Origin of the sequence: Streptomyces sp. NPDC059989, from assembly GCF_042736975.1 — a bacterium.
In the GTDB taxonomy this organism is placed as follows: Bacteria; Actinomycetota; Actinomycetes; order Streptomycetales; family Streptomycetaceae; genus Streptomyces.
Genome location: NZ_JBHWUO010000047.1, coordinates 1 through 55663 on the forward strand (window position 1 = coordinate 1; position 55663 = coordinate 55663).

57 protein-coding genes (1 of these 57 cut by a window edge) are annotated in these 55663 nt (G+C 72.4%); 21 read left to right on the plus strand and 36 right to left on the minus strand.

The genetic code is table 11. The features are described from left to right. The 5 genes from ACFWBN_RS30970 to ACFWBN_RS30990 all read right to left on the minus strand — a co-directional run. Positions 1-2192 (minus strand): homocysteine S-methyltransferase family protein (locus ACFWBN_RS30970; RefSeq protein WP_385182107.1); only part of this gene is annotated, 2192 nt, incomplete at its 3' end. Next, positions 2189-3169: a carbohydrate kinase family protein gene (locus ACFWBN_RS30975; RefSeq protein WP_385182110.1), complete on the minus strand. Its 981-nt coding sequence runs from the start codon at positions 3167-3169 to the stop codon at positions 2189-2191. The genes ACFWBN_RS30970 and ACFWBN_RS30975, both read right to left, overlap by 4 nt. A gap of 420 nt (positions 3170-3589) precedes the next feature. Next, positions 3590-4813: a methionine adenosyltransferase gene (gene metK, locus ACFWBN_RS30980; protein ID WP_385182113.1), complete on the minus strand. Its 1224-nt coding sequence runs from the start codon at positions 4811-4813 to the stop codon at positions 3590-3592. A gap of 53 nt (positions 4814-4866) precedes the next feature. Continuing rightward, positions 4867-7176 (minus strand): condensation domain-containing protein, encoded by a 2310-nt coding sequence (locus ACFWBN_RS30985; protein ID WP_385182115.1) that lies wholly within the window; start codon positions 7174-7176, stop codon positions 4867-4869. 195 nt (positions 7177-7371) lie between these two features. Further along, a complete protein-coding gene (locus tag ACFWBN_RS30990; protein WP_385182118.1) occupies positions 7372-8841 on the minus strand; it encodes a multicopper oxidase family protein in 1470 nt (489 codons plus the stop codon). 268 nt (positions 8842-9109) lie between these two features. Between ACFWBN_RS30990 and ACFWBN_RS30995 the strand changes: the two genes are divergently transcribed. The 8 genes from ACFWBN_RS30995 (at position 9110) to ACFWBN_RS31030 (ending at position 16130) form a co-directional block, all read left to right on the plus strand. After that, entirely contained in the window at positions 9110-10504 is a 1395-nt protein-coding gene (locus ACFWBN_RS30995; protein WP_385182121.1) for a pyridoxal phosphate-dependent decarboxylase family protein, read from the plus strand. 70 nt (positions 10505-10574) lie between these two features. Next, positions 10575-11165 carry a hypothetical protein gene (locus ACFWBN_RS31000; protein WP_385182124.1) on the plus strand — a complete coding sequence of 197 codons (591 nt, stop codon included), beginning with the start codon at positions 10575-10577 and terminating at the stop codon, positions 11163-11165. Continuing rightward, a complete protein-coding gene (locus ACFWBN_RS31005) occupies positions 11162-11797 on the plus strand; it encodes a DUF6875 domain-containing protein (protein WP_385182127.1) in 636 nt (211 codons plus the stop codon). The genes ACFWBN_RS31000 and ACFWBN_RS31005 overlap by 4 nt, the downstream gene beginning before the upstream one ends. A 458-nt stretch (positions 11798-12255) precedes the next feature. After that, on the plus strand, positions 12256-12432 hold the full coding sequence (locus ACFWBN_RS31010) for a hypothetical protein (RefSeq protein WP_385182130.1): 177 nt from the start codon (positions 12256-12258) through the stop codon (positions 12430-12432). A 13-nt stretch (positions 12433-12445) separates the two neighbouring features. Next, the gene (locus tag ACFWBN_RS31015) at positions 12446-13528 is read left to right on the plus strand and encodes a helix-turn-helix domain-containing protein (RefSeq protein ID WP_385182133.1); all 1083 of its coding nucleotides are present in this window, start codon (positions 12446-12448) and stop codon (positions 13526-13528) included. A 93-nt stretch (positions 13529-13621) separates the two neighbouring features. Beyond that, a complete protein-coding gene (locus tag ACFWBN_RS31020) occupies positions 13622-14200 on the plus strand; it encodes a Uma2 family endonuclease (protein ID WP_385182136.1) in 579 nt (192 codons plus the stop codon). A 158-nt stretch (positions 14201-14358) separates the two neighbouring features. Then, the gene (locus ACFWBN_RS31025; RefSeq protein ID WP_385182139.1) at positions 14359-15501 is read left to right on the plus strand and encodes a polyprenyl synthetase family protein; all 1143 of its coding nucleotides are present in this window, start codon (positions 14359-14361) and stop codon (positions 15499-15501) included. Continuing rightward, positions 15498-16130, plus strand: coding sequence for a biliverdin-producing heme oxygenase (locus tag ACFWBN_RS31030; protein ID WP_385182142.1), 633 nt, complete (start codon positions 15498-15500; stop codon positions 16128-16130). The genes ACFWBN_RS31025 and ACFWBN_RS31030 overlap by 4 nt, the downstream gene beginning before the upstream one ends. A 25-nt stretch (positions 16131-16155) precedes the next feature. Here the strand turns inward: ACFWBN_RS31030 and ACFWBN_RS31035 are convergent, their stop codons facing one another. From ACFWBN_RS31035 to ACFWBN_RS31090, 12 genes are all read right to left on the minus strand, one after another. Continuing rightward, complete coding sequence (locus tag ACFWBN_RS31035; protein ID WP_385182145.1) at positions 16156-17001, minus strand: alpha/beta hydrolase; 846 nt, start codon at positions 16999-17001, stop codon at positions 16156-16158. Continuing rightward, positions 16998-17720 carry an indole-3-glycerol-phosphate synthase gene (locus ACFWBN_RS31040; RefSeq protein WP_385182148.1) on the minus strand — a complete coding sequence of 241 codons (723 nt, stop codon included), beginning with the start codon at positions 17718-17720 and terminating at the stop codon, positions 16998-17000. Before ACFWBN_RS31040 ends, ACFWBN_RS31035 begins: the two co-directional genes overlap by 4 nt. After that, the gene (locus ACFWBN_RS31045) at positions 17717-18463 is read right to left on the minus strand and encodes an N-(5'-phosphoribosyl)anthranilate isomerase (protein WP_385182152.1); all 747 of its coding nucleotides are present in this window, start codon (positions 18461-18463) and stop codon (positions 17717-17719) included. The genes ACFWBN_RS31040 and ACFWBN_RS31045 overlap by 4 nt, the downstream gene beginning before the upstream one ends. Then, entirely contained in the window at positions 18460-19605 is a 1146-nt protein-coding gene (locus ACFWBN_RS31050) for an acyl-CoA dehydrogenase family protein (RefSeq protein ID WP_385182155.1), read from the minus strand. Before ACFWBN_RS31050 ends, ACFWBN_RS31045 begins: the two co-directional genes overlap by 4 nt. Before the next feature lie 72 nt (positions 19606-19677). Then, a complete protein-coding gene (locus ACFWBN_RS31055) occupies positions 19678-20052 on the minus strand; it encodes an ectoine synthase (protein WP_030390275.1) in 375 nt (124 codons plus the stop codon). Between the two features lie 69 nt (positions 20053-20121). Continuing rightward, a complete protein-coding gene (trpA, locus tag ACFWBN_RS31060) occupies positions 20122-20952 on the minus strand; it encodes a tryptophan synthase subunit alpha (protein WP_385182262.1) in 831 nt (276 codons plus the stop codon). A gap of 46 nt (positions 20953-20998) precedes the next feature. Next, positions 20999-22051 (minus strand): hypothetical protein, encoded by a 1053-nt coding sequence (locus ACFWBN_RS31065; protein WP_385182160.1) that lies wholly within the window; start codon positions 22049-22051, stop codon positions 20999-21001. A gap of 41 nt (positions 22052-22092) precedes the next feature. Next, the gene (locus tag ACFWBN_RS31070; RefSeq protein WP_382643707.1) at positions 22093-22350 is read right to left on the minus strand and encodes a phosphopantetheine-binding protein; all 258 of its coding nucleotides are present in this window, start codon (positions 22348-22350) and stop codon (positions 22093-22095) included. Further along, positions 22347-23939, minus strand: a complete 1593-nt coding sequence (locus ACFWBN_RS31075; protein ID WP_385182163.1) for an AMP-binding protein — start codon at positions 23937-23939, stop codon at positions 22347-22349. The genes ACFWBN_RS31070 and ACFWBN_RS31075 overlap by 4 nt, the downstream gene beginning before the upstream one ends. Further along, on the minus strand, positions 23936-24784 hold the full coding sequence (locus ACFWBN_RS31080; protein ID WP_385182166.1) for a MaoC/PaaZ C-terminal domain-containing protein: 849 nt from the start codon (positions 24782-24784) through the stop codon (positions 23936-23938). Before ACFWBN_RS31080 ends, ACFWBN_RS31075 begins: the two co-directional genes overlap by 4 nt. Then, positions 24781-26034 (minus strand): beta-ketoacyl-[acyl-carrier-protein] synthase family protein, encoded by a 1254-nt coding sequence (locus tag ACFWBN_RS31085; RefSeq protein ID WP_385182169.1) that lies wholly within the window; start codon positions 26032-26034, stop codon positions 24781-24783. Before ACFWBN_RS31085 ends, ACFWBN_RS31080 begins: the two co-directional genes overlap by 4 nt. 40 nt (positions 26035-26074) lie before the next feature. Next, positions 26075-27286, minus strand: a complete 1212-nt coding sequence (locus ACFWBN_RS31090; protein ID WP_385182172.1) for an aminotransferase class I/II-fold pyridoxal phosphate-dependent enzyme — start codon at positions 27284-27286, stop codon at positions 26075-26077. A gap of 315 nt (positions 27287-27601) precedes the next feature. Here ACFWBN_RS31090 and ACFWBN_RS31095 point away from each other — a divergent pair, with 315 nt between their 5' ends. After that, positions 27602-28504 (plus strand): BTAD domain-containing putative transcriptional regulator, encoded by a 903-nt coding sequence (locus ACFWBN_RS31095; RefSeq protein WP_385182174.1) that lies wholly within the window; start codon positions 27602-27604, stop codon positions 28502-28504. A 141-nt stretch (positions 28505-28645) separates the two neighbouring features. Here ACFWBN_RS31095 and ACFWBN_RS31100 read toward each other — a convergent pair whose 3' ends face one another. From ACFWBN_RS31100 to ACFWBN_RS31110, 3 genes are read right to left on the minus strand one after another with little or no spacing between them, the layout of a single operon-like run. Beyond that, a complete protein-coding gene (locus tag ACFWBN_RS31100) occupies positions 28646-29398 on the minus strand; it encodes an SDR family NAD(P)-dependent oxidoreductase (RefSeq protein WP_385182177.1) in 753 nt (250 codons plus the stop codon). Next, positions 29395-30381: a 3-oxoacyl-ACP synthase III family protein gene (locus ACFWBN_RS31105; protein ID WP_385182180.1), complete on the minus strand. Its 987-nt coding sequence runs from the start codon at positions 30379-30381 to the stop codon at positions 29395-29397. Before ACFWBN_RS31105 ends, ACFWBN_RS31100 begins: the two co-directional genes overlap by 4 nt. An 11-nt stretch (positions 30382-30392) precedes the next feature. Then, a complete protein-coding gene (locus tag ACFWBN_RS31110) occupies positions 30393-30647 on the minus strand; it encodes a hypothetical protein (protein WP_030390264.1) in 255 nt (84 codons plus the stop codon). A 205-nt stretch (positions 30648-30852) separates the two neighbouring features. Here ACFWBN_RS31110 and ACFWBN_RS31115 point away from each other — a divergent pair, with 205 nt between their 5' ends. The 7 genes from ACFWBN_RS31115 to ACFWBN_RS31145 all read left to right on the plus strand — a co-directional run bounded on the left by ACFWBN_RS31115 (position 30853) and on the right by ACFWBN_RS31145 (position 37472). Beyond that, on the plus strand, positions 30853-31749 hold the full coding sequence (locus tag ACFWBN_RS31115; RefSeq protein ID WP_385182183.1) for a class I SAM-dependent methyltransferase: 897 nt from the start codon (positions 30853-30855) through the stop codon (positions 31747-31749). Positions 31750-31759: 10 nt separating this feature from the next. Further along, on the plus strand, positions 31760-33322 hold the full coding sequence (locus ACFWBN_RS31120; RefSeq protein ID WP_385182186.1) for a flavin-containing monooxygenase: 1563 nt from the start codon (positions 31760-31762) through the stop codon (positions 33320-33322). Positions 33323-33361: 39 nt separating this feature from the next. Continuing rightward, entirely contained in the window at positions 33362-34894 is a 1533-nt protein-coding gene (locus ACFWBN_RS31125) for an FAD-binding protein (RefSeq protein WP_385182189.1), read from the plus strand. Positions 34895-34990: 96 nt separating this feature from the next. Further along, positions 34991-35464: an SRPBCC family protein gene (locus ACFWBN_RS31130; RefSeq protein WP_385182192.1), complete on the plus strand. Its 474-nt coding sequence runs from the start codon at positions 34991-34993 to the stop codon at positions 35462-35464. Beyond that, complete coding sequence (locus tag ACFWBN_RS31135) at positions 35461-36306, plus strand: alpha/beta fold hydrolase (RefSeq protein WP_385182195.1); 846 nt, start codon at positions 35461-35463, stop codon at positions 36304-36306. Before ACFWBN_RS31130 ends, ACFWBN_RS31135 begins: the two co-directional genes overlap by 4 nt. Further along, entirely contained in the window at positions 36303-36989 is a 687-nt protein-coding gene (locus tag ACFWBN_RS31140; RefSeq protein WP_385182198.1) for a 4'-phosphopantetheinyl transferase, read from the plus strand. The genes ACFWBN_RS31135 and ACFWBN_RS31140 overlap by 4 nt, the downstream gene beginning before the upstream one ends. A gap of 9 nt (positions 36990-36998) precedes the next feature. Then, the gene (locus ACFWBN_RS31145; protein ID WP_385182202.1) at positions 36999-37472 is read left to right on the plus strand and encodes a GNAT family N-acetyltransferase; all 474 of its coding nucleotides are present in this window, start codon (positions 36999-37001) and stop codon (positions 37470-37472) included. A gap of 42 nt (positions 37473-37514) precedes the next feature. Here ACFWBN_RS31145 and ACFWBN_RS31150 read toward each other — a convergent pair whose 3' ends face one another. From ACFWBN_RS31150 to ACFWBN_RS31175, 6 genes are all read right to left on the minus strand, one after another. Then, positions 37515-38708: an enoyl-[acyl-carrier-protein] reductase FabV gene (locus ACFWBN_RS31150; RefSeq protein ID WP_385182205.1), complete on the minus strand. Its 1194-nt coding sequence runs from the start codon at positions 38706-38708 to the stop codon at positions 37515-37517. A 263-nt stretch (positions 38709-38971) separates the two neighbouring features. Then, entirely contained in the window at positions 38972-39352 is a 381-nt protein-coding gene (locus ACFWBN_RS31155) for a hypothetical protein (RefSeq protein ID WP_385182208.1), read from the minus strand. A gap of 177 nt (positions 39353-39529) precedes the next feature. Beyond that, positions 39530-40528, minus strand: a complete 999-nt coding sequence (locus tag ACFWBN_RS31160; protein ID WP_385182211.1) for an AraC family transcriptional regulator — start codon at positions 40526-40528, stop codon at positions 39530-39532. 99 nt (positions 40529-40627) lie between these two features. Continuing rightward, positions 40628-41122, minus strand: coding sequence for a DUF1772 domain-containing protein (locus ACFWBN_RS31165; RefSeq protein ID WP_385182213.1), 495 nt, complete (start codon positions 41120-41122; stop codon positions 40628-40630). Continuing rightward, the gene (locus ACFWBN_RS31170; protein ID WP_385182216.1) at positions 41119-41754 is read right to left on the minus strand and encodes a hemerythrin domain-containing protein; all 636 of its coding nucleotides are present in this window, start codon (positions 41752-41754) and stop codon (positions 41119-41121) included. The genes ACFWBN_RS31165 and ACFWBN_RS31170 overlap by 4 nt, the downstream gene beginning before the upstream one ends. Before the next feature lie 102 nt (positions 41755-41856). Next, a complete protein-coding gene (locus ACFWBN_RS31175) occupies positions 41857-42684 on the minus strand; it encodes an NAD(P)H-binding protein (protein ID WP_385182219.1) in 828 nt (275 codons plus the stop codon). 331 nt (positions 42685-43015) lie between these two features. On the opposite strand from ACFWBN_RS31175, the gene ACFWBN_RS31180 reads away from it, so the two are divergent. Continuing rightward, on the plus strand, positions 43016-44008 hold the full coding sequence (locus ACFWBN_RS31180) for an AMP-binding protein (RefSeq protein WP_385182221.1): 993 nt from the start codon (positions 43016-43018) through the stop codon (positions 44006-44008). A gap of 94 nt (positions 44009-44102) precedes the next feature. Here ACFWBN_RS31180 and ACFWBN_RS31185 read toward each other — a convergent pair whose 3' ends face one another. From ACFWBN_RS31185 to ACFWBN_RS31200, 4 genes are all read right to left on the minus strand, one after another. Further along, positions 44103-44915 (minus strand): SDR family NAD(P)-dependent oxidoreductase, encoded by an 813-nt coding sequence (locus ACFWBN_RS31185; RefSeq protein WP_385182223.1) that lies wholly within the window; start codon positions 44913-44915, stop codon positions 44103-44105. A gap of 305 nt (positions 44916-45220) precedes the next feature. Continuing rightward, entirely contained in the window at positions 45221-45442 is a 222-nt protein-coding gene (locus ACFWBN_RS31190) for an acyl-CoA carboxylase epsilon subunit (protein ID WP_385182226.1), read from the minus strand. Next, positions 45439-47013 (minus strand): acyl-CoA carboxylase subunit beta, encoded by a 1575-nt coding sequence (locus tag ACFWBN_RS31195; RefSeq protein WP_385182228.1) that lies wholly within the window; start codon positions 47011-47013, stop codon positions 45439-45441. The genes ACFWBN_RS31190 and ACFWBN_RS31195 overlap by 4 nt, the downstream gene beginning before the upstream one ends. A gap of 31 nt (positions 47014-47044) precedes the next feature. Beyond that, the gene (locus ACFWBN_RS31200; protein WP_385182231.1) at positions 47045-48262 is read right to left on the minus strand and encodes an aminotransferase class V-fold PLP-dependent enzyme; all 1218 of its coding nucleotides are present in this window, start codon (positions 48260-48262) and stop codon (positions 47045-47047) included. 342 nt (positions 48263-48604) lie between these two features. Here ACFWBN_RS31200 and ACFWBN_RS31205 point away from each other — a divergent pair, with 342 nt between their 5' ends. After that, positions 48605-48778: a hypothetical protein gene (locus ACFWBN_RS31205; RefSeq protein WP_385182234.1), complete on the plus strand. Its 174-nt coding sequence runs from the start codon at positions 48605-48607 to the stop codon at positions 48776-48778. 136 nt (positions 48779-48914) lie between these two features. Continuing rightward, complete coding sequence (locus ACFWBN_RS31210) at positions 48915-49736, plus strand: BTAD domain-containing putative transcriptional regulator (protein WP_385182236.1); 822 nt, start codon at positions 48915-48917, stop codon at positions 49734-49736. A 34-nt stretch (positions 49737-49770) separates the two neighbouring features. On the opposite strand, the gene ACFWBN_RS31215 is transcribed toward ACFWBN_RS31210, so the two are convergent. The 3 genes from ACFWBN_RS31215 to ACFWBN_RS31225 all read right to left on the minus strand — a co-directional run bounded on the left by ACFWBN_RS31215 (position 49771) and on the right by ACFWBN_RS31225 (position 52860). Continuing rightward, the gene (locus ACFWBN_RS31215) at positions 49771-50541 is read right to left on the minus strand and encodes a 4'-phosphopantetheinyl transferase family protein (protein WP_385182239.1); all 771 of its coding nucleotides are present in this window, start codon (positions 50539-50541) and stop codon (positions 49771-49773) included. 20 nt (positions 50542-50561) lie between these two features. After that, complete coding sequence (locus ACFWBN_RS31220; RefSeq protein WP_385182241.1) at positions 50562-51530, minus strand: SRPBCC family protein; 969 nt, start codon at positions 51528-51530, stop codon at positions 50562-50564. Between the two features lie 67 nt (positions 51531-51597). Next, entirely contained in the window at positions 51598-52860 is a 1263-nt protein-coding gene (locus ACFWBN_RS31225; RefSeq protein WP_385182244.1) for a helix-turn-helix domain-containing protein, read from the minus strand. A gap of 240 nt (positions 52861-53100) precedes the next feature. Between ACFWBN_RS31225 and ACFWBN_RS31230 the strand changes: the two genes are divergently transcribed. Next, complete coding sequence (locus tag ACFWBN_RS31230) at positions 53101-53238, plus strand: hypothetical protein (protein WP_385182247.1); 138 nt, start codon at positions 53101-53103, stop codon at positions 53236-53238. Between the two features lie 30 nt (positions 53239-53268). Here the strand turns inward: ACFWBN_RS31230 and ACFWBN_RS31235 are convergent, their stop codons facing one another. After that, positions 53269-53694: an SgcJ/EcaC family oxidoreductase gene (locus ACFWBN_RS31235; protein ID WP_385182250.1), complete on the minus strand. Its 426-nt coding sequence runs from the start codon at positions 53692-53694 to the stop codon at positions 53269-53271. 59 nt (positions 53695-53753) lie between these two features. Between ACFWBN_RS31235 and ACFWBN_RS31240 the strand changes: the two genes are divergently transcribed. Then, entirely contained in the window at positions 53754-54302 is a 549-nt protein-coding gene (locus ACFWBN_RS31240) for a flavoprotein (RefSeq protein ID WP_385182253.1), read from the plus strand. Between the two features lie 19 nt (positions 54303-54321). Here ACFWBN_RS31240 and ACFWBN_RS31245 read toward each other — a convergent pair whose 3' ends face one another. Beyond that, positions 54322-55497 carry an epoxide hydrolase family protein gene (locus tag ACFWBN_RS31245; RefSeq protein WP_385182256.1) on the minus strand — a complete coding sequence of 392 codons (1176 nt, stop codon included), beginning with the start codon at positions 55495-55497 and terminating at the stop codon, positions 54322-54324. Between the two features lie 29 nt (positions 55498-55526). Then, a protein-coding gene (locus ACFWBN_RS31250) for a BTAD domain-containing putative transcriptional regulator (protein WP_385182259.1) crosses the window boundary here: on the minus strand, positions 55527-55663 show its final stretch. Its footprint extends 685 nt past the window's final position; 137 of the gene's 822 nt are visible here — the last part of the coding sequence; the start codon falls outside the window, past its right edge; the stop codon is at positions 55527-55529.

The following is a 55663-nucleotide window of genomic DNA, read 5'->3' on the forward strand; positions in this document are numbered from 1 at the left end:
TCGTCGGTCTTCTCCATGTGCGGCTCCAGGAACGCCACCGCGGTCTTCATGACCTCGGCGGACTGGAGCACGAACGGCAGCTGCATCTGACCGGACCCGAACAGCTCGCCGACGACCTTCATGCCCTCCAGCAGGGTGTCGTTGACGATGTCCAGTGCCGGACGGGTCTGCAGGGCCTCGTCGAGATCGGCCTCCAGACCATTCTTCTCCCCGTCGATGATCCGCCGCTGCAACCGCTCGTCCAGCGGCAGGGCGAGGAGCTCCTCCGCCCTCCCGTCCTTCATCGACTTCATGTTGACGCCCTCGAAGAGGGCCATCAGCTTCTGCAGCGGGTCGTAGCCCTCCGCACGCCGGTCGTAGATCAGGTCCAGTGCGACGGTGACCTGCTCCTCGTCGAAGCGGGCGATCGGCAGGATCTTCGAGGCATGCACGATCGCCGAGTCGAGGCCGGCCTTGACGCACTCGTCGAGGAAGACCGAGTTCAGCAGGACCCGGGCGGCCGGGTTCAGGCCGAAGGAGATGTTGGAGAGGCCGAGGGTGGTCTGGACGTCCGGGTGGCGGCGCTTGAGCTCGCGGATCGCCTCGATCGTCGCGATCCCGTCCTTGCGGGACTCCTCCTGACCCGTGCAGATCGTGAACGTCAGGGTGTCGATGAGGATGTCCGACTCACGGATCCCCCAGTTCCCCGTCAGATCGTCGATCAGCCGCTCCGCGATGGCGACCTTGTGCTCGACGGTACGGGCCTGGCCCTCCTCGTCGATCGTCAGCGCGATCAGCGCGGCGCCGTGCTCCTGGGCGAGGCGGGTGACCTTGGCGAAACGGGACTCCGGGCCGTCGCCGTCCTCATAGTTCACCGAGTTGATGACCGCACGCCCACCGAGCTTCTCCAGACCCGCCTGGATCACGGGAACCTCGGTCGAGTCCAGTACGACGGGAAGGGTGGAGGCGGTCGCGAAGCGCCCCGCCAGCTCCTTCATGTCCGCGACGCCGTCACGGCCGACGTAGTCCACGCACAGGTCGAGCATGTGCGCGCCCTCGCGGATCTGGTCGCGCGCCATCTCCACACAGTCGTCCCAGCGGGCCTCCAGCATGGCCTCGCGGAACTTCTTCGACCCGTTCGCGTTCGTCCGCTCACCGATCGCCATGTACGAGGTGTCCTGCCGGAACGGCACCGTCTGGTACAGCGACGCGGCACCGGGCTCGGGCTGGGGGGTGCGCTGGGTGATCTCGGTGCCACGGACCCGCTCCACGACCTGGCGCAGGTGCTCGGGGGTGGTGCCGCAGCAGCCGCCCACCAGCGAGAGCCCGTACTCGCGTACGAACCCCTCCTGCGCGTCCGCCATCTCGGCGGCCGAGAGGGGGTAGTGGGCACCGTCCTTGGTCAGGACGGGCAGGCCGGCGTTGGGCATGCAGGACAGCGGGATGCGCGAGTTGCGCGCCAGGTAGCGCAGGTGCTCGCTCATCTCCGCCGGACCTGTCGCGCAGTTCAGCCCGATCATGTCGATGCCCAGCGGCTCCAGCGCGGTCAGTGCCGCGCCGATCTCCGAGCCCAGCAGCATCGTGCCGGTGGTCTCCACCGTCACCGAGCAGATCAGCGGGACGGTGACGCCCAGCGCCTCCATGGCCCGCCGTGCGCCGATGATGGAGGACTTCGTCTGCAGCAGGTCCTGGGTGGTCTCCACCAGCAGCGCGTCGGCGCCGCCCGCCAGCAGGCCCTCGGCGTTGATCTGGTAGGCGTCGCGGATCGTCGCGTACGTGATGTGGCCCAGCGTCGGCAGCTTCGTACCCGGCCCCATGGAGCCCAGGACCCACCGCTGCTGACCGGTCGAGGCCGTGAACTCGTCCGCGACCTCACGCGCTATCCGCGCACCCGACTCCGACAGCTCGAAGTTCCGCTCCGCGATGTCGTACTCCGCCAGCGCCGCGAAGTTCGCACCGAAGGTGTTCGTCTCCACACAGTCAACGCCCACCGAGAAGTACGCCTCGTGGACCGAGCGCACGATGTCGGGACGCGTGACGTTCAGGACCTCGTTGCAGCCCTCCAGCTGCTGGAAGTCCTCCATCGTCGGATCCTGCGCCTGCAGCATCGTTCCCATGGCCCCGTCGGCCACCACCACACGCGTGGCCAGGGCCTCCCTCAGGCCGTTCGCCCGTTCCTGCGCGCTCGGCGCGTTCGTCGCCTGCGTCGTCATGTCAGCTGCCCCAGCTTCGGCTCCAGCAGCCCGGCCGCCTGCTCCCCGTAGACCGTGCGCACGGTGGCGAGGAGCCGCTCGGGCTGGATCTCGTACGACTGCGAGCCCACGGCCGCCAGGACCAGCGCGGACATCGCGCAGCCGAGCTGGGCGGCGTTCTCCAGCGGCAGTCCCCAGCCGACGGCGGCCAGGAAGCCGGAGCGGAAGGCGTCGCCAACGCCGGTCGGGTCCTCGGCGTGGACGTCGGGGACGGCGGGGACGGTGAGGGTCGGGGCGCCCTTGGCGTCGATCCGGACGCCCTGCGCGCCCAGTGTGGTGACCCAGGTGCCGACGCGGTCGAGGACGTCCCCGTGGCTCCACTCGGCGCGTTCGCGCAGCAGCGCGGACTCGTACTCGTTGGTGAAGAGCCAGCGCGCTCCGGTGACGAGGCTGCGCACCTCGGCGCCGGTGAGGCGGGCGAGCTGCTGCGAGGGATCGGCGGCGAAGGGGATGCCCAGCTCGCGGGCCTGCTCGGTATGGCGGACCATCGCGCCGGGGTCGTTGGGCGAGACGAGGATCAGGTCGAGGGGGGTGCGGGCGTGCAGGTCGCGCAGGTCGATGCGGGCGGATTCGGCCATGGCGCCCGCGTAGAAGGAGGCGATCTGGTTGGAGTCCTGGTCGGTCATGCACATGAAGCGGGCGGTCTGGTGCTCGGCGGAGACGTACACCGAGCCGGTGTCGACTCCGTGTTCCTTGAGCCAGACCTCGTACTCGGCGAAGTCCGGGCCCACGGCGCCCGCGAGGAGGGGGGCGAGGCGCAGGCCGCCGAGACCGTAGGCGATGTTGGCGGCCACTCCGCCCCGCCGCACTTCGAGGGTGTCGACGAGGAAGGACAGCGAGATGTGTTGCAGCTGGTCGGGGAGCAGCTGGTCGACGAACCGGCCCGGGAAGGCCATGAGGTGATCTGTGGCGATGGATCCGGTCACCGCGATACGCACGTGGACTCCTGTGAGCTGGTCTGTTGTCGGCGGGCGGAGTGGAGGGCGGAGTGGGGGGCGGGCAGCGGGTCGGGCGTGGTGCCCGGTGCTGTGGCGGGGAAGGGCTGCCGGGGCGGCGGGACGTGCGTCCGGACGCCCCGGCCAACCCTTCCGGGCGCAGCACTAAATCGTCTCTTTCGGATCTTGCCGGGCGGCGCGGGTGCGGCGGGATCCGGAAGGGACGGCGGCGGGCTAGTGCTGTGGCCGGGAAGGTTTGCCGGGTCGCGGTGTCCGGTGCGGTGCATCGCAAGGCGGAGGACCGCGGCTCGTACTGGACGTACTTGCGTGGTCCGACAACGCGGCGAGGTGCCGTGCCTGGGGGTACCTCCCAGCGGTAGCTGGGGGAGCGCCGCAACCCGGTGAACCTTCCCGGTCACAGCGCTAGGCGCCGGCGGCCGCGCGCAGCGCGTCCACGCGGTCGGTGCGCTCCCAGGTGAAGTCCGGGAGCTCGCGGCCGAAGTGGCCGTAGGCGGCGGTCTGGGCGTAGATGGGCCGCAGCAGGTCGAGGTCGCGGATGATGGCGGCCGGGCGGAGGTCGAAGACCTCGGCGATGGCGTCCTCGATCTTCGCGATGTCGGTCTTCTCGGTGCCGAAGGTCTCGACGAACAGACCGACGGGCTCGGCCTTGCCGATGGCGTACGCGACCTGGACCTCGCAGCGCGAGGCGAGGCCGGCGGCGACGACGTTCTTCGCGACCCAGCGCATGGCGTAGGCGGCGGAGCGGTCGACCTTCGACGGGTCCTTGCCGGAGAAGGCGCCGCCGCCGTGGCGGGCCATGCCGCCGTACGTGTCGATGATGATCTTGCGGCCGGTCAGACCGGCGTCGCCCATCGGGCCGCCGATCTCGAAGCGGCCGGTCGGGTTGACCAGCAGCCGGTAGCCCTCGGTCTCCAGCTTGATGCCGTCGTCAGACAGCCGGGCGAGCACGTACTCGACCACGTGCTCCTTGATGTCGGGGGCCAGCAGGGCCTCCAGGTCGATGTCGGAGGCGTGCTGCGAGGAGACGACGACGGTGTCGAGGCGGACGGCCTTGTCGCCGTCGTACTCGATGGTGACCTGGGTCTTGCCGTCCGGACGCAGGTACGGGAGCGTGCCGTTCTTGCGGACCTCGGACAGCCGGCGCGAGAGCCGGTGCGCCAGGTGGATCGGGAGGGGCATCAGCTCGGGGGTCTCGTCGGTCGCGTAGCCGAACATCAGGCCCTGGTCCCCGGCGCCCTGCTTGTCGAGCTCGTCACCTTCCTCACCCGTGGCGGCACCCTCGACCCGGTTCTCGTAGGCGGTGTCGACGCCCTGCGCGATGTCCGGGGACTGCGCGCCGATCGAGACGGACACGCCGCAGGAGGCGCCGTCGAAGCCCTTGACGGACGAGTCGTAGCCGATCTCCAGGATCTTCTCGCGCACGAGCTGCGCTATCGGCGCGTACGCCTGCGTCGTCACCTCGCCCGCGATGTGCACGAGACCGGTCGTGATCAGCGTCTCGACCGCGACGCGCGAGGCGGGGTCCTGGGCGAGCAGCGCGTCGAGGATCGTGTCGCTGATCTGGTCGGCGATCTTGTCGGGGTGTCCCTCGGTCACGGACTCCGAGGTGAACAGACGACGGGACATGTCACTCCTGGTGGTGTGGGACGGGGCGTCAGGTCGGGCAGGGCAGGGGCAGGTCAGGGCCGGGAGGTGGCGGTGGCCGCGGCCGTCTCCAGGGTCCGGGCGAGGGCCCGGACCGGGTCGGGGCAGCCTTCGGCGGTGAGGGCGCCGCCGATCGCGACGAGGGGCGGGTGCCAGCCGTACGAGGCGATGCGTTCGGCGACCTCGGAGGCGAGGGAGCCCGCGCCGGAGAACCCGCCGAGCAGCAGCGGCTCGCCGCGGGCGAGGGCGGGCCGGAGCGCGGCCAGTACGGTCCGTGCGTCGGCGGGCGGCCGTACGGTGGTCAGCGCCTGCGGGCCGGGGTAGGCCTCGGCGAGCTCGTCGTAGCAGCCGGGCGGTGCGTCGGGCGGCGGGACCAGGCAGATCGTGCCGGCACCCGTACGGGCCGCCGCGCGCAGGATGCGCAGCGCGCGGGCAGCGGCCGCCGGCCGGGTCACGCGGGGCACCGGGCTGCCGTCGAGCAGCGCCAGGGCCTCGGCGACGGTGGTGGTCTCGCCGGTGGCGTCGGGCAGTTCGCGCAGCAGCAGGGTGGTCTGGGCGAGCGTCTCGGCGGCTTCGGAATCGGCGACGCGCGTCCGGTCGTACACGGAGGTGAGGACGAGCCCGCCCTCGGCGTCGTGGTGCGCCGTGACGGCGAACGGCAGCGCGGTGTGCGCGCCGATGGCCTCGGCGGCGCCGACCCGTACTCCCTCGGCGGCGAGTTCGGCGTGGACGGGATCGTCGGCGGGCCCGGCGGGCCCAGCTGGCGCCGTCGCCTCGAAGGCGATGAGGGTGTCGGGGATCCGGCGCTCGCCGGCGCAGCCCGGGCCCGGGCCCGGGCCCGGGCCGGAACCGCAGGCAGGGGGCCGCGGGGACCACTGGGCCGCCTGCCCCGGGGAGACCCATTCGTAGGAGGCGGTGTCCAGGGCCTGGCCCGCCAGCGCGGTCAGCAGGCCGGTCAGCGGGGCGGCCGGGTCGATGCGGACGTGCAGCGGGAGGGCGCTGCGCAGGGGGCCCGGGAGGCGGTCGGCGCCGGGGAGGGGGATGCCGCGGCCCGAGACCGCCGCCGCGAAGGCGACCGCGGCCGCGCCCGGGGCGGCGCGGTGGAGCTGGAGGGCCCAGACCGCGTGCAGGGCGGTGCTCTCCGTCGCGCCCCGGCCCGCCGCCCAGTTCCGCAGGCGCAGCGCCTCGTCCGGGGTGAGCCGCTGCCGGGTCCGCCCGTGGCCGCGCGGCCGCGGACCGCTGCTGTCGCTGACGCTGGGGCTGCCCGGGGCATGCCCGTCACATCCGTGGTGCTGGTGCGGCCCGTCCGGCCTGCCCGCCCCGGAAGCCTCCGAAGCCCCCGAAGGGCCCTCCGCTCCCGCGGGCTCCGCCCGCCCCGGCAGCCCCGCCGCGTCCGCCGGGGCGCCGGCGCGGGCCCAGAACGCCCGGGCCGGTGCCGGATCCTGGCGGGCCAGCCAGCGCATGTGGTCGCGGATGTCGGGCCGCCGCTCGCTGCCGACCGGCCGCCCGTCGGCGAGGTACGCCCGGTACAGCGTGCGCCGCAGCACCCGTGCGCTCCACCCGTCGAGCAGCGCCCGGTGGTAGGTCAGCAGCACCCGGAACACCTGGCCCGGCTCCTCCAGCAGCGCGATCCGCATCGCCGTGCCCGGCCGGTACAGGTCGAACTCCCGCATCCGCTCGCTCAGCAGCAGCGCGTGCCAGTCGGCGCTGCCCCGCGCGTGCCGTTCCAGTTGCGGCGCGGCGTGCGGATGTACGGCGACCAGCGGCCCGGCGCCGGGCGCGGCGGGCCTGGCCAGCGCGGTGCGCAGCACCGCCTCGCTGTCGTACAGCGTCTGCCACGCGGCCGTGAACCGCCGGGCGTCCAGCGGTCCGTACCAGCGCCAGTGCAGCTGTTCCACGTGCAGTCCGGCGCCCGGGTGGGTCATCGCGTCCAGCAGTACGTCGCGTTGCAGGGGCGTGATGGGGAGCGGGCCCTCCGCTTCCGGATCGGCCCGCTCGGCGTATCCGGAGCGTCCGGCACGCGCGGAGCGCCCGGAGCGCCCGTGGCGTCCGGCGCGCCCCGAGTGTTCGGCGTGTTCGGCACCGTCCGGTTCCCGGGCGGCGCACGGCTCCTCCCCCGCCGCCGCGACCCCGGTCAGCAGGTCGGACAACCGGCCGGCAGGGAACGGCGGCGGGGGCAGGGTGAGCGTGTGGTGGTGGGCGGTGTGCCGGTGCAGCGTCGGCGTGCACGGCGGCAGCAGCGCGAGGGCGGCGGTGAGCGCGGCGGGCGTGAGCCTGCCGTGGAGGTCGAGGGAGGTCGGAGGGCCGGGTGTGAGGACCACGGTCATGGCCACGGTGGCGGCCATCGGCTTCCCTCCTCTTCCCTTTCGGCTTCGGACACATGTGGGGACTCGTGGGGGACACGGCCGGACATGGTCTGTTGTCGAGGATTCTTCCGCCCGCTCCTCGGCCCGTCCTTGAGCGCGCGTCGAGCGGAGAACACCCCTGTCGGGACCCCTGTCGGCCCCTAGTCGGACCCTTGTCGACCCCCTGTCTAACCCCTATCGGATGCGGAAGTTGGCCATCATCCCCATCGCCGAGTGGTCCAGGAGGTGGCAGTGGTAGACGTACGTCCCCTTGTACGTGTCGAAGGTGGCGTGCAGCTTCACCGTCTCGCCGGGGAAGAGGCGGACCGTGTCCTTCAGCCCGGCCTCGGCCGGCCCCACCGGGGCGCCGTTGCGCTCCAGCACCCGGAACTGGACCAGGTGCATGTGGAAGTTGTGCGGCACGATCTTGTTCGCGTTGGTGACGGTCCAGATCTCCGAGGTGCCGTGCGCGATGGTCTGGTCGATGCGCTGGTGGTCCCACACCTGGCCGTCCATGAGCCCCCGCGGCTCCTGCCGGCCGTCCTCGTCCATGCTGAGGACGATGTTGCGCTGCACCGTCGCCGTCGCCATGGCCGGCAGCGTGCGCAGCGCGTCCGGCACCCGGCTCGGGTCGGAGGCGGTCCGTACGACGTCGAAGCGCAGTACCTTGCCCACCTGGTCGGGCGTCCCCGGGCCCAGGGTGTTCTCCAGGACGATCTTCGTGCCGACGGGGTAGCGGGAGAAGTCGATGACCACGTCCGCCCGCTCCGCCGGGGACAGCCCCACGGTGTCCGTCGTGAACGGGCGCTCCAGCAGCCCGCCGTCCGTGCCGATCTGGACCATCTGGCCGCCGTCGGAGAGGCGCAGCTGGAAGAAGCGCATGTTGGAGGAGTTCAGCAGCCGGAAGCGGTACTTGCGGGCGGCCACCTCGAAGTACGGGCTCGGGCGGCCGTTGGCGAGGATGGTGGTCCGGCCGAAGACGTCGTCCATGACGTAGACCAGCTGTCCGGCCTCGTCGAAGCGGGCGTCGCGGAGCGCGATCGGGACCTCGTACTGGCCGGCCGGCAGCGGCAGCGAGCGCTCGTTGTCGTCGCTCAGCAGGTAGGTGGCGGACAGGCCGCGGAAGACGTGCTCCGACTCCATGTGGTGCGCGTGGTCGTGGAACCAGAGGCCGGCGCCCGGCTGCTGGTTCGGGTAGCTGTACGTGCGCGAGGTGCCCGGACCGAAGGTGTCCATCGGGCCGCCGTCGTTCTCCGGTGAGACGCTGCCGCCGTGCAGGTGGACCGAGACCGGCATGGTGAGGGCGTTGCGGTGGCGGATCACCACCTTCCGCCCGCTGCGCGCCCGCAGCACCGGCCCCGGGAAGTGGCCGTCGTAGGTGAGGACCTTCGTCTGCACCCCCGGGATGATCTCCCGCGCCACCTCCCTGATCGTGACGGCGTACGTGTCCTGGCCGCCCAGCTGGGATATCGGCGAGAGCACCGGCAGCGTCGGCATCCGCACGGTGAAGGGCGGCGGAACGGTGACCGGCTTCGCCCCCGCGGCGTCGGCGGCGGTGGCCTGCGCGGACCCGGCGCCGAGCAGCGGCGTCAGCCCACCGGCGGTGAGCAGGCCCGCGCCGGTCGCGGCGATCGCGCCGCCGAGCACGCTGCGTCTGGTGACCATGGAATGTCCTCCTGGGAAGGGTGGGTGCGCGGGCCGCCCGGGACGGGGCCGATCGCGCCGTGGGCCGCCGGCGAGCGGTACTCCTCGCACAGGTGGCGCGCCGCGAGTGCACCAGACCCGGCTTGCGCATCACTCGAGGCCGGATGGTGTGCGGGCGTTCGGCGTTGCGCGGGCCTTGCGGGGCCTGGGCAACCCTCCTCGTGCGTACGTACGACCGCGTACGTGCGACTCGTGCCGCCGCTCAGGGCGGCCGCTGGGGGAGGCACCCGTGGACCGACACGACCTGCACGACTTACGCGACTGGCTGCCGCGCGCGCTCGGGGTGGCCGAACGGTGGGGCGGGCAGTTCGGCCCCTACGAGACCCACGACGCGCACCGGGTCGACCCCGACGCGTTCACCGAGGCCTTCGACCGCCTCGCCAAGCGGATGGACCACAACTATCCGTTCTTCCACCCGCGTTACGCCGGACAAATGGTCAAGCCGCCGCACCCGGCGGCCGTCACCGGCTACCTGACCGCCATGCTCTTCAACCCCAACAACCACGCCGCCGAGGGCGGGCCCGCGACCACCGAGATGGAACGCGAGGCCGTCGCCGCGCTGGCCGGCATGTTCGGGCTCGACGCGCACGTCGGCCACCTCACCACCAGCGGCACGATGGCCAACCTGGAGGCCCTGTACGTCGCCCGGCAGCTGCACCCGGACCGCGGGATCGCGTACAGCAGCGAGTGCCATTACACCCACGAGCGGATGTGCCACGTCCTGGGCATGGAGGGCCACCGCGTCCCGGCCGACGCGCACGGCCGCATCGACCTCGCCGCGCTGGAGGCCGCGCTGCGCGGAGGGCGGATCGGCACCGTCGTCGTCACCACCGGCACGACCGGGCTGGGCGCCGTCGACCCGGTGCACGAGGTGCTGCCGCTGGCGCGCCGGTACGGGGCGCGGGTGCACGTCGACGCGGCGTACGGCGGCTTCTACGCGATCCTCGGCCGGGCGGACACCGGGGACGTGGACCCGGCGCCCTGGCAGGCGATCGCCGGGTGCGACTCGGTGGTCGTGGACCCCCACAAGCAGGGGCTGCAGCCGTACGGCTGCGGGGCGGTGCTCTTCCCGGACCCGCGCGCCGGGCGGCACTTCGCGCACGACTCCCCGTACACCTACTTCACCGACGCGGACCTGCACCTGGGCGAGATCAGCCTGGAGTGCTCACGGGCGGGCGCGGCGGCCGCCGCCCTGTGGCTGACCCTGCAGCTGCTGCCGCTCACCCCGGACGGCTTCGGGCGGATCCTCGCCGCGAACCGGCGGGCGGCGCTGCGGTGGGCGGACCTGCTGACCGCGTCCGACGAGCTGGAGCTGTACCAGCGCCCGGACCTCGACATCGTCACGTACTTCCCGGCGACCGCCGACGGCTCCCTGTCCTCGATCGACGCGGCGTCGGACCGGCTGCTGCGCGACGGCATGTCCGCGGAGGCCGATCCGGTGTTCCTGAGCGTGCTGCGGGCGGACGCGGACGCCTTCGTACGGCGCCATCCGCGCGCGGTGCGGGACGCGGAGGCGGCGCGCGTGATCCGCAGCGTCCTGATCAAGCCGGAGTCCGAGCACTACCTGCCGACGCTGCACGCGCGCGTGGCGGAACTCGCGGCCCGCGCCCGCGCAACCCCCTGACCCCTCGTCCACCGTCCACCGTCCACCGTCCAACCACCCTCCAACCCTCGATCGCGACCGGAGGCTTCCCTTGTCCACCCTCTCTCCCAACCGGCTGGACCCATCGACCGTCAGCCGCCTCTCCACCCTCCTCGCCTCCTCCTTCCACGAGGACGCGCTGACCCGCTGGATGATCCCCGACGAACGGCGCCGAACCGAGCTGCTGCCCGGGTTCTTCCGGGTTTTCGTGGAACTGTCCGCCGCCCACGACGGGGTGCTCACCACCCCGGACGGCGACGCGGTGCTGCTCTTCCTGCCGCCCGGCGCCGAGCCGGACGAGGCCGCCCTGGACGCGGCCTTCGCCGCGGCCCTGGGCGAGCACGTGGACGCCCTGCGCACCGTCGCCGGCCTCCAGGCGGAAAACCACCCGCACGGCCCGCCGCACTACTACGTCTCCTTCGGCGCGGTCCGCGCCGGCCGGCAGCAGGGCGGCCTGATGTCCGGGCTCCTCGGCGAACTGCTGGCCCGCGCGGACGCCGAGGGCGTCGGCACCTACGCGGAGGCCAGCTCCCCGGGCGGCGAGGCCGCGACCCGGCGCGCCGGCTTCGAGCGCCTCGGCGGGGACATCGCCCTGCCCGACGGCGGACCGTTACTGCGACCCATGTGGAGGGACCCCCGATGAGGGGAGACGACCTGATCCAGTCGTGGACCGCCGGCCAGATAGCCCGCGGCGAGGCACCGGCGGAGCACCTCGGCCCGCTGCTCCAAGTCCTCCTGTGGAGCCGTGATTTCCTGGTCTCCAGCCACCCCGAACTGGGCCGCACCGGCCCGGTGTGCCCGTACACCCAGCCCTCGCTGCGCAAGGAGCTGTTCCACCTGGCCGTGCCGGCCGCCGGCTGCGAGGACCTGTCCTCGGCGGTCGACTCGCTGCGCACCCGCCACGCGACGCTCTCAGCACCCCTCTCCCCGGAGGACCGCGAGCTCCTGACGATCCTCCTGGTCCTGCCGGCCTTCGACCCGACGGACTCGGTGGAGCTGGACGAACTCCAGCGCAAGGCGAAGGACGAGTTCGTGGCGGAGGGCCTGATGATCGGCCAGTTCCACCCGGTGTGCGAGGAGCCGGGCCTCTACAACGAGGCCTTCCGCCCGCTGCGCGCCCCGTTGCCCCTGCTGGCGGTCCGCAAGCTCCTGGTCTTCGACCTCCCGTTCCTGGTGGGCGACGACTCCCACATGGACCACTACCTCCAGCGCTTCGCCCCGGCCATCCCGGCCCGCATCCGCGACCAACTGGTGAGCCGGGTGGTGGCTGCCTGACGCGACCGCACACGAAGACGGCGGGTCCGGGGCACGTGCATGCCCCGGACCCGCCGTCTTCGGTGGTGGTGGGCGCGCTCGCGGCAACGAGGGGCACCCGGTGATGCGTGCGGCGTACCGTCCGGACCAGGACAACAGCCGTACTGAGGTGTTGAGGATCCGGGGCGGCGGGGCTGTTGCGGCAGGGGGAACCGCGGATCAGGACGGATTCGGACGGTTCCGAACAACAGAAGCCCTGACCAGTACGTCCGTGCGCGTTGTCCGGCAACGGCCGGACGGTAACGGACAACCCGTCTGTTGCCGTCACGCGGCAACGCCCCACGGCTCCGTACACATCCGGAAAACCAGCGCGCCGGAACACCTGGTTCACCCCGCGGCCGTCGTGGCAGGGTGATCGTGCGGCCCGGGCGGCAACCCGTGACGCACCGTCAACATCCGTCCGGACCAAGGAACATCACATGAGCAACGCGTTCTGCATCGGCCTGCCCAACGGCAGCACCGTCACCCTCCCGGCCGTCCTCCCGGTGGGCGTCATCGTCATCGTGCTGGTCGTGCTCGGCTACGACCTGTCGGCGGCGGTCGCGGCGCTCATCGCCATGGGCGCCGCCGCCCGCGAACTGACCCGCACCCGCTGAGGGCCCCCCGCACGTGGCACGGCCCGAGAAGCCGATCGCCCCCGATGCGCCGTACGGGGCGTTCGCCCGCCGGCTGCGCGCGCTGCGCCGGGATTCCGGCAACCCCACCTATCGCGCGATGGCCGTGCGGCTCGGGCACCGGTGTTCGGTGACCACGCTGGCGGCCGCCGCGTCCGGGGACGCGCTGCCCAGCCTCGACGTCACCCTCGCCTACGCCGAGGCCTGCGAAGGCGACCCGCAGTACTGGACCGAGCAGTGGTACCTCGCCGGGCGCCAGGACACGCTGTGGGACGCCGAGCTGTGGGCCGTCACACCGCCGCGCCCCGAACTCGCCGCCGACCCGGCCGAGTACGTGGCCCGCCTGCGCGAGCTGCGCCTGTGGGCCGGCTCCCCCTCGCTCACCCTGCTCGCCCGGCTGACGGGCGTCTCCCGCAGCTGCCTCGCGGACGCGCACAGCCCCCGCCGCACCACGCTGCCGACCCGGACGGCGGTCTCCGCCCTGGTACTGGGCTGCCTGAAGTACGCACAGGCGTCCCGCAGCTGGCTGAAACAGCGCGGCATCGCCGCGGCGGACCCCGACCTGGCGGAACTGGCCTGGCTGCGTGTCTGGCAGCGGCTGCGCGCACGGGAGGGGGCACGGATCCCCCTGGCACCGCCGCCACCGCAACCGGCCCCGGCGGCCTGGCAGGCTCCGGCGGCCCCGCAGGCCCCGGAGCCCCCGGAGCCCGTACGGCCGTCGTGGACCCCTCTTGCGGCCAACCTCCGGGAGGAACGGCGCGACCTCGCCCTGGCCCTGCGCGAGCTGTTCGACGTCCTGGGCATCTCACTACGCCGGTACGGGGCGCGCGTCCACTACGCCCCCAGCGCCGTCTCCCGGTACTTCAACGGCGACCGCCTCCCTCCCAGGGAGTTCATCCTGGAACTCTTCGACGAGCTGGAAAGGGCGCACCACGTCGTGTCGCCCCGTCACGTCGACGAGGTACTGGCCCTCCACACCGCCGCTCGCCGCTCGTCGGACTCCCCGTACCACCGGATCGCCCACCTGGAGGAGGAACTCCGCGAGGCCCAAGCCCAACTCGCGGCCTTGCGCCGCTGACCTCCCCCTTCGGGTGACTCGCGGGCCACCGCGGGACGCCCGGCCCTTCCCGACAGGTACCTTCGCGTTGATGGAGGAGAGGAGCGCAGCGGCATGAGCACAGCACCGGTCGGCCCTGGTGGGGGTCCTACCGACTACAGCCAGGTGGCAGACCCCGAGCGCGCCTTGAAGTACGCCATCCAGCACATCAAGGGTGATCGTGCCCAGATCATCGAAGGGGTCATCGAATCCGTGCCACCCACCTGGGACCACGAATTGGCCATCGAGGCCATCCGCGATCAGGTCAAACCGCGAGCCAAAGAACTGGGCTGCGCCACTGGGGCCGGCAATCTCGATCTCCCCGGGTCCCCCAACTGGTACGTGCCTGACATCGCCGTGGTACCCAGGAATCTGGCGAAGGGCAGCGGAGCACTCCTACCGGCCGACGCGCTGCTGGTCGTCGAGGTGACCTCACGGTCGAACGCCGAGACCGACCGGATCGTCAAGCGCCGCCGGTACGCCGAGTACGGTGCCCCGCTCTACCTCCTCGTGGACCTGGTCGAGCAGAGCGTGACGCTGTTCGCCGAACCAGGGGCCCTGGGCTACAGCCGCGCCGACGGACCGCACCCCTTCGGGACCGCCCTGCGGCTGCCCGAGCCGTTCGGGATCGAGCTCGACACCTCCGAGCTCTAGGGCGCCGTCGCCCCGAAACCCGCACCGATCTTGACCGACATCCGGACGTAGCCTTGTGGCGCCCGGCGTTTGCGATCACGCTTCCCTCTGCCGGGCCCGCAGTTGTGGGGGCTCGTGCTTCATGTGCGGCGATGTTCGGAGGCGGAGTGACGGGGACGGTGGATGCACCGGAGGTCGAGGCGGTGGTGCGGGGGGACGCGGCGCTGCTGGAAGACGATCTGGCCGAGTTCCTCGGCTCGCTGTCCGCGCCGGCGCCGGTGCGCCCGGGCACGGCGGCCTCCGTGTACGACGCCGCGTTGCGGCGTTCCCTGTACGAGCCGGTCGCGGATGCCGTCGGGTCGAAGGTGGGGCAGGAGGCCCTGCGGCCCGCCGCCGGGGCACCCGGGAGCGGCGGGGCACCGCTGCGCCCCTCGATGGTGTACTGGGCCTACCGCAACTACCGGGGCTTCCCCGACGAGCTCGCCGACGAGGCCGGCTCGGCGGATCTGGCGGCGGTCCGCCGTGCGGCCGTGGCGGTACGGATCCTGCTGAAGGCCGCCGTCGCGCTCGACGACATCCAGGACGGCAGCGGCATCCGCTACGGCGAGGCCGCGCTCCACGCCACCCACGGCATACCCCTCGCCCTCAACGCCGGCACCTGGCTGATCACGGCCGCGCTCGGGCACGCGGCCCATCCGGCCGTCGTCGCGAGCCTGGTGCGGGCGGTCGGCAACGGACTGACCGGCCAGGCCGTCGACATGTCGACCCGCTCGTCGGACACCCGCGCCGAGCTGGTCGCCGCGCCCCACGCCGCGCGGGTGGAGTTCTGGGAGTCGACGGCCGCGCTCAAGACCGGGACCCTGTTCTGGATGCCGCTCGACGCGGCGGTCGCGGCCCTGGACGTCGTCGAGGACGAGCGGCGCACGCTGGACGAGGCCATGCGCAAACTCGGGCTGGCGAGCCAGCTGTTCAACGACCTGACGGACTTCGTGCCGGAATTCGGCGGGGCCAAGACCCACGAGGACTTCGACGGGCTCGGCAACCGGGTCTTCCTCGAGCTCCTTGACGACTCCGAGCCCCCCGAGCCGGCCGACGCGGCCGGCAAGGGGCTCAAGGCGTTCGTCCTCGGCCATCCGAAGCTGGAGGAGACGCTCCTCGGGCTCGCGGCGGAGGCCGTCGAACTCAAGCGCGCGGCCAAGGAAGCCGTGCACGGCGTGTGCCGCTCCGAGCGCAGCGCGGCGTACTTCGACGTGACGATCGAACGCAAGGGCCACGTCATCGACCGCCTGCACCGGACGATCCGGCAGCGGAGCGGCGCGTGACGGCGCCCACGGTGGCCGAGCGCCTGCGGTCGAGCACCCGCGCCTGGCACGACGGCCTGGAGGCCACCCGGTTCGCGACCGCGATGACCGTCGGGACCCTCCCGCTCGACCGGTACGTCGGGCAGCTCAGCGCCTACCGCGCGGTGCTGGAGGCGCTCGAAGACGAACTGTCGCGCGCCACCAGCCCGACCGTCGGCTCGGTGTGGTCCTCGGACCTGGGCAAACTTCCCCTCGTCGAGCGCGACCTGAAGTACTTCGCCGACGCCGGCTGCACCCCGGCGGCCCTGGCGGCCGCGGAGGCGACGGCCTTCGCACAGGAGATACGCAGCGCCGCGGCAGCGGACCCCCAGGGGCTGCTCGGGTACCTGTACGTCATGGAGGGCTCCACGCTCGGCGGCCTGATCCTGCGCCGGTACGTCGCCGAGGCCTACCGGCTGACCTCGGCGGACGGCGTGGCCTACTACGGCAGCGGCGACCGCGAACGCTGGGCGTGCTTCACCGCGCGCATGAACCGGGCGGTCACCGAACCCGGGGCCCAGGACCGGGTCATCGCCGCCGCCGGGCAGGCCTACCGGCACACCGCCGCGATAGCCGGGGCCCTGTCCGCGGGCCTGCCCCCGGGCCCGTGAACCGGCCCGGTCCACACGACGCCCCCTAGGACCGCGCGGCCGCGAGGCAGTCCTCCAGGAAGGTCAGGACCCGCAGGTGGTAGGCGGGGGCGGTGTGGCCCAGGCTGATGTTGTGGCCCGCCGCGGGGAGGTGGTCGACCGCGACCGACGGGGCGGCCGTCAGGCGGGAGGTCATCGCCGACAGGGTGGGGGCGTCCAGGTGCCACCAGGCCTCGTGTTCCGCGAAGGTGAGGCGGACCGGGATACGGACGCGGCCCGCGAGTTCCTCGTACTGCGCGGGCCAGTGCAGGGTTTCCGCCGATTCGCGCGGCGGGGTCGGGGACAGCAGGGTGCGGCTCGCCTGGAAGGTGCCGCGCGGGTAGAGGTTCAGGGGGCCCCAGTTGAGCTTGGTGGCGCCGCCGCCGAGGGTGGACGGGAAGTGCAGGGCCTCGGGGTTGTAGCGGTAGCCGACGCCCGAGGCGTCCAGGCCGAGGAGGGGCAGGCCCCCGTCGGTGGCGGCCGTGTGCAGGGCGACCTTGCCGCCGTCGGAGTGGCCCAGCAGGAAGACGCCGGCGCCGATGTCGTGTGCGGCGGCGTGCTCCTTGAGGGCCGCGTGGAGGGTTTGCGCCTGCTCGGCCAGGCGCTGGCCCTCGGGAAGGAGGTTCGCCGATTCGCCGTAACCCGGGCGGTCGACCGCCAGGACCGCGTGCCCCAGGGCCGTGGCCACCGGGACGAAGGAGTTCCAGTACGCGGCCCGCATGCCCCGGCCGTGGATCGCCAGGATCGTGGAGCGGGGCGTCCCCCCGCCCTCCGGCAGGGCCAGGAGCGCCGACAGCGCGATGCCCGCCGCGTTCAGCGTGTACGGGCGTACGCCGCCCCGGAGCGTCGTCATCGGACCGCCAGCCCCTTCCGCGCACCGGCCATCGCGTCCACCCACGCCGACGGCGAGCCGGTGCGCAGCAGCGAGGTGCCCACCAGCAGGCCGCCGAAGCCGGCGTCCAGGAGTCCGGCGGCGGTCGCCGGGCCGTCGATGCCGCTCGCGCTCACCGGGCAGGCGGCGCCGGCCGCGCGGACCGCGGGCAGCAGGTCCAGGGAGCGGCCCAGGTCGCCGGCGCCGCGCTCCCGCGTCTTGATGTCCTTGTTGTTGACCGCGATCACGCACTCGTCGGGGTGGTGGACCGCTTCGAGCTCGGCCTCCGCCGTGATCTCGACGAAGGGGGTCAGGCCGGTCAGCAGGCACTCCGTCACCAGCGTCCGCATGCTCGACGCGGGCAGCAGCGCCGCCGTCAGCAGCACCGCCGACGCCCCGAGCTCCTTCGCCGTGCGGACCTGGTCCTTCCTGGTGATGAAGTCCTTCTGCAGGAGCGGGAGGTCGGTCAGCGCCGCCACGTCCCGCAGCAGCGCCGGCGAGCCGCCGAACCAGCGGCCCGTCACCACCGAGATGCAGGGGGCGCCCGCCGTCTCGTACGCCCCCACGATCGCGGCCGGGGTCCGGCCGCCGACCAGGTCGTAGCCGTGGGCGTCGCGCCGTTTCACCTCCATCACCACGGGGGTCGGCGAGGCCAGGAGGGCCTCGAGAAAAGGGAAGCCGGTCCGGTTCTGCTTCGTCATCGCGACAGCTCCAGCTGGGGGTGGTCGGGGATGCGGGCGGTACGGGCGCCCGTGCGCCAGGCGCGGGCCAGGGCGGCGATCTGCGGGACGCCGAAGCCGCCGGTCGCCCCGTCGCGCGCCGCGGTGTCCACGTCGATGCCGCGGAACCCGGGGTGGCGCACGACCTCCTCGTACGCCGGGCGGTTGGCCGGGGTCAGGCCCCCGGCCAGCAGGAACGGCCGGGTCAGCCGGGGCAGCAGGGACGACAGGAGCTCCGGGTCGAGGGCGGCGCCGGTGCTGCCGATCCGGCCGTCCCCGGTGGCGGTGTCGAGGAGGAAGAGGTCGGTGCCGGCCCTGTCGTACGCGCCGATCAGCGGCCGTTCGACACAGCCCCCGCCCTCCTCGACGTGCAGCACCTTGACGATGCCGACCTCCTGCGGAAGCGCCTCGCGCAGCGCCCGTACGACCGCGGGCGGCTGGTAGGCGTGGAGCTGGACCCAGCCGACCCCGGTGCGCCGCACGATCGCGGCCAGCTCACCGGCGTCGGCCAGGAACGTCACCAGGACCGGCAGGAGCCCGGCCGAACGGGCCGCCGCCGCGAGGGCGGCGAGCCCGTCCGGGTCCAGCTCCGACGGGCCGCCGGGTACGCCGTGCCAGAGCCCGACGCAGTCCGCCCCGGCGGCCGCCGCCGCCTCGATGTCCTGCGGGGCCGTGGCCCCGCAGACCTTCAGCAGCGTCCGGGACAGCGGGCGCGTGGTGGTCACTTGCCCAGTCCCAGCGTGGAGGCGATGCGGTTGTACTGGATCTCGTTCGTGCCGGAGTAGATCGTGCCGCCGACGGCGTTGCGCACTTCCTGCTCCAGGCCGAACTCCGCCATGTAGCCGTGGCCGCCGAAGATCTGCACGGCCGACAGGCTGCTGGCCAGGTTGCTCTCGCTGGTGACGAGCTTGGCGATGGCGAGGTCCTGGGTGACGTTCTCGCCGGCCTCCAGCTTCTCGCCCGTGTCGTAGAGCCACTTGCGGGCGGTCTCCAGCTGGATCTTCATGTCGACGATCTTGTTGGCGATCGTCTGGTACGAACCGATCGCCCTTCCGAACGACTTACGCGTCTTCGCGTATTCGACACACCGTTCCAGCCGGTGCTGCATCTCGCCCACGTTGACGATGAAGGAGAAGAGGATCTCCCGCTTCATCACGTGGTCCATGACCATGAACCCGCCGCCGACCCTGCCGAGCACCGCGCTCTTGGGCACCCGTACGTCGTCGAAGAACAGCTCGCCGATCGGCGAGGTCCGCAGACCCATCTTCTTGATGGGCTTGCCGGCGGTGATTCCGGGGGTGTTGCGGTCGACCAGGAACGCCGTGGTTCCGAGCGGGCCGCCGTCCGGATGGGTCCGGGCGTAGACCACGATCACATCGGCGATCGGCCCGTTGCTGACGAAGGCCTTGCTGCCGTTGATGACGAAGTCGTCCCCGTCGCGGACGGCCCTGGTGGCCATCGCCATGGCGTCCGATCCGCCCTCGGCCTCGGTGATGGCGTGGGCGCCGATCGCCTCGCCCGAGCAGATCTGCGGCAGCCAGCGCTCCTTCTGCTCGACGGTGCCGAACTGCTGGAGCGGGATTCCGGTGGAGCAGATGGACGTGGTGACCGAGAAGCTGAGGCCCGAGTCGCGGTTGTACTCGCCGAGGCCTTCCAGCACGTACATGGTGGTGAGGATCGACTGCCCGAGGCCTCCGTGGTCCTCGTCGAAGGGCAGGGAGAGGATCCCGGTCTTCTGGACGAGCTTCCACTTGTCGTCCGAGAAGGCCGACTGCTCGTCGAGTTCGATGTGGTCTGCGCTGAGTGCGTCTCCCCACCTCTCCAGACCTTCGCGCAGATCTGCCTGGTCGGCGTTCCAACGGATCACGACGGACCCCTTTGATTCGGTGATGGTGCGGACTGCGGACGGGTGGTGCACGGGGTGCACCGGGCGGCCGCCTCAGTAGGCGGAGGAGCTGTGCGCGTCGAGGCTGTGGACCTCGTCGCCGCGCAGGGCGGGCGAGAAGACGCAGACCAGGCGCAGGTCCTCGTGCGGGCTGGCGACGAGGTAGTGGGCGTCGTGCTGGTCGAGGGCGTACATCCGGCCGGGGACTATCTCGTGCGAGGTGCCGTCGAGTTCGATGACCTCGCCGGAGCCCTCGATGCAGTAGCAGGCCTCCAGGTGGTTGACGTACTCCAGGCGGGACTTGGTGCCGGCCAGCACGGTGGTGTCGGTGAGCGAGTAGCCGAGGCCGTCCTCGGCGAGGAGGAAGCGGCGGCTGAGGCCGTTGCCCCACTCGACGGTCTTCACGGACTCGATGTCGCGAACGATCATGGCGATCTCCCGGTGTGAGGGTGGTGCTCGGATGTTTCGGATGAGGGGTGGAGCTCTCTTTCCCGCCGGTCAGGCGGTTGGGTGCGGTGCTGCGGGCAGGACCGAGCGGACGAACCCGCGGAAGGCCCCGGTCACATCGGCGCCGGCCTCCTGTGCCCGCTCGACGGCGGCCACGGCGGCGGAGCCGATGATCGCGGCGTCGGCGCCACTGGCCCCGACGGCCTCCACGTCCTGCCGTGTGCTGACCCCGAAGCCGACGGCGATCGGGGACGTCGTGTGCGCCCGGAGTCCGGCGACCGTCTGCGCCAGCGCGGCATGGCCGGCGGCGGGTGCGGTCCCGCTGCGTCCGTAGTGGGCGACGAGGTAGAGGTAGGCGGAGGCCTGTGCGGCGGCCTGGGCCTGCGTCTCGGGCGGGCTCTTGGTGTAGCAGGTGGTGACGACCGGGAGTCCGGCCGCGGCGGCCGACTCCAGGTGCGTCTCGCGCAGCCGCGGGGGGAGCGCGTGGACGAGGAGTCCGTCCGCGCCCGCCGCGGCGATCTCGCGGGTGGCGGAGGCCAGGTCCCGGTGTTTGAGGGAGTGGCTCCAGTCGGCGAGCAGGGCGATCCGCAGGTGCGCCAGGTGCGGCCGTACGTCCGCGATGAAGGCGAGTACGTCGTCCAGGCCGGTGCCGCGGTCCAGGGCCCGGCGGGCCGAGCGGCGGATGACCGGGCCGTCGGTGACCGAGTCGGGGAACGGGACGGCCAGTTCCAGGCAGTCCACGCCCTCTTCGTCGAGCATCAGGACCAGGTCGCGCAGGACGGGGAGCGGGGGATCGCCCGCGTTGAGGAACAGGGCGAGTCCGGGCGGTCCGCCCGGGGTGCGGTGGGCGAAGAAGGGGGCGGGGGCCGGCGTCGGCGTCACGGTCGAGGCGGAGGCCGTCCCCGCCGTGAGGGTCGCCGTCGAGGGGCTAGGCACCGGCCACCGCCAGGGTGCGGGGGGCGGGGGCCGGGGCCGAGGCGGCCGCCAGGCGCTGCGCCAGGTCGTGGGCGGCGCCGGAGCGGACCGCCTCCTCGGCGAGGGAGACCGCCGAGAGCCAGTCGCGGCGGGTGCCGGAGGCCACCACCAGGGCGGCCGCGCCCAGGCAGACCGTACGGGTGGCCACCCGGCCCGCCGCTCCGGAGAGCACGGACAGGAAGTGCTCGACCGCTGCGGCCGGGTCGGCGGCCGGCCGCAGGTCCCCGAAGGAGCCGTCGCCCGGGGCGAGTTCGCCCGGCCGGATGATCCGGGTCAGGGAGTCCCCGTGGACGGTGTTGGTCGCGAAGGGCAGCAGCTCGTCCGCGCCGGTGTCGTTCGAGGTCAGCCAGATCCGGCGGCCGGTGGTGGTCGCGGCGAGCTGCCGCAGGGTGTCGAGGGGCGCGGCCGCCGAGACCCCGGTGACCTGGGCGGCCACCGGCAGGTCCGCGAGGAACGGGCCCAGCGCGTTCAGGAAGCGGCCGAACGGTTTCATGCTGTACGGGGCCACGGTCCGCGCCAGCCGGGTCAGTTGCGCCGGGTAGACGAACGGCCCGGCGAAGGCGATCCCGTAAGCGGCGAGGGTGTCCTCGGTCTGGGCGTAGGAGGAGGTGAGGCGGACACCGAGCCGCTCCAGCAGATCGACGGAGCCGAGCGAGCTGGTGTAGGCGCGGGAGCCCGTTTTGACGACCTTGACCCCGGCCGCCGCGGCGACGAACGCCGAGGCGGTGGAGATGTTGAAGGTCTTGGGCCCGCCGCCGGTGCCGACGACGTTCACGGTGCCTTCCCAGGGGGTGGTCACCGTCGCCGCCGGCCGGCGCTCGGCGAGCGAGTCCAGCAGGTGGCGCAGGGTCTGGTGGTCCGGGAGCCGGCTGGTCAGGGAGGCCAGCAGGGCGACGACCTCGGCCTTGTCCAGGCCGCCGTCGCCGAGCTGGTCCCACCAGGACCGCCAGGTCTCGCGGCCGACCGGGGCCTGCTGCTGCAGCAGGCCGGTGAGTGCGTCATGCACGGCTGGTCTCCGTCTCGTCTCCGTCGGGGTGGGGGGCGGTGCTACGCGGCCGCGGTGCGGCGGGACTCGGCGATGAAGGTGTCGATCGCCTCGACGCTGCGGAAGTTGTTGGGGTCCAGGTCGGCGTCGCCGATGGCGAGCTCGAAGCGGTCCTCGACCCAGGCGATGAGCTTGAGGACGCCGAGGCTGTCGATGACCCCGTCGTTGAGCAGGTCGTGGTCGACCGCGAGCTCACCGGCCGCGGTGCCCGGGAGGAACTCGGTGATGACGAAGTTCTTGATGGTGTCGACGTTGCTCATGACGGGATTCCTTCGGCGAGAGGTGTGGCGACGGGTGTCGTCGTGGGTGCGGTGTTCGGTACGGCCCGGTCGAGCCGGTCGAGCCGGTCGAGCGCCTTGCGGTCGACCTTTCCGGTGGCCGTCTTGGGCAACGGCGCGTCGGTGAGGGTGAGCTGGTGCGGGACGGCGGCCCTGGGCAGGTGCCGCGCGCAGTGCGTCCGCAGCTGCAGGCCGGTCAGGGTGGAGCCGGGGGCCCGCCGGACGCCGGCGATGAGCCTCTTGCCGGCGATCGGGTCGGGCAGGGCGGCGACGCCCGCCTCCAGCACTTCGGGGTGCTCCTGGAGGACCCGTTCGATCTCGGCGGTGTTGACGGCGACTCCGCGCACCTTGACCTGGAAGTCGGTGCGTCCGGTCAGGTGCAGGGTGCCGGCGGCGTCGCGCCGTACGAGGTCGCCGGTGCGGAACCAGCGGCGGTCGTCGAGGCCGAGCGGGTGGCCGGTGAACTTGTCGGCGTGCCGGGTGCGGTCGAGGTAGCCGCGGGTCTGGAAGGGCGTGGAGACGAAGAGCTCTCCGCTGCCGGGCCCTTCGACGAGGGTGTCGGTGTCGGGGTCGATGACGAGGGCGCGCACGCCGGGCAGCGGGCGGCCGATGGGGACGGGCGGGAAGGAGGTGGCCGACGTGTCGACCTCGTGGACGAAGCTGTCGTTGGTCTCCGTGCAGCCGTAGATGTTGTGGATGCGGGCCTTCGGGAAGAGCTCGGGCAGGGCGGCGAAGGTGCGGTCGGGGATGGCGTCGCCGGTGAACATGACGTGCTCGACGCCGGGGAAGGTGTCGCCGGTCTTGGCGGCCGCGTCCTGGAGCAGTCCGAAGGCCATCGGGACGGCCTGGACGACGTCGACGTCGTGGCGCAGGACCAGGTCGCGCAGGTGGCGGCCGTGGGCGGCGAGCGCCGGGTCGACGAGGACCACGCGTCCGCCGCGGGCGAGGGTGGTCCACACGTCGAGGAGGCAGAGGTCGAAGTTGAGGGGGGCGTAGTTGAGGACGGTGCGGCCGGGTCCGATCCCGAAGGCGTTGCCGGCCCACCGGGTGAACCGGTCCACGGCGTCCAGGCCCAGCGGGACGATCTTCGGCAGGCTGGTGGAGCCGGAGGTGGTGAGCATGAAGGCCACCTCGGCGGCCTCGTCGGCCGGCAGCGGGCGGGCCGTGGCCTCCGGGTTGGGGGCGACCCTGGCGGGTTCGCCGCCGGGGGCGAGGACCTGGGCGCAGCCGGCCTGGGCGAAGAGGTCGGCGAGCAGGGTGTCGGCGAGGGCGGGGGACGGGAGCAGCAGCGGCCGCCGCGCCAGCAGGCAGGCGAGTACGAGGGCCACCGCGGCGGGGGACTTGTCGGCGAGGACGCCGACCGGGACCCCCGGGGCGAGCTCCAGGTGCGCGAGCCGGTCGCGTTCCCGCCCGGCGAGCTCGTACAGCTCGCGGTAGGAGGTCTCCTCCCCGTTGAAGAGGAGCGCGGTGGCGTGCGGGCGGTCGCGGACCTGGGTCAGGAAGCCCCCGAGGAGGCCGAGTTCGACGGTGGCGGCCGGGCCCTCGGCGCCGGCGGCGCGGGGCGCGGTCATCGGGTGCTCGCTTCCGCCGGGAGGGCGAGCTCGATCCACCCGGACTTCACGGCCGCGCCCTTCGGCGTCTTGCAGGTGAAGCGGACGACGCGGGCCTCGGCGTCGGGCTGGAGGGTGATCTCCAGCGGGATGCCGGGGGGCACGGGGGCCGAGAAGCGGCAGCCGAGGCCGCGCACCCGGGCGGAGTCGCCGGCCGCGAAGCGGTCCACGGCCTCCTCCACGGCGAGGGCGACGACGCTCATGCCGTGCGCGATGACGGTGTCGAAGCCGGCTCCGCGGGCCGCCCCCTCGTCGAGGTGGATGGGGTTCAGGTCGCCGGACGCGTGGGCGTAGGTGCTGATCCAGTCGGTGGTCAGCTCGTGCACGGCGGTCTGCGGTTCGCCGGCGCCCAGCGGGGCGGGGGCGGGGGCGCCGCCCGCGATGTCGCCGAAGGGCTCCAGCTGGGTCGCGCCGACCAGCAGGGCGGAGATGACCAGTTCCGCGAAGGGCTCCGGGCCGTCCTCGCCGGTCAGCCGGACCCGCAGCGCGATCCGGGCGCCGCGCGGCTCCTTGCGGATGCCGAGCACGTCCAGGTGTACGGTCACCTCCTCGCCGGGCCGGACCGGCCGCACGGTGCGGATGTCCTGGCCGAGGTGGACCACGGAGACCGGGCCCGGCTCGGCCTCGGTCAGCGCGGCGACGGTCTGCTCGGCCACGGTGTGGGCGAGGACGAAGGTGTGGACGGGCGAGGCCTGGCCGGGCCGGGCGGTCGGCAGCCCGCGCCGGGCGGCGCCGCGGTAGTCGGTGATCTGGGGCTCGGTGACGGTGAGCGTACGGACCGGGGAGGGGAGCGAGAGGGTCGTCATACCGGCGTCACCACCACGGAGGAGTTGTGGCCGCCGAATCCGAAGGAGTTCGTGATCGCGGGTCCCGGGCGCACGGCGCGGGGTGCGCCGTGGACGACGTCGATGTCCATTCCTGGCTCCAGCTGTTCGTGGTTGGCGGTGGGCGGCACCTCGCAGTGCCGCATGGCCTGCACGGTGGCGATGAGTTCGACGGCCCCGGCGGCGCCGATCAGGTGGCCGATGACCGACTTGGGCGCGGTGACGGGCGGCTGGGCGGTGCCGAACACCTTGGTGAGAGCGGCCGCCTCGGACCGGTCGTTGTACGGGGTGGAGGTGCCGTGCGCGTTGACGTGCACGATGTCGGAGGGGTCGAGGCCGGCGTCCGCGATGGCTCCGGCCATGGCGGCCGCGGCTCCCGCGCCGTCGGGGAGCGGCATCGCGAGGTGGTGGGCGTCGGCGGTGGCGGCGTACCCGGCGACGAGCCCGTAGGTCTTCGCCCCGCGCGCCCTGGCGTCCTCCAGCCGTTCCAGTACGACGAACCCGGCTCCCTCGCCCATGACGAACCCGTCGCGGTCCTTGTCGAAGGGGCGCGAGGCGTGTTCCGGGTCGTCGTTGCGGAAGGAGACCGCGCTCAGGTTGCCGAATCCGGCCAGCGTGACCGGGGTGAGCGTGTGCTCGGTGCCGCCCGCGATGACCAGGTCGGCGCGGCCGGTCTGCAGCAGCATCAGGGCGTGGCCGATGGCATCGGCGCCGCTGGCGCAGGTGTTGGCGACGGTCAGGGCGGGGCCGGTCCAGCCGAGCCGGATGGCGATCTGCGCGGCGGCCGCGTTGGGCATCGTCATCAGCGGCATCAGCGGGTTGACCCGTGCCGGGCCGCCTTCGGTGAAGTGGGCGGACTCCAGGTCGCTGGTGGCACGCCCGCCGACGGCGTTGCCGACGACGATGGCGGTGCGGCCGGCCTCGGCGGTGGGCGATCCCGCGTCGAGGTGGGCGGCCAGGGCCGCGGCCGTGCCGTAGTGGGCGAAGGGGTCCATGCGGCGGGCTTCCTTGGCCGGAACGAGTCCGGCGAGGCCGTCGAGGCCGCGGACCCGGCAGCCGATCCGCACCCGGTGGCGGCTGAGGTCGATGTGGGTGAGCTCGGCGGCGGTGGACCGGCCGGCCCGCAGCGTGTGCCACAGCTCGTCCGGGGTGCACCCGCCGGGGGTGACCACACCCATGCCGGTGATGGCTACGGGCGGCTGCGCCGAACTGCCCCTGGACGGTCCAGGCATGTCTGCTCCCAATGCGTATGAACGGTCGTCGTCAGGGCGGTCAGATGATCCGGCACTCGCGGGCCGACTTGATGAGGGCCTCGGCGCCGAAGTCGATGTCGGACGTGGTGTGGGCGGCGGTGATCGCGATGCGCAGCCGGGCCAGGTCGTTGGGGACGGCCGGGGTGACCACGGGCAGTCCGATCGCGCCGTTCTTGCGCAGGACGGTCGCGAGGTCGTAGGCGGCCTCGTCGGATCCGGCGATGACCGGGACGACCGCGGTCTCGCTGTCGACGGTGGAGATGCCGGCCTCGTTGAGGATCCCGCGGAAGCGCGCGGACTCGCGCTGGATGAACTGCACGCGCTCCGGCTCCCGCTGCATGATCCGCAGGGATTCCAGGGCGGCGCCGGTCTGCGCTCCGCCGAGGGCGGCGGAGAAGAGGAAGGGGCGGGCCGCGTAGCGCAGGTGGTGGAGGAGTTCGGCGGAGCCGGCGACCCAGCCGCCCATGGAGGGGATGGCCTTGGAGAGGGTGCCGAGCTTGATGTCGACCTTCGCCTCGTAGTGGAAGTGCTCCTCGATGCCCTTGCCGGTGGCGCCGATGACGCCGAGCGCGTGGGCCTCGTCGACCATCAGCAGGGCGTTGTGGGCGTCGCAGACCTTGCGCAGGTCGACCAGGGGGGCGATGTCGCCGTCCATGGAGTAGACGCTGTCGACGATGACGAGGCGTACGCCGGTGTCGGGGGCGGCGGCGAGGCGGCGCTCCAGGTGGGCGACGTCGTTGTGGCGGAAGCGGGTGACGGTGGCGCCGGAGAGCTTGCAGCCGTCGACGATGCTGGCGTGGTCGTACTTGTCGATGAAGACGGTGTCGCCGGGACCGACGATGGCGCCCACGGTGCCGACGTTGGCGGCGTAGCCGGAGCCGAAGACCATGGCCCGCTCGCGGCCGGCCACCTTGGCTACCTCGGCCTCCAGCTCCTCGTGCAGCGGGGTCGTGCCGGCCAGGGCCCGCACGCCGTGGTTGCCGGTGCCGTACAGGTCGACGGCGGCCTTGGCGGCCGCGACGACGCGCTCGTCGCCGGCGAGCCCGAGGTAGGAGTAGCCGGACATCATCAGCAGCCGGCGGCCGTCCTGGTCCGCGTACGCGGAGTCCCGCTCGGCCGTGTAGGCCACGAAGCTGTTCTTGCGGTTGGGCTCGTACTCCAGGGACCGGACCCGGTCGCGGAAGTAGGCCAGCTTCGGCTCGAGGCGGTCCCAGGCAGCGGATGCGTTCACGTGCTTCTCCTCATCGCGATCGTCCGGCGGACCCGGAACTCCATCGACGCCCTGCCGTTTTTCCGGCGGGGCTCTAGTGGAATTCCATTAAGACTCGGAGGGCGCAATAGCGGCGCAAGAGCCGGACCACAGCAGGACCACAGCGGGACCACAGCGGCACTCGAAAAGGAGAAGGGAATGCCCGGACCTCGGGTTTTATTCGGACGGGAATGTTTGCCGGCCGCTGTTGACATGCCGAGAAGGCCCGCCGGTATCCTCTGAATCGCACGACCATGGGGGACACGGCCGGAAGCCGACCGTTTCGGAGAGTGCATAGTGCTGATCAGACTGATAGGTCTTGTCACGATCGAGCCGGACGGAGCACCGCCTCAACACCTCTCGAGCGCGCAGGCGCAGGTGGCGTTCGCCCGGCTGCTCATCGAGCGGGCCGACGGCACGGACCGTGACCAACTGGCCGAGACCATATGGCCCGAGGGCCTGCCGGACACCTGGGCTTCGGCGCTGCGCAGCCTCGTCAGCCGGGTGCGCACGTTCGTCACGACACCGCAGGACCAGCCGGGGGTCACTCCCCTGGTCGCCCAGGGCGGCCGCTACCTCCTGCGGGTTCCGCAGGACGCGGCCGTGGACGTGGAGGTCGCGGAGACCGCGGTGACCGAGGCCGCCGAAGCGTACGCCGAGGGCGCCTACGCGGTGGCCCAGCAGCTCGCGGCCGGCGCGGTGTCGAACCTGCGCGGCTCGTTCCTGCCCTCGCACGAGGGCGAGTGGGTCAACGCGATGCGCGAGCAGCTCGAAGAGCTCCGCCTCAAGGCGCTGGAGACCGCGAGCCTGTCCTCCTCCGCCCTGGGCGACGAGCACCACGCCCTGCGGTACGCGGAGGAGGCCGTGCGCCGCGCCCCGTTCCGGGAGAGCGCGTACCGCTGCCGGATGGCGGCCCACACCCGGGCCGGCAACCGGGCGGAAGCGCTGCGCAGCTACCAGCAGTTGCGGGAGGTGCTGGCGGAGGAGCTGGGCATCGACCCGGCGCCCGAGACGGAGGCCGCGTACCTGGAACTGCTGCGCACGCCCGAACCCCGGGCGGCCGCCCGCTCCCTGACCTGCCTGGACCCGGTGCTGATGGGGGTCTTCGAGGTGGACCACCGCGTGCCGGTCCCCCGCCCGTGCTCGCTGGCCGAACACGGCTGCGTCACCCACCGCATGACGTCCTCCCCCGCCGCCTGACCCGCACACGACGAAGGCCGCCGCCGCGCGAAATGCGCGGCGGCGGCCTCCGTACGTCCTCGGGCCCCCGCGGGAACGCCGAGCGGCCCCGGCCTCCCTGTGGGGGATGGGAAGGCCGGGGCTGGGGGGAGCGGCGGGGGATCAGGTGATGGAGACGCCGCTGTCGATGCTGATGACCTGGCCCGTCATGCAGTCCTGGTCCAGGAACAGGCCGACGCTGCGCGCGACCTCTTCGACCGTGACGAAGCGCGGGATCGGGGCCTTGTCCTCCATGCCCTCGATCACCCGGTCCGGCAGGGTGTTGGTCATACCGGTGATCATGAAGCCGGGGGACAGCGCGTTGACCGTCACCCCGCGCCGGCCGCACTCCGCCGCGAGCGTGCGGGTGAAGCCGATCAGCCCGGCCTTGGACGCCGAGTACGCGGTCTGGCCGGCCGTCGCGATGATGCCCGACGGGGACACGATGTTGATCACCCGGCCCCACCGCTTGCGCAGCATGGACGGCACCGAGACCCGGGCCGTGTGGAAGGAGCCGATCAGGTTGGTCTGGATGACCTGCGCCCAGTCCGCCGGGTTCTGCATCGCCATCAGGCTGTCCTTGCGGATGGCCCCGTTGTTGACGAGGACGTCCACCGGGCCGAGCTCCTCGGAGATCTGCGCGTAGAGGGCCTGGGTGGCCTCCCACGAGCCGACGTCACCGGTGACCAGCACCGACGGGTTGGTCAGCTTCTCCCGGACGGCCTCGGCTCCCTCCCGGGAGCTGTTGTAGTGGACCGCGACCCGGCAGCCCAGCGCGTCCAGCTCCAGCGCCAGGGCCTGGCCGAGGCCGCCCGAGGCGCCGGTCACGAGCGCGACCGGGGACTCGGGCCGTACGCCCGCACCGTTCTTGCTCATGCCGCGACACCGCCCCACTCCATCAGGATCGAACCCCAGGTCATACCGGCTCCGAAGCCGGCCAGCAGCACCTTGTCACCGGCCTTGATCCGGCCCTCGTCGAGGGCTTCGGTCAGCGCGATCGGGATCGACGCCGAGGCGGTGTTGCCGTACTTCTGGAGGTTGGTGATCAGGGCCTCCTGGCGGAGCCCGGTGTGCGACAGGATCGAGTTGATGATCCGGATGTTGGCCTGGTGCGGCACGACGTGGTCGATGTCCGCGGCGTCCACCTTGGCGTTCTCCAGCGTCTCGCGCACCGTGCGGACGGTGTAGCGGACGGCGTTGAGGTAGATCTCGTTGCCGTTGATCTGCGCGTAGTGCAGGCCCGCGTCCAGCGTCTCCTGGGTGGTCGGCATCCGGCTGCCGCCGGCGAGCACCTTGAGCGAGCCGGTGCAGGCCCCGTCGGCGCCCAGGTTCCACGCCTTGACCCGGTTCTCCGGCCCCGGCTGGAGGACGATCGCACCCGCGCCGTCGCCGACGAGGATGGACAGGTCCCGGTCGGCCGGGTTGGCCGTCAGGGTGTGGGTGTCGGAGCCGATGAGCAGGATCGGGCGGGGGTCGATGGCGATCAGCGCCATGGCGGACACCAGCCCGTAGACGAAGCCCGCGCACTCGGAGTTGACGTCGTGCGCGCTGCCCGCGATGCCCAGCTCGTGGTGGACGAAGGCGGAGGTCGCCGGGGACGGCTGCTCGGGCGTGGCGGTCGCGACGATGAGGTGCGCGATGTCCGCTCCGGTCAGGCCCGCCTTGTCCAGCGCGCGCCGGCCGGCCTCGACGGCCAGGGAGGCGGTGGTCTGCCCCGGGTTGACCGCCCGCCGCTCGCGGATGCCGCAGCGGCTGACGACCCAGTGCTCGTCGACGCCGAACCGCTCGGCGAGTTCGGCACTGGTGACGATGCGTTCGGGTACGGACATGCCCCACCCGGTGATGTCGAAGCCGGTCACGTCACCCCTCGCTACGCCTGAGCCGGGACGAGGTCGACGATCTTCGCGTACACGTCACGCAGGGTGGTCGTGTCGTCGAGGTCGGCGAAGAGCGACTCGTCGGCCGGAATGTGCGGGTACTGGTTCTGGAAGCCGTACAGCCACTCCATCAGGTCCAGCGAGTCGACGTCCGCGATGTGCTGGAGCGGGGCGTCGGGGCTGACCTCCGCGGCACCCGAGACGGCCTCGAGCTGGCTCGCCAGTTCTTCGATGGTGGGCAGCGACATGGGGTCGGTCCTCTCTCGGCAATGCAACTCGGCAGTGCGTGTCTGGTTTTCGAGAGTGATGAAAGCCCCGCCCCCGCAAGGAACGCGCAACACGGCGCCGGATCACGAATCGGGGCCGTCTTGCGCACGCCTTGCGGGGCATCCGGTTTTCTCGACGCGAATTCGGAAATCACGGCCCGCCGGACACGCAGGAAAGAGGATCAGGATGACAACGGTCGCCCCCAAGTCGGTGGACCCCGAGGTCGATGCGATCAGGCACCACTATGAGGTCAGCAACGATTTCTACCGGCTCCTGCTGGGCCCCACGATGATGTACTCCGGCGGCTACTGGGAAGACGGCGAGGACCTGGTCGCCACCCTCGACGAGGCGCAGGAGCGCAAGCTCGACAAGTTCGCCGAGCTCGCGGGCGTCCGGGCCGGCACCACCAAGCGCGTCCTGGACATCGGCTGCGGCTGGGGCACCATGCTCAACCGCCTCACCACCGTGCACGGCGCGGAGCAGGCCGTCGGCCTGACCCTGTCCCGCACCCAGGAAGCCTTCATCGACGGGCTGAACAACCCGAAGATCACCACGCTGGTCCAGAGCTGGGCCGACTACAAGGTCGCGGACGACAGCGAGAAGTACGACGCCGCGTTCTGCATCAACGCGCTGGAGCACTTCGTCTCCTCCAACCTGCCGCCGAAGGAGCGCACCAAGCGCTACCGCTACTTCTTCCAGCAGGTCGCGAACGCCCTGAACCCGGGCGCGAAGTTCGTGCTGCACACCATGACCGCCGAGGCGCTGCCGATGAACCGCGCGCTCCTCGACGACCTGAAGTTCCTGCAGCGCTCCGAGTTCGAGGGCTGCCACATCCCGCACCTGCACGAGCTGAGCTCCGCCGCCGAGGGTCTCTTCGAGATCGACGAGGTCGTCAACGAGCGCGAGTCCTTCGCGATGGCCTGCCGCGCCTGGCTGGTCCTGCTGGCCGAGCGCCGGGACGAGGCCGTGGCCATGGAGGGCGAAGAGGTCGTCTCCCGCTTCGAGCGCTACCTCGACATCTTCGCGTACACGCTCGAGGACAAGTTCTTCAACAACTTCCGCGTCACCATCACGCGCCGTTAAGGAGGCCGACGTGACGAGCATTCTCGAACCGGCCAAGGACGGCGGGGCCCGTACGGGCACCGAGGCGCACCCCGGCGGCCGCGGCCCGACCCGGCACCTGCGGGTCGCGGTCATCGGCACCGGCTTCTCGGGCCTGGGCACCGCCATCCGACTGCTGCAGTCGGGCATCGACGACTTCCTGGTGTTCGAGCGGGCCGACGAGGTCGGCGGCACCTGGCGCGACAACAGCTATCCGGGTTGTGCGTGCGACGTCATGTCCCACCTCTACTCGTTCTCCTTCGCCCAGAACCCGAACTGGAAGTCCACCTTCGGCAAGCGCGACGAGCTGTACGCGTACCTCCGCGACACGGCCGACCGCTTCGGGGTGCGCCCGCACATCCGGTTCGGGCACGAGCTGGTCGCCGCCCGCTGGGACGACGGCGAGCGGCACTGGAAGATCGAGACCTCGCAGGGCGACTACACCGCGCAGGTCCTGGTCACCGGCACCGGCTACCTCAGCGAGGCGGCCGTGCCGGACATCAAGGGCCTCGGCGACTTCGAGGGCAAGGTCTTCCACTCCTCGAACTGGGACCACGACCACGACCTGGCCGGACGCCGCGTCGCCGTCATCGGTACGGGCGCCTCCGCCATCCAGTTCGTCCCGCAGATCCAGCCCGAGGTCGGGCAGCTGGACCTCTACCAGCGCACGCCCCCGTGGATCGGCCCGAAGAACGACAAGCCCACCAGCCCGCTCCAGGCCAAGCTGCTGCGCTCGCTGCCCGGCTACCAGAACTTCCGGCGGAACTTCAACATGTGGGGCCGGGAGATCCTGGCCTTCGTGATGGCCCGCCCGAAGGTCGCCGGGAAGATGCAGAAGATGGCCAGCGACCACCTGAAGAAGTCGGTCCCGGACGAGGCGCTGCGCGCCAGGCTCACGCCCGACTACGTGATGGCCTGCAAGCGGCTGCTCTTCTCCAACACCTGGTACCCGGCGATCCAGCAGCCCAACGTGGACCTGGTCACCGACGGGATCGCCGAGGTCCGCGCCAAGTCGATCGTCGGCAAGGACGGCGTCGAGCGCGAGGTCGACACCATCATCCTGGGCACCGGCTTCCAGGCCACCGACCGCCCGGTCGCGAAGCGGATCTGGGGCCGGGGCGGGGTGCAGCTGCGCGAGGCGTGGAAGGACGGCATGTCCGCCCACCGCGGCACCACCATCGCCGGCTTCCCCAACCTGTTCATGCTGCTCGGCCCGAACACGACGCTGGGGCACTCCTCCCAGGTCGTGATGATCGAGGCGCAGATCGCCTACGTCCTCGACGCGCTGAAGCAGATCGACAAGCGCGGCCTGTCCAGCGTCGAGGTCCGCCAGGAGGCGCAGGACGCCTACAACAAGGCGCTCGACGCCAGGCTCGACGGCTCGGTGTGGAACGCGGGCAACTGCCAGAGCTGGTACCTGGACGCAAGCGGCCGCAACCCGTCGATCTGGCCGACCTACACCTGGCGCTTCCGCGGCGCCACCAAGCGCTTCGACCTGAGCGAGTACCAGCTCGCCTCGCAGGTGCGCACCGGCACGCCGGTACCTCAGCAGTAGTACGTACGCCACGCCATGGGAATCGGGAGACGTACCCAGATGAGCACTACCCCAAGAACCGCCGCCGGCACTCCCTCGGGCGACGCCGCGCAGCCGTCGCGCCGCAAGGTCCTCGGCTCCATCGCCGCCACCGCCGTCGCCGTCGTCGGCTGGAACGCCGTCGACCAGACCTGGGCGACCGCCGCCGAGGCCGCGGGCAACTCGAACGTCGTCCCGGTTCCGGGACTGGTCGGCACCCTGACGACGGACCCGGCCACGGTCGACTCCTTCGGCCACGACTTCGGCCACCTGTGGGACAGCGCGAAGCCGTGGGCGGTCCTGCGGCCGGGCAACATCGACGACATCGTCAAGATCGTCAACTACGCCCGGGTCAACGGCATCAAGGTCGCGGTCAACGGGCAGGGCGGCACCGGCGCCGACATCGAGTCGCACTCGGTGTACGGCCAGGCCCGCGTCCCGGGCGGCATCTCCATCGACGCCAAGGGCATGTCGAAGATCCTGTCCATCGGCAGCGACTACGCCGTGGTCGAGGCCGGTGTGACGTGGGGTCAGCTGACCGACGCGACGCTCGCCCTGGGCAAGACCCCGCCGGCGCTGCCGGACTACCTGTACATCTCCGTCGGCGGCACCATCAGCATCGGCGGCATCGGCGGCACCGTGCAGAAGTACGGCCTGCTGTGCGACACCGTGCAGGCCATCGACATCATCACGGGCGACGGCAAGCTGGTCACGGCCACCCCGTGGCTGCGCGCGGACCTGTTCAACGCGGCCCTGTCGGGCGGCGGCCAGGTCGGCATCATCGTCCGGGTCAACGTCAAGCTGATCCCCGCGCCGACCCGCTCGGTCATCTTCAGCCTCTTCTACAACGACCTGAACTCCTACCTCACGGACTCCGAGAAGGTCATGGCCGAGGGCCGGTTCCAGGTCCACGCGGGCGAGATGCTGCAGAAGCCCGACGGGTCGGGCTGGCGCTACAAGATGGAGGTCGGCGCCACCTACACCACGACCCCGCCGGACCGCGCCAAGCTGCTGGCGGGCCTGAGCGACGTACGGGCCGAGGCGGTCATCGAGGACGTGTCGTACCGGGACTACATGTTCCGGCTCGACGCCTACGAGGCGTACCTCAAGGAGTCCGGCCACTGGTACCAGCCCAAGCCGTGGCTGAGCATGTTCCTGCCGGCGTCGAAGACGAAGACCTTCATGCAGCAGGTCGAGCGCGAGATGAACGCCGAGTCGCTGGGCGGCGGGTTCCTGCTCTTCTACCCGTACTTCACCTCGAAGATCAAGCGGCCGCTGGCGGTCCAGCCGAACGAGTCGGTCGGCTACCTCTTCGACCTGCTGCGCTTCCCGAACCCGGGCGCGGACATCCAGGGCATGCTCGACCAGAACCGCCGCCTGTACGAGATCGCGCGCGCCATGGGCGCCAAGCGCTACCTGGTGGGCTCGATCCCGAACATGACGCAGGCCGACTGGAAGGCGCACTTCGGCAACCGCTGGACGGCGTTCTGCAGCGCCAAGCGCAAGTACGACCCCAACAACCTCTTCACGCCCGGCCAGGGCTTCTTCGCCTGACGGCGGCCCTGACGTTCGTGACGAGTCCCGGCGGGGGCGGGGAGAGGGACCCCGCCCCCGCCGCACCTTTTCCCGTTTCCAGCTGGAGGCTTCGACATGACGACGTACGACCTGATCGACGAGGCGGTGATAGACGCCCCGGCGGACGCCGTCTGGGACGCGCTCGTCGCCGAGTTCCGCGGCGCCGAGAAGTGGTGGGTCCCGGCCAACACGTTCACCACGGTCTCCGGCGCCCCCGACGAGGTGGGCGGCGAGGTCGGCGTGACGGTGCACACCAAGGGCTCCGACAAGGGCGGGCTGAAGCTGCGCTTCACCTCGCGCACGGTGGCGGTGGAGCCGGGCCGCCGCCTGGACATCGAGTACGTGTCCGGGGTCTTCCGGGGTCCCAGCACCTTCCGCCTCGAACCCCTGGCGGACGGCCGCACCCGGATCTCCATGCACTTCGTCGGCACCCCCCACGGCTGGCTCAAGCTGCTCTCCAAGGTCGCCGACCTGGGCGCCGAGCACTCCAAGGGCACCCTCGCCGCCTTCGAGTCCCTGGGCCGGCAGCTGTCGGCGGTGCCGCGGTGACCACGGCCCCGTCCTCCCCGAACACCACCCACGAGCTGACGGTCCGTACGGACGACGGCGCCGACCTCGCGGTCACCGTCCTCGCCCCGCTGGCGGGCACGCCCTCGGCCGCCGACGTGGTCCTGGTGCACGGCTGGGCGCACACCCGCCGCGTCTGGGGCACCGTCGCGGACCGGCTGATCCGGGCCGGGCACCGGGTGGTGCTGTACGACCAGCGCGGCCACGGTGCCTCCACGCTCGGCCGCACTCCGGTCTCGGTGGAGCGGCTGGCCGCGGACCTGGCGGCGGTGCTCGGCGAGACGGACGCCCGTGAGTCGGTCGTCGTCGGCCACTCGGGCGGCGGGTTCGCGGCCCTCTCGTACGCGGCCACCTCGCCGTCGGCGTCACGGCTGCGCGGGCTGGTGCTGCTGGGCACGGCGGCGCACGGCCAGGACACCCCGGACAGCGAGGTGAAGATGATGGGCAGCGCCGTCTTCTCCAAGGCGCTGCGCCGCCCGTGGCTCGGCCGCAAGCTGCTCGGCTCGACGATGGGCAAGGACGTGGACCCGGTGGTCCGCGACGTCAACCGGCAGCTGTTCGCCGCGGCGGTCCCCCGGGTCCGGGCGGAGTTCTTCCGCTGCACCCGCGGCTGGGACGTCCGCGAGGCGCTGAAGTCCGTCACGGTCCCGGCGGTGGTCCTGCACGGCGAGCTCGACAAGGTCATCGACATCGCCCTCGCGCAGACCCTCGCGGAGGTCGTCCCCGGCGCCCGCTTCGAAGCCGTCCCGGACGCGGGCCACATGCTCCCGCTGGAGCGCCCGCTCCTCGCGGTGTCGGCGGTGTCGGAGCTCGCCTCGCGATGATCGAGGAACTCCTCCCCCCGGGCGTCACGTCATCGGAAGCCTTCGACGACGCGGCGCCCGCTCCTCTCTTCCCCGCCGAGGCGGCGCTGATGGAGGGCCGCAGGGAGCGGCGGCGCCGCCAGTTCGCGACCGCCCGCGCCTGCGCCCGCCGCTGCCTCACCGAGCTCGGCCGCCCGCCCGTCGCGCTGCTCCCGGGCCCGGGCGGAGCCCCCCGGTGGCCGTCGGGCGTGGTCGGCAGCATCACCCACTGCGAGGGATACCGCGCGGCGGTGGCCGCCCCGGCCTCGGCGGTGGCGGCCCTGGGCATCGACGCCGAACCGGCGGGCCCGCTCCCGGAGGGCGTCCTCGCCCTGATCACCTCCGCCCCGGAACGCGCCCACCTGGCCGCCCTGGCCACGGCCTACCCCTCCCTCCCCTGGGACCGCATCTTCTTCTCCGCGAAGGAGGCGGCGTACAAGGCCTGGTACCCGGCCACCGGCATCTGGCTGGGCTTCCGCGAGGCCACCCTCGCCCTCTCCCCCGAGGGCACCTTCACGACGACCCTCCACCCCTCGGTCCCCCCGCCCGTGGACCCGGTCTACGAGGGCCGGTGGCTGGCCGGCCGGGACCTGGTCCTGACGGCGGTGGCCCGCACGGTCCGCGCCCCGGCACCCGCGATGATCTCCACGCCCGGGCCCTCGTAGGGTGCGTCCATGAGCACCACACCCCTGCGTCTGGTCCCGGTCACCGCCGACAACCTCGACGCGGCCTGCGCCATATCCGTCCGGCCCGACCAGCAGCACCTGGTCTCGCCGGTGGTCAAGTCCCTGGCCGAGGCGTACGTCCACCCCGATGTCGCCTGGCCCCGGCTCATCGTCGACGGCGACGAGCCGGTCGGCTTCGTCATGGCCTTCCTCGACATCGCCTGGAACCCGGCCGTGGACCCGGCCGACATCCGCTCGGGCATCTGGCGCCTGAACATCTCCGCCGCCCACCAGGCCAAGGGCTACGGCCGCTTCGCCGTCCGCGCCGTCACCGACGAGCTGCGCCGCCGCGGCACCGAGCACGCCTACGTCACGTACGACACGGGCCCGGGCAGCCCGGAGCCCTTCTACGCCGGCCTCGGCTTCCGCCCGACGGGCGAACTCAGCGGCGACCAGGTCGTCGCATCCGCCCCGCTGACGTAGACCCCTTGAGGCGAGTCGAACGGGTGGGGACCGCGAGGCCGCTCAGGCTCCCGGCGCCGGCCAGGCCATCGTGGTCTCCGCGGGCCGCGCGTAGTCGACGCCCTCGACACCCCACCCGTACAGCTCGCGGATCTGTCCCATGAACCAGTCCGCTCCGCCCCGCGCGCGCTCCAGTCCGGCCTCCGGGTCGGCCCACAGCTCGCGCACCCGGTCCTGGACCTCGTCGTCCAGCTCCCAGCCGTCCAGCCGGATGCGGCCCGGCACGTCGAGGACGAGCGGGGCCGCCCCCGTCAGCTGCTCCCACAGTGCGCCGGCCTGCTCGGCCGTCGTACGGAACCCGTCTCCGAGGACGGTCCGCAGGAACGCCGTGTACAGGGCGATCGAGGGGATCGCGCTCGACGCCTGGGTGACGGCCGCGCCCGCGACCGCGGTGAACGCCCGGCCCTTGTCTCCCAGTTCGGCGTCCAGCTGCCCGGCGGTCCGCTCCAGGTGCTCCTTCGCCGCGCCGATCGTGCCCTGCCGGTAGATCGGCGCCGTCAGCTCCGAGCCGATGTAGGTGAGTGCCGCGGTCGTGAACCCGTCGGCCAGCAGGCCGCGCCCGGCCAGGGCCTGGACCCACAGCCGCCAGTCCGCGCCGCCCATCACCTGCTCCGTCGCGTGGCGTTCCTCGTCGGTGGCCGCCTCCAGAGTCACCTGTCCGACCTTCGGGTCGTCACCGGAGAAGTCCAGCGCCGGAGCCTCGTACGGCCCGCCGAGCGGTTTGATCACCGAGTGGTGGACCGTGCCGGTCGCCGGGTCGGTGCGGCGCGGAGCCGCCAGGCTGTAGATCAGGTAGTCGACCTTGCCGTACCGCTCCTCCACCAGGTTCAGCACCTGCTCCTTGCCCGCCTCCGCGAACGCGTCGGTGTTGACGAAGGCGAAGTCGCGGCCGGCGGCCCGGGCCAGGGCGTCGGCGGCCGCGGTGCGGTACCAGCCCGCCGTGGCCGTGCGCCGTTCGGTCTCCGCGCCCTCGAAGGCGACACCCACGCCCCGTATGCCGTGCCGGCGCAGCCCCGTCAGCAGCGTGGCCAGCCCGTACCCGGCGCTGTGGCCGAGGAGCAGTACCACCGGAGCGCTGCCGTCGGCGCGTGGCGGGATCTGCTCCCACATCCGGTGGACGGTCTGGGCGGCCCCGTCCGGGTGGGAGTTGACGACGAGGAAACCGCGCTGCTTCGGGTCGATGTGGCGAAGGGTCACAGTGCGTCCATTCCGTATCGGTACGAGCCGGGCGAGGAGGGTAGGTACGCCGGCTCACATGTCCCTGTACGGGGAGCGTATCGACGCCCTTGCCGGCGACCCGTGCCTGCTCGGCACGGAGATCACGCCCGGGCGTTGTCACCTTCGGCATTGACGATGCCCCTTCCCCGTGGGCGTCGGCCGTCTCGTGTGAAGCGCATGGCCCCGGCTCCTCGGCGCGTTCTCTCCGCCGTGGAGCCGGGGCCATGCGGTGCGGCGGATGCCTAGCAGCTACGCCACTCCGCGCTGGTGCTTCCGTTGAACTGCTTGCCCGGATCGGCCCAGACGTCGATGGGCCTGGTCGCGCCGGCCGGGCCCACCTGCGGGCTCTGCTTGGAGCCGCCGCCTATGTAGTAGAACTTGATGAAGGGACACCGGCCGTCGGCCTTGGCGTCGTAGATCGTCCCCGTGGCGTGGTTCCCGCCGCACATCTCGCCGCTTCCGCCGCCCTCGCCGCGGTGGGAGTTCCAGGGCGAGCACGCCTTGACCGACGTCGCGACGCCGTCGGCCGACTCCGCCGCCGACGCGCTCGCGGTGGGCACCGCCAGTGTCGAAACCGCGAACAGGCCGCCCGCAAGGGCTCCGAAGATCCTCTTCCTGGTCACTGGTGCGTCCTCTCCATCTGGGGTCCCGCGACCCCTCGATGGACTTGTATCGGGTGCCTGTGTCCACTTGCGCGCAAATGGTGTCAGTACGGCCGAACTTCGACACGAAACAGCCCGATAGACCTTCTTGACGCGCACAGGACAGAAGCCGGAACGGTGGTTCGCAGCGGTGCGGGCTCAGCGCACCGGCAGCACCACCGTGCGCGGCGGCCGCGCCGCCTCCGGCGGGGCGGCCGGGACGGCGCCCGTGCGGAACTCCTGGGGGCTGACGCCCCGCACCCGCTTGAAGGCCGTCGACAGGGCGAAGGCCGAGCCGTAGCCCACGCGCCGGGCCACCGTCGCCACCGTGGCGTCCGGTTCGCGCAGCAGGTCGGCGGCGAGCGCGAGGCGCCAGCCCGTCAGGTAGGCCACCGGCGGCTCGCCCACGACGTCGGTGAACCGGCGCGCCAGGGAGGCCCGCGAGACGCCGACCTTCAGGGCGAGCTCCTCGACGGTCCAGCCGTGGGACGGGTTCTCGTGGAGCAGCCGCAGGGCGGGGCCGACCACCGGGTCGCTCTGCGCGCGGTACCAGGCGGGGGCGCCGCTGCCGGGCGCCGCCAGCCAGGTGCGCAGGACCCCGATCAGCAGCAGGTCGAGGAGCCGGTCCAGGACGATCTCCTGGCCCGGTTCGTCCTTGGAGATCTCCGAAGTCAGCAGGGTGACCAGGGTGTTGTCGGCGGCCTCGGCCGGACGGACCAGGATGGTCGGCAGCGCGCTCAGCAGCCGGCGGCCGATCTCGCTCGGCGCCTGGTAGGTGCCGCTCAGCATCACCGCGGAGCCGGCGTCCTGGAAGGCGTCGCCCCAGGTGCGCACGCCGAGCGCCATCGTGTCGGTGACGTCCTCCCCCTCCTCGGTGCTGCACCGCTGCTCCGGGCCGACGGTGATCTGGACCGGGGTGTCGGGGGCGTCCGCGACCGTGTACGGATCGGGGCCCCGTACGACGGCCACGTCTCCCGGCCGGATCAGGACCGGGGCGGCCTGGTGGGGGATCAGCCAGGCGTCGCCGTGCACCATCGTGACGACGGAGATCGGGGCCCGGTCCTCGACGCGCAGCGACCAGGGCGGGTTGAAGACGGACTTGAGGAGGAAGGCCCCACGGGCTTTGGGACCCTCCAGCAGACCGGTCAGCGTGTCCATGCCCTCATCCTCTCCGACAGCGCTGCGAAGCGCCCGCTCTCCCGCGGGGGACGGAAAGAGAGCGGGCGCCGATCGCGGGGAAGAACCGGTCTGGACGGCCTAGGCCGCCGAACCGCGGCCGTGCAGCGTCAGCGCCCGGCCCAGGGCGGCCAGGGCCGCCGTACAGGCCACCGTGCGGACGACGTTGCCGGAGGTCCAGCGGCCGCCGAAGCGGGAGCGGGCCGCGGCGGCGTCGGCGCCGGCCCGGGCGAGCTGGTTGTTGAGGGGGATGTTCACGACCGCGGTCACGGCCAGCGACAGGCCGTACAGCGCGAAGGCCAGCCAGCCCCAGCGCGCCGCGTCCGGGCGGCCGCCGCGCTGCTGCTGCGCGGCCGCGACCCCGGTCGCCAGGAAGGCGCCCAGGAAGAGCAGGCCGAACAGGCCGTTGTCGATCGCCTCGTTGATGTTGCGCATGGCGGTCACGTAAGTCTGGTCGTCGCCGCGGCCGAGGCCCGGCATCACCGAGATGTCGAAGGCGAAGTAGAGCCCGGCCATCAGGCCGGTGCCCACCGTCGCGGCCACCAGGGTCACGGACTGGGTCGTCGTGCCGGTCACTTGAGGATTCCCTTCAGCGTGCGTGCGTAGCGCCTCTGCAACAGCGTCGCACCGATCAGCCGGACGGGCGGCGGAATGGTCGCGGAGACGTGTGCGACCGACTGGCGGGAGGCGCCGTCGAACATCCACGGCTGGAGGTACGTCATCACGCGCATCGGCGCGCTGGAGACGACCTTGCGCTCCTCGGCCAGGTAGGCGCGCTCGCCGAGCCGGTCGAAGACGGGGAAGACGATCCGCTCCTCGTCGCGGAGGTGGTCGCGCAGCACGCCTTCGAAGGTCTGCGCCGCACGGACGAGGTCGTCGCCGCGGCGGTCGATCGCCGTGGACACGGCGGCCATCGCGGCGTCCAGCTCCTCGTGGTCCTCGTGCAGTTCACGTGCCTGTGCGTCGAAGTCGGCGTCCCGGCGGCGCAGTCCGGGCCACAGGACGTCGTCCTCGCTGATGTGGTGCCATTCGATGACCTCGCGCAGCCGCTGCCACCACTCGGCTCCCGCGCCGTTCCATACCGGGGCCGCGGCGCGCAGCCGGGCCGCGTCGCGTCGCATCGCTATGTGCATCAGGGCGAATCCGTGGAAGTACGGGGGCAGCGATTCCAGTCCGTGTTCGCTGGAGTACGTCCGGGGCGTGGGCATGGGAACCTCCTGTGCCCCGAGTACCGGGCGGCGGCCGTACCAGAGTCGCCGCCCGGTCAAGGAGCGAAAGGGATGGAGCGGGTGGTGAGGCGGGTCGTGTGGTCAGACGTTCCAGACTCCGGCGGCCGCGGCGTCGCGGGCGAAGTCCGCGAAGTCCCTGGGCTTGCGGCCCAGGGCCTCCTCGACACCGTGCACCAGGTGCGCGTTGCGGCCGTCGAGGATCATGGTGAAGAGGTCGGCGAACTCCTCGGGGAGGTCGTTCTCGCGCAGGACCGCGCGGTACTCCTCGTTGGTGACGGGAATGAACTTGATCTCGCGCCCGGTGGCCTTCGACAGCTCGGTGGCGACATCGCTGTAGCTGAGCAGGCGCGGGCCGGACAGCTCGTAGGTCTTGCCGATGTGCTTGTCGTCGGTCAGCGCGGCGACCACGACGTCGGCGATGTCGTCGGCGTCGACGAAGGCCTCCACGGCGTCCCCCGTCGGCAGGGCGATCTCGCCGGCCAGTACGGGCTCCAGGAAGAAGCTCTCGGAGAAGTTCTGGTTGAACCAGCTGGAGCGGACGATCGTCCAGTCCGCGCCGGAGGCCTTCAGGTTCTCCTCGCTGACCTCCGCGGCCTCCTCGCCGCGGCCGGACAGCAGCACCAGGCGGCGCGCACCGTTGTCCACGGCCACCTTGGAGAATGCGCCGACCTGCTCGGCGGCGCCCGGGAAGGCGAGGTCGGGGTAGTAGGTCACGTACACCCGGTCGACGCCCTCCAGCGCCGGAACCCAGGTGGCGGGCTCGTTCCAGTCGAAGGCGGGCTCGCCGGAGCGGGAGCCGATCCGGACCTGGCGGCCGAGAGCGGTGAGCCTCTCCGCGACGCGCCGGCCGGTCTTGCCGTGACCGCCGATGACGAGGGTGATCTGCGTGTTCTGCGCGTTCTGAGTCATGAGTACAGTCAAGTCCAGTCTCGCGAGACGGGCCATAGCCACAAAGCTCAGTTCCATATGCGTGCGTCTACGAGTGGTCGCTCGGAGCGGACGAGGAGCGTGTGGCTTCGGCATGAGCCCGAGAATCGTAGGCATGCCTCCAGAGGGCGGGCCAGGGCGTCCCGAGCGGTCTTCGACCCCTCGTGGACCGGCTTTCGAGCAGGTCTTGAGCGGCCCCTGACCCGCCCCTGACCCACCCCCGACCGGTCCTCTACGGCAGGACTTGAGCGGTTCTCATGTCTCCCCCGGCACCATCGGGCCCTGGAGCATCGACCCGCCGCTGGGAGGCCGCATGAACGCCACTCCGGACCATCCGGAGCTCGACCGGTTGTCCGCCGACCTGGCAGGTCTGCTCGGACGGATCGGGCTCGACCCGTCCGGCGAGTGGCCCGCGCGCCGGGACCGCATCGACATCCGCTTCGCGGCCTCGGCCGCACGCCATCCGGGCCGGGTCGCCGCCCGCGACGCGGAGGGAGAGGCGACCTATCTCGAACTGGAGTGGATGGCGGACGACATCGCGCGGCGCCTGTCGGGGCGGACCGGCCCCGGCTCCGCCGTCGCCGTCCGCGCCCAGCGCTCCCGCATGGCGGCCGGCGCCGTGGTCGGCGCGCTGCGCGCCGGGGCGGCGGTGCTGCCGCTGGAGCCCGGGCACAACGCGGGCCTCCAGGAGTTCCTGATGCGCGACGCCGGCGCCGAGATGGTCGTCTCGGACGGCGGACTGCTGCGCGACGAGATCCCGGTGGCCAAGGCGGGCCGGTTCGTCATCGCGGTACGGCCGGAGATGGCGATGCGCCGCGAGATCCCGCCGAAGACGGCCTTCCTGGCGCTCCCTTCGGGCGGCGACCCGGGGCGGGCCCTGGCCGTGCGGCCCGTGACCCACATGGACGTGCTGTCCTGGGTGGACGCCTGCCTCCCGATGCTGGAGTCGGGTCCGGACGACGTGTGGACGTACTTCCACTCCATGACCCTGGACCTGGGCATGCGCGAGATGTGGGGTCCGCTGCTGTCGGGCGGACGCACCGTCGTCGTGGACCGGGACACCGCCTCCGACGCGCCCGCCTTCGTCCGGCTGCTCGCGGAGCAGGAGGTGACGGTGGTGACGCAACTGCCGTCCGCGTTCGCACGGCTGAACGCGGCGGCGCGCGGCACCGCCCTGCCGGCGCTGCGGCACGTCCTGCTGTCGGACGAGCCGGTGGACGGCGCGGTGCTGGCCGACTGGCGGTCCGCCGGGATCGCCCCGCGGGCCCTCGCCTGGGACGTGTCGGGGTCGCCGTCGGTCCTGTGAGGAGCCGGGCGCGAACGGCCGAGAGGGCCCCGGACGGTGAACCGTCCGGGGCCCTCTCCCCTGCCCGTCCCCGCGGGGAACCGCGGGCGCGGCATCAGTAGTTCCCCAGCCCGCCGCACACGTTGAGCGCCTGGGCGGTGATGGACGCGGCCAGGTCGGTGGTCAGGTAGCCCACCAGGCCGGCCACCTCCTCGGGGGTGGAGTAGCGGCCGAGCGGAATCTTGGATTCGAGCTGCTCCTGCACGTAGTCCTCGGTGGTGTCCCACACCTGCGCGTAGCCGCTGCGCACGGCCGCCGCCATGGGCGTCTCCACGTAGCCGGGGCAGACCGCGTTGACGGTGGTGCCGGTCGGCGCGAGCTCCTTGCCGAGGGCCTTGGTGAAGCCGACGACGGCGTGCTTGGAGGCCGAGTAGGGGGCGCCGAGCAGCACCCCCTGCTTGCCCGCGGTGGAGGCGATGTTGATGATGCGGCCCCAGGGCTCGGCGCCGAGGCCGCCGCTGCCCAGCACCTCGCGGGTCAGCAGGAAGACGCTGTTGAGGTTGGTGTCGATGACGTCGTACCACAGCTCGTCGGTGATGCCGGCGGTGGCGCCGCCGCCGCTGCGGCCCGCGTTGTTGACCAGGATGCTGACGGGCGCCCCGTACGCCGCCACGGCCGCGGCGACCAGGCCCTCGACGGCGGCCCGGTCGCGTACGTCGGCGGCCGCGCCCTCCACGTCCAGCCCCTCGGCCTGGAGGTCCGCGACGGTCTGCTTGACCTTGGCCTCGGTGCGGGCGCAGACGAACACCCGGTGCCCGCGGGCCCCCAGGTCCCGGGCGACGGCCAGCCCGATGCCGCTGGTGGCCCCGGTGACCAGGGCCACGGGCCGCTCGGGGGCCTTGTCCATCGCCTTCACCGTCATCCTCATCCCTCCGTCGCTCGCCTCTGCTTGTGGAGCGTGTCGCAGGGAACTCGTGGCGCGGCTGAAGTGGGATGGAGGCGGCCCCCGCGGCCCGATGCACGTCCGGCCCGCTGGACGTCCGGCTAGTGCTGTGGCCTGGAAGGTTTGCCGGGTCGCGGTGTCCGGTGCGGTGCATCGCAAGGCGGAGGACCGCGGCTCGTACTGGACGTACTTGCGTGGTCCGACAACGCGGCGAGGTGCCGTGCCTGGGGGTACCTCCCAGCGGTAGCTGGGGGAGCGTCGCGACCCGGTGAACCTTCCCGGCCACAGCACTAGCGCTGCCGCCAGCTGCCCGCGCCGCGGAACCCGCCCGCGGGGGCGCGGTCCCAGCCGGCGGCCGCCGTGCGCGGCGGCTCCGGCGGCTCGGGAGCCCCGGATCCGTTCAGCAGCAGGGCCGTCAGGACCGCCAGGACGGCGGCCGTCTCGTCCTCGTCGGGGTCCCCGCCGAGGATCCGCCACGTCTGCGGCGCGTCCGCCGCCTCCCCGGCCGTCATACCGGCGGGTTGCCGTGCTTGCGCGACGGCAGGTCGGCGTACTTGGTGCGGAGCATGGCCAGGGCCCCGACGAGCACCGAGCGGGTCTCCCCCGGATCGACGACGTCGTCGACTAGCCCGCGTTCGGCGGCGTAGTAGGGGTGCATGAGCTCGGTCGTGTACTCCTTGATCTTCTGTGCGCGCATCGCGTCGGGGTCGGCGGCGGCGGCGATCTCACGGCGGAAGATGACGTTCGCCGCGCCCTCCGCTCCCATCACCGCGATCTCGTTGGTCGGCCAGGCCAGCGCCAGGTCCGCGCCGATGGAGCGCGAGTCCATGACGATGTACGCGCCTCCGTACGCCTTGCGCAGGACGAGCGAGATCCGCGGCACGGTCGCGTTGCAGTAGGCGTACAGCAGCTTCGCGCCGTGCCGGATGATGCCGCCGTGCTCCTGGTCCACGCCCGGCAGGAAGCCGGGCACGTCGACGAGGGTGACCAGCGGGATGTTGAAGGCGTCGCAGAACTGCACGAAGCGGGCCGCCTTCTCGCTCGCGTGGATGTCGAGCACCCCGGCGAGGCTGGCGGGCTGGTTGGCGACGAAGCCGGTCACGTGCCCGTCCATCCGGGCGAGCGCGCACACCACGTTGGTCGCCCAGGCCGGCTGGACCTCGAAGTACTCGCCGTCGTCGACGATCTCCTCGATGACCTTGCGGATGTCGTACGCCTGCTGCGGGTTGGCCGGGACGAGGGCGGACAGCGCGTCGGTGCGCCGCTCGGCCGGGTCGTCGGTGTGCTCGCGCGGCGGTGTCTCGCGGTTGTTGGCGGGCAGCAGCGAGAGCAGGTGCCGTACGTCCTCCAGGCAGCTCGGCTCGTCCTCGTAGGCGAAGGCGGCCACTCCGGAGATCGCGGCGTGCACGTCCGCGCCGCCGAGGCCGTTCTGGGTGATCTCCTCACCGGTCACCGCACGGACCACGTCCGGACCGGTGATGAACATCTGCGAGGTGTCCCGCACCATGAACACGAAGTCCGTCAACGCGGGCGAGTACGCGGCGCCACCGGCACACGGGCCCAGCATCACGCTGATCTGCGGGATGACGCCGGACGCCTTGGTGTTGCGCTGGAAGATGCCGCCGTAGCCGGCGAGCGCGGAGACGCCCTCCTGGATACGGGCGCCCGCGCCGTCGTTGAGCGAGACCAGGGGCGCGCCGGCCGCGAGGGCCAGGTCCATCACCTTGTGGATCTTCTCGGCGTGCGCCTCGCCGAGCGCGCCGCCGAAGATGCGGAAGTCGTGCGCGAACACGAAGACGGTGCGGCCGTCCACGGTGCCCCAGCCGGTGACGACGCCGTCGGTGTAGGGCTTCTTGCCCTCCAGCCCGAATCCGACGGCGCGGTGCCGCCGCAGGGCCTCGATCTCGTGGAACGAGCCCTCGTCGAGCAGCAGGCCGATCCGCTCGCGTGCGGTGAGCTTGCCCTTGGCGTGCTGCCGTTCGGTGGCCCGCTCGTCCGGGCCGGCCACCGCCTGGGCCTTGATGGCGGCCAGTTCCGCGGCACGGTCGAGGGCCGGCAGGGGTGGCGCGTCGCTGATGGTCATGGGGCTCCTCCAGGTCTGAAGTTGGCGGGTCTCAGGTCGCCCGGTGCAGCGTGAGGTGGCCGCGCCGCCTGACCGGTCGCGCGCGGTACGGGGACGGCGGGCCGAAATCGGCTGCTTCGACGGCTCCGACGGCTTCTGCGATTCCGGCGGGGGCTGCGGCCCGCCGCTCCTCCAGCAGGACCTCCCCGAGCGCCTGCCGGAAGCGGTCGATGTCCTCGGCCGTGTTGTCGCGGTGGACGGACGCGCGGAGCGCGGTGGCTCCGTCCTGCCCGGCCGGGTGCAGCGGGTTCTCGTGCGCGACGGTCTTCCACAGGACGACCCCGCGCCGGGCCAGGCCCCGGCGGATGGCCGCGGCGGGGATCTCGCCGTGCCGGAAGGCGAGGATGCCGGCCTGCTCCGGTCCCGATGCGAGCAGTTCCATCCCGGGTGTCCCCTCGACGGCGGCGCGCAGCCGGGGCAGGAGGTCCTCGTACGGGTGGTCCCCGTACGGGAGAGAATCCGCGTCGGTGTGCCGGGCGAGGGCGGTGTTCAGCGCGGCGACGGCGGCCGGCGCGGGCGCCTGCGCGAGGCCGTCCCACAGGCCGGGGACGACGTACGCGAACCCGACGCCCTGCGGGCCGCGCAGGAACCTCCAGCCGTCCGCGGTGAGCAGGTGGCAGCCGGTGCGCGCGGCGTCGACGGGGAGCTGGCCGACGGAGTGGGAGGCGTCGACGGCGTAGCGGGCCCGGTGGCCGGCGAGGAGCCGGCCGACGGCCTCGACCGGGTTGACGGTTCCGCAGGCCGAGGAGACGTGGACGACGGAGACGAGGGCGACGTCCTCGTCGAGGTGGGCCCGCATCCAGTCCAGGTCGAGGCCGCCGTCCGCGCGCAGCGGGACGACCTCCAGCGCGCACCGGGTGCGGTCGCGCAGGGCGTGGAGGGCGGTCAGGTTGGCGACGCCCTCGTGGGGCGTCGTCCAGATCCGGTCGCTCGGGCCGAGGGCGATCCCGGAGACGACGGCCTCGAAGGCCTCGGCCGCGCCGGCGGCGAGCACCGTGTCGCCGGCGGGAACGCCCAGCAGGCCGCCGATGCGCTCGTGGACCTGCGTGTGCAGGACGTCGCCGAGGCTCTCCTCCAGCGCGGCCTGCCCGAAGCGGTCGTCGAGGGCGGTGCAGTCGGCGAGGACGGCGAGGACGTCGTCCGGCATGCGGCCCGTGCCCGCGGTGTTCAGGTGGGCCGTTCGTTCCCCGTGGTACGTCGGCGCGTTCATGTGAGGGGCCTCCCCCCGCTGTCGGGGCCGCCGCACGTTCACGGCCCTCATGTACCAAGCATTGCCAACAGGCTTGGCAATACATTGCCCAGCGGTTGGCAGCTTTGGCAATATCGGGCAACGGCCGCTCCGGCGAGACTCTAGTTCCAGGCCCCTTGGCAACTCTTGGCAATGCCCTTTCCGACCCCTTTCCCGTCAACTTCCCTGCAGGTCAGAGCACTTTCAGCGGGCTCCTCCACTCCACCTCAAGCGATTGCCGAGCGAATTCCAAGCAGGCGTTGCCAAGCTTCTTGGCAGAGGACTTGCCAAGAAGAATCAAACAGTTGCCACGGAGGAGTCACCATGAAGAACATCGCCCGCCTCGTCGCCACCGCCGCCCTCGCCTGCGCCGCCGTTCTCACCGCGGGCGGCGCCGCCCAGGCCGACGGCGGGGACATCGACTGGCCCGTAGCGCCGACCTCGACCACCGCCCCGGCTGCCGGCGGCCCGGCCACCGGACAGATCGACTGGCCGTAACCGAAGGTGGCTCGAAATCCACTAAAGGAAAGGGATGGAAAACGTCTACCCCGGCTAGCGTGCGCGGCACGGGGGCAGTTCCTTCGCCACCGGTGGCAGAAATGCCGGGTGACTCGACGAGTGCGGAGGGAAGACCGTGAGGATTCAGGTTCTGGGTCCGTTGAGTGCCGAGGTCAACGGGGGATCCATCGTTCCGACCGCGGGAAAGCCGAGACAGGTGCTGTCGCTCCTCTCGCTGTATCCCGGACGCGTCATACCCGTTCCCACGCTCATGGAGGAAATCTGGGGAACCCAGCCGCCGCAGAGCGCGCTGACCACCCTCCAGACGTACATCCTCCAATTACGCAGGAAACTGGGCACCGCGATGGGCCCCGACGCCCCGGGCGGCGCCAAGGACGTGCTGGCCACCCGGCACGGCGGCTATCTGCTGCAGATCCCCGAGGAAAGCGTCGACGTACACGACTACGACCGCCTCGTCCGCGAGGGCCAGTCCGCCTTCGAATCGGGCGACGACCAGGTCTCCGCCGCCCGCCTGCGGGCCGCGCTGGACCTGTGGCGGGGCCCGGCACTGGTCGACGTACGGGTCGGGCCGATCCTCGACATCGAGGTCATGCGCCTGGAGGAGAGCCGCCTCGTCACGGTGGAGCGGCGGATCGACGCCGACCTGAGGCTCGGCCGGCACTCCGAACTCATCGCCGAACTCACCGAGCTGACCGCCCGCCACCCCCAGCACGAGGGACTCCACTCGCAGGTCATGGTCGCGCTGTACCGGTCGGGGCGGCAGGCGACGGCCCTGGACGTGTACCGCAGGCTGCGGGCCCGGCTGATCGAGGACCTCGGCGTGGAGCCGTCACCCCAGCTGCAGCGCCTGCACCAGGCCATGCTGGCCGTCGACCCGCAGCTCGACGTGCTCGCCGGACCGCGGCACACCTCGACCTTCGACCTCTTCGCGGCCTAAACCGCCGAGCCGACCCACCCGCCACCGGGGCCGGTCAGGGGCGCGCCCGGTGCGCCTCGCTCACCAGGTAGCGGTCCTGGACGAGATGGGTGGCGAAGCTCCACTCCCCGGCCACGGGCCGCGCGTCCTGCGCGTCCGCCGCCTCCGTCAGGACCACGCGGCCCCGGCCGTCGAGGCCGAAGCCGAAGGTGGAGAAGCGGCGGCGCCCCCCGTGCCCGAGCGCCTTGGTGTAGGCCTCCTTCAGGGTCCACAGCCACAGCAGCCGCGCCCGGCGCTCGCCCTCGGGCAGCGCGTCGAGCACGGCCGCCTCCTGCGCCGTGCACACGTGGCCGCGCAGCAGCCCTACGGAAACGGCCCGGTCGGCGGGCTCCACGTCCACGCCGATCGGCCCGGTGCGGCTGACACCGACCACGATCAGCTCGCCGGCATGCGCCAGGCTGACCTCCACCCCGGCGCTCTGCCCCCGCAGGACGGGCCGCCCGCCCAGCCCGTAGTCCAGGTCCAGGGTCTGCGCGGGCACTTCCAGGGCGGTGGCGGCGGTGTACTTCATGACGAAGCGCGATACGGCGAACCGCATCCGCCCGGCCGCGGCCGGCGTCTGCCGGAAGCGCGGCCAGTCGTCCCCGAGCAGCGGGCGCAGCGCCGGGTCGAGCAGCACGGCGGTCAGCCACTGGCCCCAGGTGGTGCAGACGACTGCCCGGCCCACGTCGTCGAGCCGGTCGCCCACCTCCTCCCAGGGGCCCTCGGGGCCGGGGACGTACAGGGGCGCGTCGAGAGCCTCCGCGGCCGGCCGGGCGGATGCCATCCAGGGCCTCCCTCTCGTACTCATCGCAGCCGGCGCACGGTGGTGGTGGTCTGTGCCCGCCACTTGGCCAGGCGCAGCGTCTCGGTGCTCGCCCGCCCCAGCCACGTCCGCACGTACCGGCGCGCCTCCACGAGGCCGGTCGCGGTCCCCGGGACCTGCCGGGCGGCCTCGTCCCGCAGCATCACCTGCCGGGCGCAGACGACCCGTACGCCGTCCCCCTCCGGGATCAGGGACCATTCGCCGGTGTGCGCGGCGATCGGCTCGGGCGTCACCAGCTCCTTGAAGACGATCCGGGCGGCCGAGGGGAAGCACAGCCGCACCGCCCGGGTGGCGGCCGTCCGCCCGTCGGGGGTGGCGCAGGTGTCCACGGCGGCCACCTGCACGCCGGGCACGTCCTCGACCACGCTCACCGACTCCACGTGCGGGATCCGCTCCGGCCAGTCCTCGATGTGGTGGAGGAAGTCGTAGACCAGCTCGGCGGGGCCGTCGACGTGCACGCTGTCCTCGAAGGACAGCAGCAGTTCGTCCAGGCGCTCCCAGCGCTCGGCGGCCGCCTTGAGGTGGGCGAGCTGCGCGGCCTGTTCCGCCTCCCACTCCTGGCGGCTGCGCGCGGTGGCGGCGGCGGGCAGGGCCTCCACGGTGTGCTCCTGGCGCAGCGTCACGAGGGATTCGGCATCCCCGCGCGCCTCGACCGTCCAGGTGCCGGTCGTCGGCGCGCCCGGGCGGACGGTGTCCTCCTGCTCGAACTCGACGGTCCTCGACCCCGGGTGCAGCATCCGGCGCAGGTGGAAGGACCGGACCCGCTCGCCCGCCACGTCCCACAGCCGCAGCCGTTCGCGGACGCCGTCGAAGTCGATCCGCTCGACGTGGACGGGCGAGGGCAGCAGGAGGGGCCAGCGCACGGCGTCGGCCAGCAGCCCGTAGACCACACCGGCCGGGGCGGCGATCCACGCCGTCCGCTCGCTCGCGTGCACGCGCTGCGACGACATGAGAGGCACCTCCCCTGATCGTTTGTGCGGGTGCGCCCAAGCCTGCACCAGGGGACTCGAGCCTTCCTCAACCCCCGAAGGCCGGGACCGGACCGGTCCGGCCCGCCTGCCCCGCCTGCCCCGCCTGCCCCGCCTCGGTCAGCGCATCGGCCAGCACCCGCCAGATCTCGGCCGCGAGGTCGATGTTGGCGTCCTCCTGGGCCTGCTGGGCCAGGGCGCGCAGCCCCTGGATGCCGGAGGGGTCGCCGCCGAGGATCAGCAGCTGATGGCGCAGGATCTCCAGCCGCACCTGCCCGCGGTACGTCATCCTCGGCTGGTCGGCGGCCAGTTCGCCGAGCAGGGCGCGCGCATCGTCGTAGCGGCCGGTGGCGAAGGCGAGATCGGCCTTGAGGGCGGTCAGGTCCTGCCGCAGGGCCGGTGTGCCCACGAAGGCGAGGGCGGCCTCGGCCTCCTCGGCGCGGCGCCGCGCCTGTACGGGGTCGACGGGCATCTTCTGGAGGTGCAGCCGGCCGGTGGCCAGGCGCAGCCGGATCCACAGGATCAGGTCCTCCTGGCTGCCGAACCGGTCGAGGGCGTCGTCCAGGCAGGCCTGCGCGCCGGGATAGTCGCCCTGGCGCATGCGGACGGCGGCGGCGGTCCACATGGCCTCGGCCCACAGCGCGTCGGAGCGGCCCTCGACGAGGGCGGTCAGCTCGTCCGCGTGCACCCGGGCCTCCCCCATCCGGCCCGCCTCGGCCTGTACGGAGACGAGCGCCAGCAGGGCGGCGGCCCGGTCCTCCACGCCCAGCTCCTCGCGCAGCGCGATCCGGTGCGCCTCGACGGCCGCGTCCACGGCCGGGTTGATCTCGCCGATGGAGCGCAGGCAGCGGGCGAGCCGGGTCAGGCCGCGGACCCGCAGCTCGCTGACGCCCACTTCCTCGCCGAGCGCGACCAGTTGGGAGAGCCGCTCCCGCTCGACCGCGTGGTCGCCCTGGACCCGGGCGGCCCGGGCGAGCAGCCACAGCGCCTGCCAGCGCAGTACGGGGCTCTCGTGCCCCTCGGCGGCCAGGGCCTGGCGCAGCGCCTCGATGGCGTCGGGTGACCCGGTCGACGCCGCGAGGGTCAGGGCGTGGGCCAGGGAGCCGGTCGCCGGCTCCTCGAAGTCGGAGGCGTCCAGGCCCAGTCGGCCGGCCAGGTAGCCCACGGCCCGGTCGGTGGGCTGACGCGCCCCGGACTCCAGGCGGGAGAGGTAGCCGGTGGACATCCCCTCGCCGGCCAGCGCGGTCTGCGACAGGCCCTGGGCCAGCCGGAGCTTCCTCAGGCGGTGTCCGAACGCGGGCTGTCGCAGCATGAGCATCCCTGAGGTCGCGGGCAAGGAATCTGTCGGGAACCGGCACCGAGCGTAGGGTCCCCGGCAACAGCCGGGCAAACCTTTGCCACGGATTCCCGACCGGTCTCGTCCCGACCTCGTGCGGACCTCATGCACTCGTCGAGCGGTCCTCGAGTCCGTCGAGGCAGACTCTCCAGAATCCGGCCGTCCGACCGGCCGGCGCCCTGTTCTTCTCGTGTATTCAGCGCCTTGGAGTCGACGATGAGGCCATCGGTGTGCGCATCCCGCGCGTCCTGGACGCCCGCAGCACACACCCCGGCCCCGGCAGCCACCGGCCGCTCCTCCTGTACGCCGCAGGACGAGCAGCCGGACGACGACATCGGCTGGCCGAAGACGTGACCCGCGACACGGCCCGGGACGTGGCCCGAGCTACGCCGGGTCCTCGACCACCACCTGCGTGTTCTGGCACGCCGTCAGCAGCCAGCGGCCGTCCTGCGCCCGAGTCAGCACGTACAGCGGAGCGCCCTCGCCGCTGTCCCCGTCCGCCCCGTGGTAGACCTGGCGCACCTTCACCGCGGCCACGTCCGGGCGCAGGAACTGCGTGTGGACGATCTCGTAGGTGACCTTCCCGTCCCAGCTCGCCGCCGGCAGCACCGCCCGCGTGAACTCGGCTATCGCGTCGTATCCGATGAGGACCTTCCCGTGCGCGGTGGTCCACAGCGCGTCCGGGTGGAAGAGGGCGAGGAAGCCCTCGGCGTCCTTGGCCTGCTGCGTGCGCTCGACGGTGGCGACGACCTCCGCGATCGCCCGGACTGCCGCTGCCTCTGCCTCTGTGGTGAGTTCGTTTTCGCTCATGGATCCGATCATGCTTCCTCAAGCATGGTTGAGGTCAAGCAATATGATCATATGACCGTATGACCACGAGGATTCTGTACCTGTTCTGCTCCGCCGCCCCGCCCGTCTTCGACGTGGCCCACGTGATCGAGGACGCCCAGGCCCGCGGCTGGGACGTGTGCCTCGGTCTCACCCCCACCGCGGCGCACTGGCTGGCCGGAAGCCTCGACGGACTCGCCGCCCTGACCGGCCACCCGGTGCGCTGGCAGTACAAGCTGCCCGGGGAGGACGACGTATGGCCGCCGGCCGATGCCCTGGTCTTCGCCCCCGCCACCTTCAACACGGTCAACGCCTGGGCCCTCGGCCTCACGGACCGCTTCACCGTCGGTGTCGCCGCCGAGGCGATCGGCAAGGGCACCCCCGCCGTCGCCATGCCCTGCACCAACACGGCCCTCGCCGCGCACCCCCAGTTCGACCAGTCCCTGGCCGTCCTGCGCGCCGCCGGGGTCGAGGTCCTGTTCGGCGACGGCGGCTTCATCCCCGGCCCGGCCGGCCAGGACGCCCCGCCCCACTTCCCGTGGCCCGCCGCCCTGGACGCCATCTCCCGCGCGGGCACGGCCCAGGCCTGACCCGGAAAAACACCGGGGGTCAGCGCGGCAGCGGACGGAAGAAGGCCCGCACGTCCTCGACGAGCAGCTCCGGCACCTCCATCGCGGGGAAGTGCCCGCCCCGGTCGTACGAGGTCCAGCGCACGATGCGGTCCGTCCGGGCGGCAACGTGCCGCAGCGGAATGAAGTTGTCCCGGGGGAAGTCGGCGAGGGCGGTCGGCGTCCGCGACACCTCGGGCGGCTGCCCGGCATAGTCGGCGTGCGCCCGCTCGTAATAGATCCGGGCGGCGGAACCGGCAGTCCCGGTCACCCAGTACAGCATCACGTTGGTCAGCATCTGGTCCCGGTCGATCGGGCACCGCGGATCGCTCCACTCGGCGAACTTCTCCCCGATCCAGGCCAGCAGCCCGACCGGCGAGTCGTTCAGCCCGTACGCGAGGGTCTGCGGCCGGGTCGCCTGGATGTCGGCGTACCCCTGCCGCTCGCGCGCCCAGCTCCGGTACCGCTCCCAGCTGGCGACCGTCCGCTCCCGCTCATCGGGACTCAGCGCGGCCAGCTCCTCGGGCCGCGGCTCCTCGGTGGCCCCGCCCCCCGGCAGCAGGTTCAGGTGCACCCCCACCACCCGCTCGGGCCGGATCCGCCCCAACTCCCTGGAAACGGCGGCCCCCCAGTCACCGCCCTGAACCCCATATCTCTCGTACCGGAGCCGCTCCATCAGCACCCCGAAGGCCCGCGCGACCCTCTTGAACTCCCAGCCCGCCTCGGCCGTAGGCCCGGACGGCCCGAAGCCGGGAATGTGCGGCATCACCAGGTGGAAGGCATCGGCGGGATCCCCGCCGTGCGCCCGCGGATCGGTCAGCGGACCGGCGACCCGCTGGAACTCGACGAACGACCCCGGCCACCCGTGCGTCATCAACAGCGGCCTGGCACCCGGCTCGGGCGACCTCACGTGCGCGAAGTGCACGCGCGCTCCGTCGATGACGGTGGTGAACTGCGGCCAGGCGTTCAACCGCGCCTCGGCCGCCCGCCAGTCGTACTCCGAGCGCCAATAGCCAACGAGCTCTTTCATCTCCCCGAGCGGAATCCCGTACGCCCATCCCGCCCCGGGCAGCTCGTCGGGCCACCGCACCCGCGCCAGCCGCTCCCGCAGGTCGTCCAGTTCCGACTGCGCCACGTCGAGCCGAAACTCCCGCAGCCCCTCACCAAGATCGCTCACACACCATGCTAAGCCGCCAAGCCGCACGCTCAGACGGCATACAGATCAAAGGTCGACCCCCGCTTGGGCCCCGCCTGCACGTCCAGCGCCGGATCCACCGTCAGCATCGCCTGGTGCAGCCGCTGCAGCTGCGGCGACGGCTCCACGCCCAGGTCCTCGATCAGCC

Bases quoted from the DNA above. Each gene is read 5' to 3' on its own strand.
- metK (WP_385182113.1), bottom strand. From the start codon at position 4,813: ATGTCCCGTCGTCTGTTCACCTCGGAGTCCGTGACCGAGGGACACCCC.
- ACFWBN_RS30985 (WP_385182115.1), bottom strand. From the start codon at position 7,176: ATGGCCGCCACCGTGGCCATGACCGTGGTCCTCACACCCGGCCCTCCG.
- ACFWBN_RS30990 (WP_385182118.1), bottom strand. From the start codon at position 8,841: ATGGTCACCAGACGCAGCGTGCTCGGCGGCGCGATCGCCGCGACCGGC.
- ACFWBN_RS31005 (WP_385182127.1), top strand. From the start codon at position 11,162: ATGAGGGGAGACGACCTGATCCAGTCGTGGACCGCCGGCCAGATAGCC.
- ACFWBN_RS31010 (WP_385182130.1), top strand. From the start codon at position 12,256: ATGAGCAACGCGTTCTGCATCGGCCTGCCCAACGGCAGCACCGTCACC.
- ACFWBN_RS31020 (WP_385182136.1), top strand. From the start codon at position 13,622: ATGAGCACAGCACCGGTCGGCCCTGGTGGGGGTCCTACCGACTACAGC.
- ACFWBN_RS31035 (WP_385182145.1), bottom strand. From the start codon at position 17,001: ATGACGACGCTCCGGGGCGGCGTACGCCCGTACACGCTGAACGCGGCG.
- ACFWBN_RS31040 (WP_385182148.1), bottom strand. From the start codon at position 17,720: ATGACGAAGCAGAACCGGACCGGCTTCCCTTTTCTCGAGGCCCTCCTG.
- ACFWBN_RS31055 (WP_030390275.1), bottom strand. From the start codon at position 20,052: ATGATCGTTCGCGACATCGAGTCCGTGAAGACCGTCGAGTGGGGCAAC.
- ACFWBN_RS31070 (WP_382643707.1), bottom strand. From the start codon at position 22,350: ATGAGCAACGTCGACACCATCAAGAACTTCGTCATCACCGAGTTCCTC.
- ACFWBN_RS31075 (WP_385182163.1), bottom strand. From the start codon at position 23,939: ATGACCGCGCCCCGCGCCGCCGGCGCCGAGGGCCCGGCCGCCACCGTC.
- ACFWBN_RS31080 (WP_385182166.1), bottom strand. From the start codon at position 24,784: ATGACGACCCTCTCGCTCCCCTCCCCGGTCCGTACGCTCACCGTCACC.
- ACFWBN_RS31085 (WP_385182169.1), bottom strand. From the start codon at position 26,034: ATGCCTGGACCGTCCAGGGGCAGTTCGGCGCAGCCGCCCGTAGCCATC.
- ACFWBN_RS31100 (WP_385182177.1), bottom strand. From the start codon at position 29,398: ATGAGCAAGAACGGTGCGGGCGTACGGCCCGAGTCCCCGGTCGCGCTC.
- ACFWBN_RS31110 (WP_030390264.1), bottom strand. From the start codon at position 30,647: ATGTCGCTGCCCACCATCGAAGAACTGGCGAGCCAGCTCGAGGCCGTC.
- ACFWBN_RS31115 (WP_385182183.1), top strand. From the start codon at position 30,853: ATGACAACGGTCGCCCCCAAGTCGGTGGACCCCGAGGTCGATGCGATC.
- ACFWBN_RS31125 (WP_385182189.1), top strand. From the start codon at position 33,362: ATGAGCACTACCCCAAGAACCGCCGCCGGCACTCCCTCGGGCGACGCC.
- ACFWBN_RS31130 (WP_385182192.1), top strand. From the start codon at position 34,991: ATGACGACGTACGACCTGATCGACGAGGCGGTGATAGACGCCCCGGCG.
- ACFWBN_RS31140 (WP_385182198.1), top strand. From the start codon at position 36,303: ATGATCGAGGAACTCCTCCCCCCGGGCGTCACGTCATCGGAAGCCTTC.
- ACFWBN_RS31145 (WP_385182202.1), top strand. From the start codon at position 36,999: ATGAGCACCACACCCCTGCGTCTGGTCCCGGTCACCGCCGACAACCTC.
- ACFWBN_RS31160 (WP_385182211.1), bottom strand. From the start codon at position 40,528: ATGGACACGCTGACCGGTCTGCTGGAGGGTCCCAAAGCCCGTGGGGCC.
- ACFWBN_RS31170 (WP_385182216.1), bottom strand. From the start codon at position 41,754: ATGCCCACGCCCCGGACGTACTCCAGCGAACACGGACTGGAATCGCTG.
- ACFWBN_RS31175 (WP_385182219.1), bottom strand. From the start codon at position 42,684: ATGACTCAGAACGCGCAGAACACGCAGATCACCCTCGTCATCGGCGGT.
- ACFWBN_RS31180 (WP_385182221.1), top strand. From the start codon at position 43,016: ATGAACGCCACTCCGGACCATCCGGAGCTCGACCGGTTGTCCGCCGAC.
- ACFWBN_RS31185 (WP_385182223.1), bottom strand. From the start codon at position 44,915: ATGAGGATGACGGTGAAGGCGATGGACAAGGCCCCCGAGCGGCCCGTG.
- ACFWBN_RS31190 (WP_385182226.1), bottom strand. From the start codon at position 45,442: ATGACGGCCGGGGAGGCGGCGGACGCGCCGCAGACGTGGCGGATCCTC.
- ACFWBN_RS31195 (WP_385182228.1), bottom strand. From the start codon at position 47,013: ATGACCATCAGCGACGCGCCACCCCTGCCGGCCCTCGACCGTGCCGCG.
- ACFWBN_RS31200 (WP_385182231.1), bottom strand. From the start codon at position 48,262: ATGAACGCGCCGACGTACCACGGGGAACGAACGGCCCACCTGAACACC.
- ACFWBN_RS31205 (WP_385182234.1), top strand. From the start codon at position 48,605: ATGAAGAACATCGCCCGCCTCGTCGCCACCGCCGCCCTCGCCTGCGCC.
- ACFWBN_RS31215 (WP_385182239.1), bottom strand. From the start codon at position 50,541: ATGGCATCCGCCCGGCCGGCCGCGGAGGCTCTCGACGCGCCCCTGTAC.
- ACFWBN_RS31220 (WP_385182241.1), bottom strand. From the start codon at position 51,530: ATGTCGTCGCAGCGCGTGCACGCGAGCGAGCGGACGGCGTGGATCGCC.
- ACFWBN_RS31225 (WP_385182244.1), bottom strand. From the start codon at position 52,860: ATGCTGCGACAGCCCGCGTTCGGACACCGCCTGAGGAAGCTCCGGCTG.
- ACFWBN_RS31230 (WP_385182247.1), top strand. From the start codon at position 53,101: ATGAGGCCATCGGTGTGCGCATCCCGCGCGTCCTGGACGCCCGCAGCA.
- ACFWBN_RS31235 (WP_385182250.1), bottom strand. From the start codon at position 53,694: ATGAGCGAAAACGAACTCACCACAGAGGCAGAGGCAGCGGCAGTCCGG.
- ACFWBN_RS31240 (WP_385182253.1), top strand. From the start codon at position 53,754: ATGACCACGAGGATTCTGTACCTGTTCTGCTCCGCCGCCCCGCCCGTC.